The sequence below is a fragment of the Candidatus Avelusimicrobium fimicolum genome, from assembly GCF_021632165.1.
Lineage (GTDB): Bacteria > Elusimicrobiota > Elusimicrobia > Elusimicrobiales > Elusimicrobiaceae > Avelusimicrobium > Avelusimicrobium fimicola.
The window spans coordinates 1-40,469 of the sequence record NZ_JAJWTS010000014.1; the positions used below are offsets into that span (position 1 = coordinate 1).

40 protein-coding genes are annotated in these 40,469 nt (G+C 47.6%); 22 read left to right on the forward strand and 18 right to left on the reverse strand.

Going from position 1 to position 40,469, the window contains the following annotated elements:
- Nucleotides 1-228: 228 nt before the first annotated feature.
- Nucleotides 229-597: a winged helix-turn-helix transcriptional regulator gene (locus tag ACQY2K_RS05935; RefSeq protein ID WP_428041097.1), complete on the reverse strand. Its 369-nt coding sequence runs from the start codon at nt 595-597 to the stop codon at nt 229-231.
- Between the two features lie 95 nt (nt 598-692).
- Here ACQY2K_RS05935 and ACQY2K_RS05940 point away from each other — a divergent pair, with 95 nt between their 5' ends.
- The 16 genes from ACQY2K_RS05940 to ACQY2K_RS06015 all read left to right on the forward strand — a co-directional run bounded on the left by ACQY2K_RS05940 (nt 693) and on the right by ACQY2K_RS06015 (nt 15,812).
- On the forward strand, nt 693-1,136 hold the full coding sequence (locus ACQY2K_RS05940) for a cupin domain-containing protein (protein WP_177746229.1): 444 nt from the start codon (nt 693-695) through the stop codon (nt 1,134-1,136).
- Between the two features lie 222 nt (nt 1,137-1,358).
- Nucleotides 1,359-2,222, forward strand: coding sequence for a hypothetical protein (locus ACQY2K_RS05945; RefSeq protein ID WP_428041098.1), 864 nt, complete (start codon nt 1,359-1,361; stop codon nt 2,220-2,222).
- Nucleotides 2,219-3,097, forward strand: a complete 879-nt coding sequence (locus ACQY2K_RS05950) for a hypothetical protein (RefSeq protein WP_428041099.1) — start codon at nt 2,219-2,221, stop codon at nt 3,095-3,097. Before ACQY2K_RS05945 ends, ACQY2K_RS05950 begins: the two co-directional genes overlap by 4 nt.
- An 84-nt stretch (nt 3,098-3,181) precedes the next feature.
- Complete coding sequence (locus ACQY2K_RS05955; protein WP_428041100.1) at nt 3,182-4,165, forward strand: AAA family ATPase; 984 nt, start codon at nt 3,182-3,184, stop codon at nt 4,163-4,165.
- A gap of 20 nt (nt 4,166-4,185) precedes the next feature.
- Nucleotides 4,186-5,076, forward strand: a complete 891-nt coding sequence (locus ACQY2K_RS05960) for a DUF58 domain-containing protein (RefSeq protein ID WP_428041101.1) — start codon at nt 4,186-4,188, stop codon at nt 5,074-5,076.
- Nucleotide 5,077: 1 nt separating this feature from the next.
- Entirely contained in the window at nt 5,078-5,986 is a 909-nt protein-coding gene (locus ACQY2K_RS05965) for a hypothetical protein (protein WP_428041102.1), read from the forward strand.
- Nucleotides 5,983-7,110, forward strand: a complete 1,128-nt coding sequence (locus ACQY2K_RS05970) for a vWA domain-containing protein (RefSeq protein WP_428041103.1) — start codon at nt 5,983-5,985, stop codon at nt 7,108-7,110. Before ACQY2K_RS05965 ends, ACQY2K_RS05970 begins: the two co-directional genes overlap by 4 nt.
- A gap of 1 nt (nt 7,111) precedes the next feature.
- Nucleotides 7,112-8,137 carry a vWA domain-containing protein gene (locus ACQY2K_RS05975; RefSeq protein ID WP_428040111.1) on the forward strand — a complete coding sequence of 342 codons (1,026 nt, stop codon included), beginning with the start codon at nt 7,112-7,114 and terminating at the stop codon, nt 8,135-8,137.
- Between the two features lie 9 nt (nt 8,138-8,146).
- On the forward strand, nt 8,147-8,809 hold the full coding sequence (locus ACQY2K_RS05980; RefSeq protein ID WP_428041104.1) for a tetratricopeptide repeat protein: 663 nt from the start codon (nt 8,147-8,149) through the stop codon (nt 8,807-8,809).
- Between the two features lies 1 nt (nt 8,810).
- On the forward strand, nt 8,811-10,637 hold the full coding sequence (locus ACQY2K_RS05985; protein WP_428041105.1) for a BatD family protein: 1,827 nt from the start codon (nt 8,811-8,813) through the stop codon (nt 10,635-10,637).
- The gene (locus ACQY2K_RS05990; protein ID WP_428041106.1) at nt 10,634-11,353 is read left to right on the forward strand and encodes a tetratricopeptide repeat protein; all 720 of its coding nucleotides are present in this window, start codon (nt 10,634-10,636) and stop codon (nt 11,351-11,353) included. The genes ACQY2K_RS05985 and ACQY2K_RS05990 overlap by 4 nt, the downstream gene beginning before the upstream one ends.
- Nucleotides 11,354-11,365: 12 nt before the next feature.
- A complete protein-coding gene (locus tag ACQY2K_RS05995; protein ID WP_428041107.1) occupies nt 11,366-11,923 on the forward strand; it encodes a D-sedoheptulose-7-phosphate isomerase in 558 nt (185 codons plus the stop codon).
- Between the two features lie 3 nt (nt 11,924-11,926).
- A complete protein-coding gene (gene rpiB / locus ACQY2K_RS06000) occupies nt 11,927-12,379 on the forward strand; it encodes a ribose 5-phosphate isomerase B (protein ID WP_428037828.1) in 453 nt (150 codons plus the stop codon).
- Between the two features lie 18 nt (nt 12,380-12,397).
- Nucleotides 12,398-14,062, forward strand: a complete 1,665-nt coding sequence (locus ACQY2K_RS06005; protein WP_428041108.1) for a glucose-6-phosphate isomerase — start codon at nt 12,398-12,400, stop codon at nt 14,060-14,062.
- Nucleotides 14,063-14,113: 51 nt separating this feature from the next.
- Nucleotides 14,114-15,343 carry a tRNA (N6-isopentenyl adenosine(37)-C2)-methylthiotransferase MiaB gene (gene miaB, locus ACQY2K_RS06010; protein ID WP_428041109.1) on the forward strand — a complete coding sequence of 410 codons (1,230 nt, stop codon included), beginning with the start codon at nt 14,114-14,116 and terminating at the stop codon, nt 15,341-15,343.
- Nucleotides 15,344-15,347: 4 nt separating this feature from the next.
- Nucleotides 15,348-15,812: a PilZ domain-containing protein gene (locus ACQY2K_RS06015; RefSeq protein WP_177746198.1), complete on the forward strand. Its 465-nt coding sequence runs from the start codon at nt 15,348-15,350 to the stop codon at nt 15,810-15,812.
- Between the two features lie 59 nt (nt 15,813-15,871).
- Here ACQY2K_RS06015 and ACQY2K_RS06020 read toward each other — a convergent pair whose 3' ends face one another.
- Nucleotides 15,872-16,648, reverse strand: coding sequence for a type IV pilin protein (locus tag ACQY2K_RS06020; protein ID WP_428041110.1), 777 nt, complete (start codon nt 16,646-16,648; stop codon nt 15,872-15,874).
- A 200-nt stretch (nt 16,649-16,848) separates the two neighbouring features.
- On the opposite strand from ACQY2K_RS06020, the gene miaA reads away from it, so the two are divergent.
- The 5 genes from miaA to queA are packed head-to-tail and all read left to right on the forward strand — an operon-like array spanning nt 16,849 to nt 21,715.
- Nucleotides 16,849-17,814 (forward strand): tRNA (adenosine(37)-N6)-dimethylallyltransferase MiaA, encoded by a 966-nt coding sequence (gene miaA, locus ACQY2K_RS06025; protein ID WP_428041111.1) that lies wholly within the window; start codon nt 16,849-16,851, stop codon nt 17,812-17,814.
- Between the two features lie 4 nt (nt 17,815-17,818).
- Entirely contained in the window at nt 17,819-18,430 is a 612-nt protein-coding gene (gene ruvA / locus ACQY2K_RS06030; protein WP_428037832.1) for a Holliday junction branch migration protein RuvA, read from the forward strand.
- Nucleotides 18,427-19,449, forward strand: a complete 1,023-nt coding sequence (ruvB, locus tag ACQY2K_RS06035; RefSeq protein ID WP_428037833.1) for a Holliday junction branch migration DNA helicase RuvB — start codon at nt 18,427-18,429, stop codon at nt 19,447-19,449. Before ruvA ends, ruvB begins: the two co-directional genes overlap by 4 nt.
- Before the next feature lies 1 nt (nt 19,450).
- On the forward strand, nt 19,451-20,671 hold the full coding sequence (locus ACQY2K_RS06040) for a SpoIID/LytB domain-containing protein (protein ID WP_428041112.1): 1,221 nt from the start codon (nt 19,451-19,453) through the stop codon (nt 20,669-20,671).
- Nucleotides 20,672-20,680: 9 nt separating this feature from the next.
- Complete coding sequence (gene queA, locus ACQY2K_RS06045; RefSeq protein ID WP_428041113.1) at nt 20,681-21,715, forward strand: tRNA preQ1(34) S-adenosylmethionine ribosyltransferase-isomerase QueA; 1,035 nt, start codon at nt 20,681-20,683, stop codon at nt 21,713-21,715.
- 62 nt (nt 21,716-21,777) lie between these two features.
- Here the strand turns inward: queA and ACQY2K_RS06050 are convergent, their stop codons facing one another.
- The gene (locus ACQY2K_RS06050) at nt 21,778-22,641 is read right to left on the reverse strand and encodes a hypothetical protein (RefSeq protein WP_428041114.1); all 864 of its coding nucleotides are present in this window, start codon (nt 22,639-22,641) and stop codon (nt 21,778-21,780) included.
- 557 nt (nt 22,642-23,198) lie between these two features.
- Between ACQY2K_RS06050 and tgt the strand changes: the two genes are divergently transcribed.
- Nucleotides 23,199-24,365 carry a tRNA guanosine(34) transglycosylase Tgt gene (tgt, locus tag ACQY2K_RS06055; protein WP_428041115.1) on the forward strand — a complete coding sequence of 389 codons (1,167 nt, stop codon included), beginning with the start codon at nt 23,199-23,201 and terminating at the stop codon, nt 24,363-24,365.
- 78 nt (nt 24,366-24,443) lie between these two features.
- Here tgt and ACQY2K_RS06060 read toward each other — a convergent pair whose 3' ends face one another.
- The 15 genes from ACQY2K_RS06060 to ACQY2K_RS06130 all read right to left on the reverse strand — a co-directional run.
- Nucleotides 24,444-24,995: a type IV pilin protein gene (locus tag ACQY2K_RS06060; protein ID WP_428041116.1), complete on the reverse strand. Its 552-nt coding sequence runs from the start codon at nt 24,993-24,995 to the stop codon at nt 24,444-24,446.
- Nucleotides 24,996-25,361: 366 nt separating this feature from the next.
- Nucleotides 25,362-25,832 carry a hypothetical protein gene (locus ACQY2K_RS06065; RefSeq protein ID WP_428041117.1) on the reverse strand — a complete coding sequence of 157 codons (471 nt, stop codon included), beginning with the start codon at nt 25,830-25,832 and terminating at the stop codon, nt 25,362-25,364.
- Between the two features lie 2 nt (nt 25,833-25,834).
- Complete coding sequence (locus tag ACQY2K_RS06070) at nt 25,835-26,908, reverse strand: D-alanine--D-alanine ligase family protein (protein ID WP_428041118.1); 1,074 nt, start codon at nt 26,906-26,908, stop codon at nt 25,835-25,837.
- Nucleotides 26,909-26,965: 57 nt separating this feature from the next.
- A complete protein-coding gene (locus ACQY2K_RS06075; protein WP_428041119.1) occupies nt 26,966-29,275 on the reverse strand; it encodes a hypothetical protein in 2,310 nt (769 codons plus the stop codon).
- Between the two features lie 88 nt (nt 29,276-29,363).
- Nucleotides 29,364-30,599 carry a bifunctional folylpolyglutamate synthase/dihydrofolate synthase gene (locus ACQY2K_RS06080; RefSeq protein ID WP_428041120.1) on the reverse strand — a complete coding sequence of 412 codons (1,236 nt, stop codon included), beginning with the start codon at nt 30,597-30,599 and terminating at the stop codon, nt 29,364-29,366.
- Entirely contained in the window at nt 30,589-31,860 is a 1,272-nt protein-coding gene (gene murA / locus ACQY2K_RS06085) for a UDP-N-acetylglucosamine 1-carboxyvinyltransferase (RefSeq protein ID WP_428040094.1), read from the reverse strand. The genes ACQY2K_RS06080 and murA overlap by 11 nt, the downstream gene beginning before the upstream one ends.
- Before the next feature lie 20 nt (nt 31,861-31,880).
- Nucleotides 31,881-32,720 (reverse strand): peptide chain release factor N(5)-glutamine methyltransferase, encoded by an 840-nt coding sequence (prmC, locus tag ACQY2K_RS06090; protein WP_428041121.1) that lies wholly within the window; start codon nt 32,718-32,720, stop codon nt 31,881-31,883.
- A 61-nt stretch (nt 32,721-32,781) separates the two neighbouring features.
- Nucleotides 32,782-33,840 carry a peptide chain release factor 1 gene (gene prfA, locus ACQY2K_RS06095; RefSeq protein WP_177745801.1) on the reverse strand — a complete coding sequence of 353 codons (1,059 nt, stop codon included), beginning with the start codon at nt 33,838-33,840 and terminating at the stop codon, nt 32,782-32,784.
- 78 nt (nt 33,841-33,918) lie between these two features.
- Nucleotides 33,919-34,257: a 50S ribosomal protein L31 gene (gene rpmE, locus ACQY2K_RS06100; protein ID WP_428037973.1), complete on the reverse strand. Its 339-nt coding sequence runs from the start codon at nt 34,255-34,257 to the stop codon at nt 33,919-33,921.
- 84 nt (nt 34,258-34,341) lie between these two features.
- Complete coding sequence (gene rho, locus ACQY2K_RS06105; RefSeq protein ID WP_177745819.1) at nt 34,342-35,598, reverse strand: transcription termination factor Rho; 1,257 nt, start codon at nt 35,596-35,598, stop codon at nt 34,342-34,344.
- Nucleotides 35,599-35,793: 195 nt separating this feature from the next.
- A complete protein-coding gene (coaE, locus tag ACQY2K_RS06110; protein WP_428041122.1) occupies nt 35,794-36,384 on the reverse strand; it encodes a dephospho-CoA kinase in 591 nt (196 codons plus the stop codon).
- Complete coding sequence (gene polA, locus ACQY2K_RS06115) at nt 36,381-38,957, reverse strand: DNA polymerase I (RefSeq protein WP_428041123.1); 2,577 nt, start codon at nt 38,955-38,957, stop codon at nt 36,381-36,383. The genes coaE and polA overlap by 4 nt, the downstream gene beginning before the upstream one ends.
- A 43-nt stretch (nt 38,958-39,000) precedes the next feature.
- A complete protein-coding gene (locus tag ACQY2K_RS06120; protein WP_177745791.1) occupies nt 39,001-39,429 on the reverse strand; it encodes a thioredoxin domain-containing protein in 429 nt (142 codons plus the stop codon).
- Between the two features lie 9 nt (nt 39,430-39,438).
- A complete protein-coding gene (gene trxA / locus ACQY2K_RS06125; protein WP_177745788.1) occupies nt 39,439-39,759 on the reverse strand; it encodes a thioredoxin in 321 nt (106 codons plus the stop codon).
- A 184-nt stretch (nt 39,760-39,943) separates the two neighbouring features.
- A partial coding sequence (locus ACQY2K_RS06130) for a type IV pilin protein (RefSeq protein ID WP_428041124.1) occupies nt 39,944-40,469 on the reverse strand: 526 nt, incomplete at its 5' end.

Sequence of the window (40,469 nt, forward strand, 5' to 3'; positions counted from 1 at the left end):
TAAACTTCTGTTTAAAACGCTCAACCCTTACTACTCTTTTATTTAAGCATTTTTTAAAACGTTTGTCAAATCTTTTTTTAAAATAAGTTGCAAACTTAAAAACGCTCTTTACTGAGTACTTATATATTAAAACAATTTTTTAAGAACTTGTCAAATCTTTTTTACTGCTTGGCAAACTCATCTTGTTTGCGTATATTTATTATATAACATATTAAAAATATTTTGCAACTATTTCTTTAAACTCCGTCGGTATTTATCCCCCCACGCAGCCATTTCTTGCAGTACGGGAGCCAAGGATAAACCTGTTTTGGTAAGAGTATATTCCACCCGGGGAGGTATCTCGGCAAAGGCTTTGCGCAACAATAATTTATTCTCTTCCATTTCTTTTAAGTTGCTTGTAAGAACTTTTTGGGAACACCCCACACTCCTTTTTAATTCGCCAAAACGTTTGGTCCCTGTCAGCAAATCCCTTATAATAAGGATTTTCCATTTATTACCTATCAATTTGAGCAGTACCGCCACCGGACACGGGGGCAAATTCTTTTTCGTAATCATATATTTATTATACTCCATTAGTTTCTTTTTGGCTACTAGCATACAAAAAAGTGCCTACTTTACAAAAGAAACTAATAAAAGGCACAATACTTGATGTCATCCGGGGTAAAAATCCCCTATATATAAAGGAGAAAGATATGAAAAAAGTTGAAATTAAAAATTACCAACACGAAAAAGGTCAATTTATGGCGGCCAACGGTGCGGAATTTACCGTAAAGGAAATTATCCCGCATAGCGACATTTCCACCTTGCACGCGAACTTTGTGGAAGTGGCCCCCGGACACTTTGCCTATGGATACCATTGGCACGAAATGAACGAAGAAGTCTTTTATGTGATTTCCGGCACCGCCGCTGTTAAATTGCACGACAGAGAAGTAACCTTAAAAGCGGGCGACGCTATTACCTTTCCCACAGGACCGGAAGGCGCACACGTCATCCGCAACGCATCCGACGCCGAAAAATTGGTCTATTTAGATATCGGCAGCGAACACTTGCCCGAAATCTGCCATATGCCCGGCGCCCAAAAGATAATGGTTATCGGCAAAACCGGGGTTGGGATGTACGACGAAACATCTAAATAGTTTCACCTTTGTGATAAGCGCCCTCGCACCTCTGCGGGGGTGTTTTATTTTTAACTTGTAATTTACCGCAAATTCTATCATAATATATAAAGTTATGTAAGGAGCAGAAATGACCTCGGAATTATATAAGAATTTGACGGCTACCCATACGGTTGATAAACTATTGGACGGGAAACGATTTTTGTTGGCCCGGTTAGCCGGACTTTTTCGTGGGAGATAATAATGCGTATTAAAATTAGAAATCCAAAATCTTATATTTCTTTACACGAAATCCTCACCATAGTGATGTTTACGGCCTTTGGGTTTTGTTTCTTTTTTCTGTTAGACGGACAATTTTCCTGGCAATCTTACACTGCCTTTGTGACAGAAATCAGCGAAGGGGATTTAATAACACTTTTACTTTTTAAGTTGCTTCCGATTCTAATGGTATTTTTTATAGGCAATATCCTTTATCGTTGGATAAAATGCTTTTTGCCGAGCCACAGCCAAATGCCCGCTATCCGCACGATAGAATTTTTGAACGAAGGCGTAAAACTGGGATATAATAAGGATACTCTTCCCGCTTTCCTGCCCTATCCGGAAACGCGGTTCAGCCTCACCATTACCGCCTTTGATGTTTCCACCAAAAACGGACACCGCTCCGTTGCGGGGCCTTGCGTAATATCCTTTACGCAAGGGAACCAAACCTTCGTTTGTGACCATTTGTCCGCACGCCCGTTTACATTTTTCCCCCAACTCTTGGACTACCGCGCCCGATTTGCCTCCTTTCATTTCGCCGTCAACCCAAGGAGTTTACGCAACTCTTGGGATAAAACTGCCGCCGATAAAATCCGCACTATTTTTCAAGATTACATAGACTATGGCATTTTGTGCCCTTATGATAAGGCAACCCGCAATATGCTTTTAGGGTTGGGAATACTTTTCTCTCTGTTTATTATCCAATCCATTGTGCTGCTTAACTCGCTCACGTTGTTTGCCCTGCTCACGCTCATTCTCCCATTAGTCGGAATATATATGATTTGCAAAGCGGTGAAGGCAAAAAAACTGGCAAAACAAATAGAAGAACTCAAACAACACAAAAAATGAAACTGAAAATAAAAGACCCCAATATTTATTTTTCACTCAAAGATATCATCCCCATAATTATACTCACCTTATTTTTGGGCGGATATGCGTATTTGATGACAAAAAGTATGTTTGGCTCCTTTTCTTGGACAAACATCAACCGATATGCTGCCGAAATGTGCACAAACAAAGGCTTTGCTTGTGTGCTTGCGTTTAAAAGCGCTCCGCTGTTACCCCTATTAGGCATAGGGGCTATTATTTACCTTATATATCTAAAATTCTTTTCTGCTTTTTCCAGAAAGAGAAGGGTCCTTGCTCTTGATTTTTTACCAGAAAGCGTAAAAGTGGAATATAACCGCAGAAAAAATCTCGTTTTACTGCCTTATCAGAATACCAAGTTTCTGCTAACGATATTTGCCCATATGTGTTATACCCAATATAACACATATCCGAAAATAGTCCTTTGCCAACTTTCTTTTATACAGAACGGCAAAACCATTTCTTGCCGGCACGTTGCAGGGAATCTGCTGCCCGTCATTCTCAAACTGATGAACAAGGGAAAGTGCTTTAAAGAATTTGATTTCAAAGTTATGCCCGTCGCCAACTTATCGGATAATAAAGACGCCGCAAAAGAAATCAAAGCCTTACTGGACGATTACCATAAATACAGCATCTTCTGCCGCTTTCGTAAAGAAACACGAAAAAAACTGTTGCTTATTGCTTGTATCTTTTTTACGTTTTATGCCGCAGTATTCTATCATTTCCTGCACGTTGGGGCATATCCTTTGTTATGTACAGTTTCCGCATTTCCGCTTTTGGGCATATATCTTTTCTGCTTGTGGTATAAAGACAACCAAACAGCCAAACAACTGGCCCGCTTGAAAGGAAAAAAATAACCCCTTTTAGGCTTTTACAATACTCTCAATTTATTTATAATATAGGAAGAAACCAGACGGTTTAGTCCGTCATAAGGGGGACGTATGGATATCACCACACTTAATAAACAAGTCCAGCAGGAAAGTATCTTTTTGCAAGATTTAAAGCGCGAAGTCGGCAAGGTAATTGTAGGGCAGGAAGCACTGTTAGAAAAAATGCTTGTAGCCCTGTTAGCCGACGGTCATATTTTGATTGAAGGGGTGCCGGGCCTGGCTAAAACATTAGCCGTCAAAACTTTGGCACAAGCAATTCACGCCCAGTTCCAGCGCATCCAATTTACCCCGGATTTACTGCCTGCCGATATCACGGGTACACTTATTTTTAACCCCAAAGACGGCTTGTTTTACCCCAAACGCGGGCCGGTGTTTTCCAACTTTGTACTGGCCGATGAAATCAACCGCTCTCCGGCTAAGGTTCAAAGCGCGCTATTGGAAGCAATGCAAGAACGCCAGGTAACCATTGGCGAGCAAACCTATAAATTGCCTGCTCCGTTTATGGTACTGGCCACACAAAACCCCGTAGAGCAAGAGGGTACTTATCCGCTCCCGGAAGCACAGGTGGACCGCTTTATGCTTAAAGTAATGGTAACCTATCCCACCAAAGAAGAGGAAAAACTGATTTTGGAACGTATGTCCTCGCATCAAACCATTTCCGTAAACACCAATGTTACACCGGAGATGATTTTAAAAGCGCGCCAAGTAACCGATTCCATTTATGTAGATGAAAAAATCAAAAACTACATTGTAGATTTAGTCTTTGCCACGCGCGACCCCAAATCGGCCAAGTTAGAAAGACTAGCCTCTTTTATTGCCTATGGCGCCAGCCCCCGCGCAACTATCTTCCTCACGCAAGCGGCCAAAGCCTATGCGTTCTTAAACGGACGCGGATTTGTTACGCCCGAAGATATTAAAGCCATCGGTATGGATGTTTTGCGCCACAGAGTGCTGTTATCGTACGAAGCGGAAGCCGAAAACATCACCTCCGACCAAATCGTCAAACAAATTTTTGATGCGGTGGACGTACCGTAGAATTATCCCGGGGGTACAAAATGGATACTGCGGAAATTTTAAAAAAAGTACGCCAAATTGAAATCCAGACGAACAAACTCGTATCGGAAACGTTCGCCGGGGAGTATTTGAGCGCGTTCAAAGGGCAAGGAATTGAATTTGCCGAAGTACGCGAATATACCCCGGGCGACGATATCCGCTCTATTGACTGGAACGTAACCGCCCGCACCGGTATCCCCTATATCAAAAAATATAACGAGGAACGCGAACTGACGCTGATGATTGCGTGCGACGTATCCGCTTCCCAACGGTTCGGCTCTGCGGATAAATTAAAGCAGGAATTAGCAGCAGAACTTTCCGCCTTGTTTGCCTTTTCCGCAATCAAAAACAGCGACAAAGTGGGCTTAATGCTCTTTTCAAACCAAATAGAACTATTTGTTCCCCCCAAAAAAGGTAAAAAACACGTTTTGCGCCTCATCCGCGAACTGGTGGCCTTTGAACCTGCCGGGCGCGGTACGGATATCGGCCTGTGCCTGGAAACATTATCTAAGGTTATTAAACGCCAAGGCATTTTAATTTTAATTTCCGATTTTTTGGCTCCTGTTGCCTCGTTTTCAAAACCCTTTAAACTGGCAGCCAAAAAGTTTGACTTAATTCCCGTGGTCATCCAAGACAAACTGGAAAAATTTATCCCCCCCGCGTCCGCCTGCATAGATGTAACCGACCCGGAAACCGGGGAAGAAGATTTTTTGTGTCTGTCCTCCGGCGAACTGAATGTTGCCCTTGCCGAGCACGCGGAACACCAAAACATTAATCTGCGCGCCCTCTTTAATCCGTATAAGATTGAACCGATTTACGTCCGCACCGACCAAGCGCCGGCGGACCCGGTGATTGCGTTTTTTAAACAGCGCGCCAAAAAAATAAGAAAATAATATGAAAAAACTTTTAACTTTATTTTCCCTTTTGTTTTCCTTTACTCTTTGCGGGGCGCAGGAGTTGCAATTAATTGAGCAAAAAGCCGCAGATAAGGTTCCTTTTGCCAAACCCTTTGCCCTGCAATTTAGTTTAAGCCACACGCCGGGCTATGAAGTAACCGTTGCCAAAGATTCTCTTTCCAAAGATTTTGAAATTACCCAAATGGCAGCACAACGGAAATCGCCCGGCACATTAATATATGATTTTACGGCTTTGCCCTTTACTTTGGGCAAATCTACCTTTACCGTTACTTTTAACTTGGAGCAAAACGGCAAAACAACCGCCCAAACAAAAGCCGAAGCATATATAGACATTACTCCCGCAAAAACCTTTAACGATAAAAACCTGCGGGAAATCCGCAATCCCTCCATCCCCGCCAGTTGGCTGGCGTGGCTGATAGCCGCCCTTTTGTTAGGCGCGCTTATTTATGTGCTTTATGCGTGGTATAAAAAACTGCACGAAAAACAACTTTCCGTATCGAACGCGCCTGAGGACCCGCGCCCCAGCAACGAGATTGCACTCTCGCAAATTGATGCGTTATTAGACAGCGGACTTTGGGAAAATGCCCAATATAAGGTGTTTTACAATACCCTTACCGATATTTTACGCGAATACTTATGGCGCCAATTAAAAATAGATGCGTCAGCCGATACTTCCGCCGAAATTTTAGCCCGCATTAAAACAATGCCCAAACTGGCTCCCTTGCGTGCGCAGTTACGCCAATTTTTAAGTTCGGGAGATCTCGTTAAATTCGCCAAGGCTGTACCCAGTTTGGAAACCCGCAACAGCGATATCCAACTCTTACGCGAAATTATTGTGGAAACCTCCCCCAAAGAACTCGCTCCCGCACAGGAGATTAAAAAATGATTTATTTCTTTTTAATCAGTATTTTAATGCTACTGGCCGGTTTATCCGCCGGACTGGTTACCCGCCGCGCCCCCAAAGCACAGGTTATTTGCACGGCGGCGGCCGCGGCTTTATGCGCGGTATCGCTGAGCGGACTGCTTTTTGAACGGTTGTCCGGCGGACGCGCGGAATTTATGCACCCGTGGGCCTTTTTGCTTCTCCTTATCCCCTTTGCCGTGCTCATTACACATACTGTATTAAGACGGATATTCAGCCGCCAAATTTCCTATCCTTTGGCTCATCTAAGGGTGGAACAAACTTCCGTGCGCGTACTGTTTACGCGCTGGCTGCCGATTCTGCTATATACAGCCGCGCTTATTTTAATGACAGCCGCTCTTGCACGCCCCGTAAAAGTGGACCGTACGGTAGTGCCGCCCACCGAAGGGGTGGACATTATTTTGCTGATGGATGTTTCGGCCTCTATGCAAAAGCAGGATTTTTACCCCAACCGCTTTGTAGCCGCGCAGGAAACAGCCTCCCGATTTATAAAAAAACGCCCATCGGACCGCATTGGACTTGTTGCCTTTGCCAAACAGGCAATGCTGCAAGCCCCGCTAACGCTGGACCACGAAGCACTGCTTGAATATTTAGGCACCTTATATTTGGGGGTGGTGGACCCCAACTATACGGCTATTGGTGATGCATTGGCCGTCGCTTCCAACCATTTAAAAGACAGCAAAGCCAAAAGCAAAATCATCATCTTACTGACAGACGGCGATTCCAATGCCGGAACCATTGACCCTATGCTCGCCGCCAAAGCCGCCGCTTCATACGGCATACGCGTTTACACAATCGGCACCGCCAGCGCGCCCCAGCAAAGTTTGTATTCCAGCGCACAGGACGAAATCAACGAAGGGCTGATGTTGGAAATAGCAGATGCGACGGGCGGTAAATTTTTCCGCGCCAAAAACGAAGCAGAACTCGCTAAAATTTATGATATGATTAACGAACTGGAAAAAACGCAATTTGCCCCCAATTCCACTGTCAACCGCACCGATTTTTACCACCCACTTTTGTTGGCGGCGCTTATTTTGGCGGGAGCCGCATTTGTCTTGGAAAAATTATTTTTAATAAAGGTACCCTAATATGGAACTGTTTGCAAATCCTTGGTTTTTGGTTTACTTTCTTCCGGCGGCTTTATTGGCGTGGCTGGTAGCGTGGTCGGGCAAGAAACTAAAAAACCGCCTGATTTCTGCCTTATTCGGGCCGATGGCATATGCCAAATTAACCGCTGATTTACGCCCCGTTACCTGGAAACGCGGTGCCTGTTTCGGGCTGTTTTTATTCTTTTTGTTCGCGGCGCTGGCAGGCCCCCAATGGGGTACGGAAATAATAGAGGTTCAAGGCTCGTTTGCCCAAACGGTTATCGCGGTGGACGTTTCTACTTCTATGCGCGCAAGAGATTTAAAGCCCGACCGCTTGGATAATGCAAAAACCATGCTCAAAATGCTTGTAAATAATTTAAAGGATGAACGTATCGGTATTTTGGCGTTTACCTCCCAAGCATATGTACAATGCCCTATTACCACGGACGAGGATGCGCTAACCTATTTTATTAATTCCTTACAGCCCGATATGTTGCCTGTGCCGGGAACTTCCCTGGCGGCTCCGGTTCATTTGGCCGCCCGGATGTTAGCCAAATATCCCGGACAAAAAGCCCTCATTTTATTAACTGACGGAGAGGACCACTCTCCCAACGAACTGAAAGCCGCCCAGGAAACGGCCCTCAAAAACGGAATCCGCGTAATTGCTATCGGTATCGGAACAAAAGACGGCACCTTAATCCCTGCCAAGTTGGATACGACAGGTAAAGTTATAGAATACAAAAAAGATAAAACGGGAAAAACGGTTGTTTCCAAACTGGACGAAAAAACGCTGCTCGCGCTGGCGCAGGCCACCGGCGGGGCCTATATTGCCTATACCACGCCTGCACAAGTGGCGGCAAAAGTAGAAGCCTCGGTGAAAGGGTTGGATAAAACCTCTGCCCGGGCGGCTTCGCGCGCGGTATATAAAAACCGATATGCGCTGCCGTTGGTGTTGGCCATTTTATGTTTAGCCGCTTTTTTACTGTGGCCGCGCGGCAATAAGCGAAATACGGCCCAAAAAAGGTAAAATAAAATTATGAAGAAAATTACTTGCTTTTTACTCCTTCTTTCGGCTTCGTCCGCTTTTGCGGGCGTACGCGGGGATTTGCGCGAAGCAGGCAAGTTATATCAAGATAAAAAATACGGGCAGGCCTTATCCAAATATCAAGCCGCATTACACAAAGAACCCAGCCAGGAGCAAGCCTCTTTCGGTGCCGGAGCGGCCTCGTACTATTTAAAAGATTACCAATCGGCTGAAAAAGCCTTTGAAAATACGGCAGAACAAAACGGCTCTCTCCGCCAAGATGCACTTTTTAACTTAGGCAATTCCTATTACCGTGCAGGAAACAAAGACAAGGCCGTCTCCGCGTACCGCCAAGCCATTATAGCCAATCCCAAGGATAAAGAGGCCGTGCATAACTTGCAACTGATTATAGAGCAACAGCAAAGCGAGCAAAATCAAAACAACCAAAATAACCAAAACAACAGTAATAATTCCTCTAACCAAAGTCAGCAGGACCAAAACAATAAAGGCCAAGCCCCACAGGAACAAGGCAAAGAGGAAAAGCCGTCCACCCCCCAAGATGCTATGAATAAAGATGATGCGGACCGCGTAATGCAAATGGCGCGCGAAAACGAATATAAAAAACCTACCCAGCCGGGCGAAGCGCAAGACCCCACTGTGGAGAAGGATTGGTAATATGTTAAAGAAACTCCTTTTTTCTCTTTATTTGATATTATGGGCAGGACTTTCCTGGGCACAAATTGCCGTGTCATCTTCGGTGGATAAAACTTCTCTCACGCTGGATGACGAAATTACCCTAACCGTAACCGTACAGGGGGCCGTCAGTCCGCTGACGATGCCGCAACTGCCCAGTTTGCCTGCGTTTAATGTTTATTCGCGCGAAATTGACCAAACAACCATTAACGGAAAAAGCACCTCGGTATTTCGCTATGTAATGCTGCCGCGTTTTGTGGGCAAAGCCGACATTGGCTCCGTAACTGTTAAATATAACGGAAAGACATATAAAACAGACCCGATTTCTATCAGTATTTACCGCAATTCCCAAGGCGTACAAAAAAACCGCCCCGCCACCAGTACAGGCCGTGCCGTAACCAACGGGACCTATGATTCTTCCATTAATACGGCCATTTCGCGCCAAGTGCAAAAAGCCGACGAAAGTCTCCCCGCGCTCACGCAAAGTTTAATGAACCAAGCCTACGCGCGCGGAAATGAAAATTACTTTTTAGTTTCTGCCGTAAGCAATAAAAAACCTTATGTAAACGAAGCCGTTACCCTGGCCGTACGCTTTTACTATTCCCGCGAATTTTACGATGCACCGTACCAAAAGCCCGCCGTTTATAACCTGTTTATGGAGGACGCAGGCTCCGCCGAAGGAACACAAAGTATCAACGGAATCTTGTACCGCTACAACGAACAACGCTACACCGTTACGGGTGCGGCCCCCGGTGCGGCCACGATTGGTGAGGCCCGCGTGCAATACCGCACCGGCTCCGCTTCGCTTTCGCCGTTAGACCGCTTGTTTGGCGGCTCGGCCCTGGGAGCAGAAAAGACGGCCGAATCCAAAGAAATCTCTCTCCAAATCCGCCCGCTTCCGGCCGGCAAACCGAATTCTTTTTATGGCGCAGTAGGCCAAGGTTATACCTTATCGGCAACGGCCGACAGAACACAAGTGGAAGCAGGGGAGGCCGTTACAGTTACTGTTATGGTAAAAGGGCCGGGCAACTTAAAGGGTACGGGCGACCTAACTTGGCCGAAAATGCCCGGGTTTAAAATGTACCCTGCCGCCGCCGCGGCAGGCTCCTTGCCTTCATCTTCTGACACCGTACGCGGGTATAAGGAATTTAAAACCGTTTTAGTGCCGTCCGCTTCGGGCATATATGCTGTTGCGCCTATCAAGTGGTCTTACTTTAATCCCGTTTCCGGCCAATACAAAACGTTGCAAACGGAACCCATTACGTTGTCCGTTTCCCCCTCTACTAAAAAGGAAAGCGGCTTTGATTTTGGGGCTACCTCCCATACGGGGAACGGCTTTCAAACCTTGGGCAAGGACATTGCCTACTTAAAAAACGCTTACGCGCCCGAACCGTCCGTTTTGGCCCGGTTAAGCGCGTGGCAAAAAGCCAACTGGGCCGCGCTCGTCATTTTGGGTATTAGCGTATTTTTTGCCTCTTTCGGCAGAAAATCTATGGCCCGCAAACGAGCCTACACCCACGCCAAAAATTTACTTAAACGCGCCCTTTCAGACGAGCAGGTAGCCGAAGCCTTATCCGGCTATTTACAGCAAAAATTGGGTATCGGCACGGGAAGCCTGCCCCTGCGCGCGATTGTAGCCGCACTGCAAAAAAGAGGAGTTACACCCGCCACAGCAGAAGCGTTTTCTTTACTTTGGCAACGGCTGGAAACTGCCCGCTTTGCTCCCGGCTCGCCTGATGCGTTGGACCCGCAGAACTTATCCGCGCAAGGGTTAGATATTTTAAAATTAATAGAGGAGGAAACCAAATGAAACATTTGCTTATTTTACTTTTTGCTTTACTCGGGTTTACCTCCGTGTTTGCCCAAACTCCCCTGCAAAATGCAGAAGAATTTTACCGCCAAGGCAAGTTCTCTGCCGCGTTGGGATTGTACGAATATGATTTAAAAACTCACCCAAACGACCCTTATGTTTACTACAATATAGGTAATTGCTATTTTAAAATGGGCAGTATGGGTTTGGCCGCCGCGAATTATTACCGCGCTTTTAAGTTGGCCCCGCGCGATGCAGATATCCGCAATAATTTATCCTTGGCCTTATCTGCCGGGGGCGAAAGTTTGGTTCCGGCAGGAGTACCGCCCGTATTGCATAAAGCATTTTTCAGTTTGTCTTATGATGAACTTAAAGGGCTGGCGATGGTTTTGTGGTGGGCGTTCTGCCTGCTTGCGTGTGTGTGGCTTTTAAAACGCCGCGGCGGAAGAATAACTGTAACAGCGGCTCTTTTGTTAGCCCTTACCGCCGGGTGGTTTTATCTGCGTCATAAAGCCGACACAGAACCCTTGGCAGTAGTGGCTGCACCGGTGGCGGAAATACGCAGCGGGCCGGGGACGAATTTCCCCGCCAGCGCAAGCGTAGCCCAAGGGCACTTGCTGACCGTGCAGGACGAAAAAGACTCTTGGTACGAAGTTATTGTAAAGTCTCAGGGTATTAAGGGTTGGGTAAATAAAAACGCCATAGAACAAATTTAAAGGAGTTTATGTATGTTTGTACAGCAACAAGCCGACGAATTAATCAAAGCCGTAATGTATGTAAAAGAACACCTGGCGGACAAGGTGGAAACCTTGGCGACCGAAGTGGTTAAAGCCTTTAAAAACGGACATAAAGTTATTTTAATGGGAAACGGCGGAAGCGCCTCTGATGCGCAGCATATTGCGGCAGAATTTGTAGGCCGTTTTAAAAAGGAACGTCCGTCCTTGCCGGCACTTGCGTTAAACACTAACTCTTCCACCCTTACCGCCATTGGAAACGATTATTCTTATGATGTGGTTTTTTCCCGTCAAATTGACGGTTTTGCCCAGCCGGGTGATGTCGTAATCGGCATTTCCACTTCCGGCAACAGCAAAAATGTATATTTAGCCTTGGGTCTTGCCAAGCGCAAGGGCTGCTTTACGGCGGCCTTTTTGGGTAAAGACGGCGGCACCATTAAAGATATGTGTGATTTACCGCTCGTCGTAAATGTAAAAGATACTCCGCATATTCAGGCCTGCCATATTTTTATGGGCCATTGTATGTGCGATTTAGTGGACCAGGCATACTGATTTATGAAAATAGCAATAGGATGCGATCACGCGGGTTTCCCGCTGAAAGAAACCGTAGCGGCTGTTGTACGCCGCTTGGGGCACGAAGTAATTGACTGCGGCACGTTTAGTTGCGAACGCGCCGATTACCCCGACTATGCCGACAAAGTAGCCAAAATGGTGGCTTCCCAACAAGCCGACCGCGGTATTTTGCTCTGCGGAAGCGGGGTGGGTGTGTGCATTACGGCCAACAAAACCAAGGGCGTGCGCGCGTGCGTATGCCACGATGCGTATAGCGCAAAACAAGCCGTAGAGCACGATGCACTCAATGTGTTGTGTATGGGTGCACGCATTATCGGCCCGGCTGTTGCCGAGGAACTGACCGAACGATTTTTAAGCGCCTCTTTCCTGACGGGGACCCGCCACGAAATAAGGCTTAATAAAGTAAAAGCGATTGAAAACGCAAATTTTAAATAAAAAATAAGGATGGAACGTATGAATACACAAGCAAACCCGATGGCCGAAGGAATTATCCGCGAAGGGGAAATTAAACTGGAAGGATTAGAGTTTAATACCAAATTCTGGGCCAAGGACCCCACTCTTTGGAAACAAGATAAAGAAAGTATGGACTTTATCGTCAAATTTTTGGGTTGGCAAAAAGTCTATAACTGGACGCTAGAACGCATTGACAGCGTAACCGCCTTTGCCGAAGATGTAAAACAAAATTTCAAACATTGTGTCATTATGGGGATGGGAGGATCCTCCCTCGCGCCCGAAGTGTTCCGCACCGTATTCGGTAAGCAAAACGGCTGGCCGGAACTTATCGTATTAGACACCACCAACCCCGATTGGATCGGTGCCGCACGCGCCCGCATCAACCCGGCGGAAACCTTGTTCATCTTTGCTAGCAAATCCGGCGGTACGGTGGAACCCTCCTCTCAATTTGCTTATTTCTACGACGAAGTAAAGAAAGCCGGTGTAAAAGAACCCGGTAAGAATTTTGCCGCTATTACCGACGCAGGCACCGGATTGGAAGCCTTAGCCAAAAAACACAACTTCCGCAAAACCTTTATCAACCCCTCTGACATTGGCGGCCGCTTTTCCGCCCTGTCCTTCTTTGGTATTGTGCCTGCCGCCATTATGGGCGTGGACGTAAAACGCTTGCTGACGATTGCCCAGGAACAGGCCGAAACCTTTGGTCCCGAAGCCCCCGAAAAAGGCAATGCCGCCGTGCAGTTGGGTGCTTATATGGGTGCGTGCAATGTCAACCACAGCAAAGACAAAATGACCCTTTTAACCCCCAAAGATTTAGCCACTTTCGGCTTGTGGGCCGAACAATTGGTAGCCGAATCCACGGGTAAAGAAGGCAAAGGCGTAGTCCCGGTGGCGGGTGAAACGCTCACGCCAAACTTTGATTACCGCGAGGACCGCTTCTTTGTCCATTTGTCCACGGACAGCGAAGACGACAAACGCGTCAGTGCTATTGCCGCCGACTTGGCTGAACGCAGTTACCCCGTATTTACGATTAAAATGGACGATGTCTATCAATTAGGCGCTATGTTCCTTTTGTGGGAAATTGCCACCGCTGCCGCAGGCGCCATTTTGGGCATTGACCCCTTTGACCAACCCAATGTGCAAGATGCCAAAACCCGCACGAAAAACCTCTTGGCTGAACTGGAAAATGGCAATGTTCCGGCCGAAGTATCCGCCCCGATTTTGGTCTCTGCCGACATCGCCGGCGAAGTAAAAATGGAAACCTTGGCCCAGGATTTGTATTCCCTTTTGGAAAGCAACGACTATGTGGCCTTGCTCCCGTATGTTTATCCGTGCGAAGAAACCGAAAAAGCATTGCTCGCCCTGCGCGACAAAATTATGCTGCGCACCAAACGTGCCGTCTTGTTTGGTTACGGGCCGCGCTACCTGCACTCCACCGGCCAGTTGCACAAGGGCGACGGAAACAACGGTGTATTTTTGATTCTCTCCGCCGAGCCGGCCAATGACATCAAAATTCCCGGACATCACTATACGTTCGGACAACTTTGCAACGCACAGGCATTGGGCGATTTCCAAGCCTTGCAGGCCAAAGGCCGCCGCGTGATTAAAATTCACTTGGCGCAGCCGCTGTTAGAAAGCATCAAAAAAATCAGCGACTTGTTCTAATTAACCTATCAGCAAGGCGGTTCCTTTAAGGGCCGCCTTGCTTTTTTATCTATGACAAAAGTATTTATTCAAACCTACGGCTGCCAAATGAACGTGGCCGACTCCGACGAAATGTTTGCGCATTTGGCATCGCGCGGGGCGCAATATACCGAAAACTTGGACGAAGCCGATATTGCCCTGATTAACACCTGTACGGTGCGCGACCACGCCGAACACCGCGCCGTTTCGTTCTTGGGCCGTTTAGCCGCGTGGAAGCAGGAAAAGCCGGGCCGCGTGATTATTTTTGCAGGCTGTGCCGCCCAACGCTTGGGCAAAACCCTTCAAAAAAAATACCCCTTTTTAGATATTATTTCGGGCGCAAAAGAAATTGAACATTTTGCCGACACCTTAGATGCCAGCGGTCTTTTCAACGCCCCCGGCAAAGATACCCACCAGTTAGCCAGCGGCTTAACAGGTTATGTAACCATTATGCGCGGGTGTAATTTTGCTTGCTCCTACTGCATTGTACCCAGCGTTCGCGGCCCCGTGAAATGCCTGCCCGCAGAGGATATTTTAGCCGATGCCGCACAAAAAGCCCGGGCCGGAGCGAAAGAAATTATGCTCCTGGGGCAAACGGTCAATGCCTATCAGTTTGAAAACACTTCTTTTGCCGATTTACTGAATCAGGTCAGCCGTTTACCCGGAGTAGAGCGCGTACGTTTTACAAGTCCGCACCCCATTTATTTCACCCCGGAATTTTTGGAAGCCATTAAAGACAATCCTAAAATCGCCCGCCACGTCCATTTGCCTGTGCAAAGCGGCTCTACCAAGGTTTTACAGGAAATGAAACGCGGCTACACACGCGAAATATTTTTGGAAAAAGTCCGCGCCTTAAAGTCTTGCGGTTTCAATATATCTACGGACATTATTGTCGGGTTCCCGACCGAGACAGAAGATGACTTCAAAGAGACACTCTCTCTGGTGGACGAGGCGGAATTTTTTGCGGCTTACTGCTTTAAATATTCCCCCCGCCAAGGCACTCCGGCGGCTAAAATGAAACTCTTACCGCAAAATATACTGGAAGAACGGCTTGATATTTTGTTAAATAAAGTAAGAGGTTTATCCGACGCAGCGTATCAAGCGCAAGTCGGCTCCGTGCAGGAAGTGCTTTTAGAAAGTGAAAACAAAGGACGCGCTTCCGGCAATTTTTGGGTAAAGACCCATAAGTCTTACCCTGTTGGCTCCGTCATAAAAACCTCTATTGAAAAAGCCGACGGAACCTTATTATTTGCGAGGGACTAATTTTATGAAACAACATTTTCCTGAAAAACGCAGACATCCGCGTATGCCGGTCATCAGCAATTTGATTGAACCGGTCAACCTGCATTACAAAACCGCCGACGGAAAGGAAACTTCCCTGGTCGCTATTTTGGCGGACTTGTCCGCTTCCGGTATGCGTATGATTAGTTTTTTAGGCGCACCGCTGGCTGACAAATTTTCCATTAGTTTGCAACTGCCCGGCACGGGCAAAATGGAAGTGCAGGCCCGCTTGGCGTGGGTGAAACAGCGCGAAAATGTATATACTATCGGCATTGAATTTGTAAAAATGGCCGAAAAGGACGCTAAAATCATCAGCGAAATGGCCGACGATTTTAACGACTGCGACACGCGCATTTTGCTCAAACTGCCTGAGGTTTGCGTAGGCACCTGCAAATGCAACAAAATCTGCAATAAAATTCAAAAGGACGAAACTCTTTTTGAAGACAAATAGTTTCCGTTATCGCAAATAACATTTGAAAAGCCCCTGGTTAAAACCGGGGGTTTTGATATTTATCGAAAAGAGTAATTGTATCCCGTTTTCCCTGAATCACTACCGCTTGGACTATCTCTTCCCGACAAATTTTGACAAATTCTATTAGGAATATCTCCAACATCCAATGAGGGGGCCCAACAAGAGGCACTTTCGTATATGTAAAATTTTACTAAGGAAACGTGATTTTTTTTCTCCATACAGACAACTGAATTATTAGGGTTTCCGTTTGAATCCGTATCTCTAAGGTCGCAAAACATATCACTATTGCCCACTTGTGTAGAACTATATTTTTTAAAACCGGCAGGGATTGCAACAACTAACGAATCAAAATTGCTGGCATAGCGGTTTGTTTGCATATAAAAGTGCTGTTGGGCTTGGTCCACCGCGCGCATAAAGGCATACATCGTAGCCATGCGGCTGGTGCCTACCGCTACCCGGTACGACGGCAACGCCGCCGCGGCCAGTATGCCGATAATAAGAACGACTACTAATAGTTCTATAAGGGTAAAGCCAGCGGTTGCCGTGCGGCCACTTGTTGTTAAGCCATTATCCCGTAAGATTTGACGGCCCGCTAGGGTACGGCCCGCAGGGTTACGGGATCTGTCGTTGTAGTTGGCATCCCGGACGCGGATCCGGGATCCAGTCTGTTTATTAGAAAAACTCTTTATTTTATTTCTGGATTCCGGGTTCCCGTTCGCATACGGGCCCCGGAATGACAACAAAGATAACAACAGATCCTGGAATACGGCTTTCCAGGATGACGACAAGAATAAAGTATTCATAAAACCTTTCATTTTTTCTCCTTGTTAAGGCCTTTATATTTGAGCAAAACAGCCTTTCATACGCATTTTTATACAGCGGATACACCGGGGTATATTCAGCACTTATTGTCAAAATTTTAACAAAAAAAAAAAACGAAACAACCCCTTTAAAACAAACGGCCCCCAAACCGCCTTTCCAAAAATAAACATCACTTATTTTATACAATATGTTTATGAAACCTATCGTCCTATGCGGCCCAACCGCCTCCGGCAAAACGGAATTAGCCCTGGAACTAGCCCGCCAATCAAGCGGGATTATCCTCTCGGCAGATTCCCGCCAAGTCTATAAATGCCTGACTATCGGCACAGCAAAACCGCAAGGCGCATACCAAAACGGAACCTATACCGTGGACGGAATTCCCTATTATCTGGTAGATTTTTTGGACGTTACCGCAACCTGTAATGCAGGAACCTTTGTAAAAAAAGCGCGCCAAATCGCCGCTGAAAATCCAAACCATCCACTTATTTTTGCAGGCGGTACGGGTATGTGGTTGCACGCCTATTTTGTGGGTATGGACGACCTGCCCGCTTCCACCCCCCAAACGCGCGAAAAACTCTCCGCCCTATTGGCAAAATCGGGCAAAGAGGGCTTGCACCAAGCACTTATGGAGTTGGACCCGCCCTCCGCGCAAAATATCCCGGTGGGCAACGTCCAGCGCACGATGCGCGCCCTGGAACTGTGCTGGCTGACGGGCAAGCCCGCCAGTGCGCTAAAAAGCGGTAATTTCTTTAAACTGCCCAGTCCGCAAGACTCCGCTTGGGTGTATTTAGCGTGGGATAAAGAATCATTAAATGCTCGCATTTCGGCGCGGACGGAACAGATTTTTGACGGTATGGTAAAAGAAACCGAAACCTTGCTAAACGGGGGTTACACGCCCGATACATCCGCTTTAAAGAGCCTTGGCTACCCGCAGGCGGTTGCTTTTTTACAAGGGAAACTCTCCCGCGCGCAAGCCGTGGAACAAGTAACCACGCTCACCCGCCAATATGCCAAACGCCAGCGCACCTGGTTTAACCGTTACACCAACGCCCTGCGCCTGGAACTAGCCACCAAGCAAGATTTCTGCCCCCAAACACTCGCCGCGCAAATTTTGCATTTTGCCAACCAAACGGCTCTGCCGCCCAATATGGTAAAATGAAGATATGATAGCGTATTTAAAAGGCGAAGTATTGGAAATAAAGGAAGACGGTGCCGTTATTTTATGCGGCGGAATCGGCTACGAGGTCAACCTTGCGCACAGTTCCGCGCTGGAATTAACGGAAGGAACCGAAGCAGCCCTGTATGTGGCGGAATCTATTTCCCCCTATGACGGCACAGTATTATACGGTTTTTTACATAAAGAAGACAAAGAACTTTGGTATCTTTTCAAAACCGCAATTCCCAACACCGGCCCCAAAAAGGCTCTTGAATTTTTAAACAAAGCACTTCGCTCGGTGGCAGATTTTCACAATGCTATTTTAAAACGCGACCCTAAAATTTTGACGGGTATTTTCGGGTTTACGGCAAAAACCGCCGAAAAGTTAATCAATTCTTTAAAGGATAAAATGGACGCTATCACCATACAAGGCGAAAGTAAAATAAAAGTAATGGACGAAGCCCCTTATATGAGCGGCGTATTGGAAGCCTTGTCCGCCTTGGGCTATTCTGCGGCGGAATCGCGCCGGGCGATTGAAAAACTTTACACCGAGGGTGTAAACCTAAACGGCAAGATTGAAGACATTATTAAAGAGGCCCTGCGGGTACTAAAAAAATGAGCAACCAAAATGAAATTTTAGATGTAAACCAACTATCCGACGAATCCGCCGGGCTGGAAGCCGCCTTGCGCCCGGCCACCTTGGACGAATTTGTCGGGCAGGAAAAATTAAAAGAAAACTTACGCATCTTTATTGCGGCCGCTAAATCCCGCAAGGAAGCCTTGGACCATTGCCTTTTTTACGCACCGCCCGGTTTGGGTAAAACCACACTTGCCAACATTTTGGCGCGCGAAATGGGTGTAAATATCAAAGTTACTTCCGGCCCTGTACTGGCACGCCCGGGCGACCTGGCCGCTATGCTTACCACAGAATTGGCCGAAGGGGATATTTTATTTATTGACGAAATCCACCGCCTAAACCCCGCCGTAGAAGAAGCCTTGTACCCGGCGATGGAAGATTTTACTTTCTTTATCAATACGGGCAAGGGGGCTGGATCCACCACTTTAAAATTAGCCGTTCCGCATTTTACCTTAGTGGGTGCCACCACACGCTCCGGGTTATTAACAGGGCCGCTACGCGACCGTTTCGGCATTGTCTTTAATTTAGGTTTTTACGAAATTCCGGAAATCACCGATATTTTGGAACGCTCGGCGCGGCTGCTTAACATTGAAGCCGACCGTGCGGGACTTACCGAACTGGCCAAACGCTCCCGGGGCACACCGCGTATTGCAAACCGGTTATTGCGCCGTGCGCGTGACTTTGCACAAGTAAAGGGCAACGGTATTATCACGCACGAAATCGCCACCACGGCAATGGATTCCCTGGACATTGACAGCGAAGGGCTGGACAGCGTGGATAAGCGCATTTTAGAAGCACTTATAGACCGCTTTTCTGGCGGCCCGGTGGGTGTGGACAATTTGGCTATTGCCGTCAGCGAAGCCGTAGATACTTTAACGGACGTAATAGAGCCTTTTCTCATCAAAGCGGGCTTTATTGCGCGCACCCCGCGCGGACGTGTTGCCACGCGCAAGGCATACGAACACTTGGGCCGCAAACAGCACGCGGATTTGCTTTTTTAGTATGAAACATCTCGCCCGCTTCTGTTTATTTCTTTTAACTGCCGCACTTTTAAGTGCGTGCGCGGCGCCGTCCAAGCGCGCGGCGCAAGGACCAATAGACTTATCCGCTTTATCTGTCCGTGCGCCTGAACCGCCGGCACAAGACCCGCAAAATCAGAAGAAATTTACCGAAACCACCGTGCGCGTGCTTTTAGCCGAAAAGGCCAAATCGGCCTATATAAAACACTCCGGGAAAGTATATATTTATACGCAAAACTTAGATAAAAAATATAAAATCTCCACCGCCGGAACTTTGGCTGTAAAAACTTTGGGCGGCGGGAAAATTCAAATCGGCACCTTGCAGGCCGCACAGCCTATTATTTTAGAGCCGGCCTCCGGCACTTTGCTGGGTTGGAATAACAACAGTTATTCGGGCAAAATTTACATTATCCCAGCGCAAAATACGTTTCACCTGGTGGAACACGCTCCGCTGGAAACGTATCTCTATGGGGTATTACCTTATGAAATGAGTTACTCGTGGCCGCTGGAAGCCTTAAAGGCTCAGGCGGTGGCCGCGCGCACCTACACATTAAAAACATTGGAGGGCGTGAAAAACCAGAATTTTGACGTGTATTCCGACGTCCGCAGCCAAATGTATAAAGGCGGAGGCAAGCAGTACGACTCCGTCAAAAAAGCCGTGGACCAAACCCGCGGGCAAGTATTAACCTACGAGGATAAACTCTTTTTTACCTATTACCACGCCAACTGCGGTGGCGCAACGGACGATGTGCGCAGTTGGAATTTCGGCGCAAAATCTATTAAACCGCTCTCGGGAGCCTCCTGTAAATACGACAGCCACTCCAAAAGTTATAAATGGACAATGAATATTGCACGCGGTAAAGTAGAAAATTATGCCAAAAGCGTCGGCTTGACGGGCGCTTTAAAAAGCATCAAAATTGTCCGCAAAACCGACACCGGCCGCGCCACTAATTTAACCATAAAAACCGCCAAAGGAACTAAAACCGTACCGTGTGGACGCTTCCGCCTGGCTACGGGCATACGCAGTTGCAAAATAACCAAGTTAGACGTGCGCAAAAAAGACGTACACTTTGAAGGCAAAGGGTACGGGCACGGAATAGGTATGTGCCAAGACGGCGCCAACGGTATGGCGAAAAACGGCAAAAACTACCGCAAAATTTTAAAAAATTATTATCCCGGAGCCGAAATAACAACGCTCCAATAGAGGACCTTTATGTTTGAACGCTTTAAAAAACTGGATTTAGACCCGCTTATCGCCAAGCAACCCGCCACGCCGCGCGATTCCTCGCGCCAAATGGTGCTCCACCGCGATACGCACACCATTGAACACCGCATCTTTCACGATATCCACGAATATTTCAACCCCGGAGATGCCTTGGTTATCAACAATACCAAGGTTTTCCCCGCCAAGTTATTTGCACACAAACCCACAGGCGGAAAGGTGGAAGTTTTACTCGTGCGCCCTATGCAAAAGCCCAACATTTGGGCCGTTTTAACGCGCGATTACAAAGAAGGCATTACGCTTGATTTCGGGTCCGGCCTTACCGCCAAGGTAGTGGGCAAAACGGACAACAACGAAGCCCTTTTGGAGTTTAACGAAGAAGATATTTTACCTTTCTGCAACGAACACGGCCTAATGCCTTTGCCGCAATATATAGAAAAGGCCCGCAAGCATAGCGGACTTACCCCCAGCATAAGCACCGACAAAGAACGCTATCAAACCGTTTACGCTAAGTACGACGGTTCTATCGCCGCGCCCACGGCGGGTTTTCACTTTACGCCGGAACTTTTGCAAAAATTAAAAGATAAAGGCGTACATATTTGCTATATCACGCTGCACGTCGGTTGGGGTACGTTTAAACCCCTACGCGGGGAACCCCAACAGCACCATATGCTGGCCGAACTGGGCGAAGTAACCCGGGAAACCGCCGACACATTAAATGCGGTGCGCCAAGCGGGCAAACGTGTATTTTCCTGCGGCACCACCAGCACGCGCACTTTGGAAAGTTTTACGGACGAAAACCATATCACGCACCCGGGCAAAAAATGGACAGATTTGTTTATTTATCCTGGTTATAAGTTTAAAGCCATTGACTGCCTGATTACGAATTTTCACTTCCCGGATTCTACGCCCCTGTGTATGACGTCCGCCTTTGCCGGAGAAGACTTTATTTACGAAGCATATTTGCAAGCCGTAGAAAAGAAATACCGTTTCTACTCGTTTGGCGACAGTATGATGATTTTGTAAAAAACCCCGGGGTGTGTTTTAAAGCCCCGGGCTTGTATATTGCCCGGGGCGTAAGAAATTAGTTATTTAGACGGATCTCCCTTGTCACCATCTATGGGGCCTGTAAATTCCTTGTTATTCTTATTGTTTTCCGCTTCCCATCTACTAAGTTGACATTTACTTATTGACGGATTTAGTTTCGCACCGATAAGCTCACAACAACAATCATACTTGTACGTTTGGTACTCACCGAACGGACAAATGACGTCTTCACATTTCGAATGATATTCGCCCTCGTTAGAATTGCAATCAGTCCAGGGATTCCATTGGCACGTCTCATAGTTCCAAGTTCTCGTTTTTGTACCCGTCATTTCTTCACCGCACACCGCCGAGGTGAGTTGATACGCCGGGGGCTCGCAAGTGCCTTGTTCCGCTTCGCCGCAGACCAAATATACCTCTTCCTTGTTTTTGAGTTTTAATTTCTGCCAACTCATTGTTTCCCCCTCACATTTAGGGAATTTATAGCCAAACAGATTTAATTCGTTCAAATACATATTATCCGCTTGCAGCGTGTAACCTTGCTTGTAGTTGCCTACGCGCAAACTGGTTTTAAAATCAAAATCACTCACACCATTACCGCTACCAATGTGCGCGGTGCTGCCCTCTATTGCAGGCGCATCATTTAGTTCCAGTTTTCCCCCTGCAATCTTTAATAAGTTATTTACGCGCAACGATTTCCCCGTATTAAATCCCTCGTCTGCTGAACAACCCAAGTTCATTTGGCAGGCAGAGGTTAAGCCGACGTCCATTTGTTTCATTACATCCACCTGGCTATATGCCACATATTTCACCGGGAAATACGTTACCATTGTCATTTTATTGGCACCCGCCGCCATAGAGGGTGTGGAAGCACATAAGAAGCACAACCCTATTAATAGTTTCTTCATTTTTTTCTCCTTTTAAGGCCTTTTTATTTGGGCAAAACGGCCTTTTATATGTGTTTTTATATACCGGATACATCCGGGTATATCCGGCCTTAATTTTCAAAATTTTAACAAAAAAAAAAAAAATAAAACAACCCTTTAAAAAGAAGTCCGGCAAACGGCTTACCTTTTTCCCTCTTTTGACTAATGGAGCCACCCTGTTTTGGCAAGGTCGCAACCTACGAAACAACACCCATAAATAAAACAAGGCCGTCATAAACATAAAGTCATCCTGAACTCGTTTCAGGATCTACTGATTGGGTTGTTATCTAAAAGGTCATACTGAAAGGTTTGCCGGCGCGGAGCGTTCCTGTATCTGTTGTTGTCCTCTTTTAGAGTAACGACAGATCCTGGACTACAACTTTCCAGGATGACGACCACTACAACACAAAAGGCAAACTACACAATCGGTAGATCCTGAAATAAATTCAGGATGACCGCTTTTTTCGTAAAGCCGTCATTCCAAAACATCTTTTCTTTCTTCCCCCAAGCCAATTAGCCGGATATGGTAAAATATATATATGATTTCTCCTTTTAAAATTATTGCCAAAGATCCACATTGTAAAGCCCGCACCGGTGTATTGTACACCAAACACGGCGCGGTGCATACCCCGGTTTTTATGCCGGTGGCCACGCAAGCCTGCGTAAAAGCCCTAACCGACGAAGATTTGAAAAACGCCGGGGCCGAGTGTTTGCTTTCCAACACCTATCATTTGTATCTGCGCCCGACGACAAAAATTTTAAAGCAAATGGGCGGCCTGCATAAATTTATGCATTGGGGCGGAAGCATTTTGACAGACTCGGGCGGATTTCAAGTTTATAGTTTGCCCAAATTCCGCAAAATTAAGGAAGAAGGCGTAACCTTCCAGTCCCACCACGACGGGAGCAAACACCTCTTCACGCCGGAAAATGTAATTCAATTTGAAAGTGAAATCGGCTCCGATATTTGGACAATGTTAGACGTTTGTATCCACGCCAAAAATCCGTCCAAACACGAAGCGCGCGAAGCCCTAAACATCACAAAACGCTGGGCAGAACGCGCCGCAAAAGCCTATCAACAAACCGTGCCAGAACAACACATCACGCAAAACGAGGACGGCTCGTTTACCGTCGGAAATTCTCTTTTGTTCGGCATTATCCAAGGGGCCATTTTCCCCGACTTACGCAAAGAAGCCGCCCTGCATATGGCCTCTTTGCCCACGCACGGATACTGCATTGGGGGGCTGTCTTTGGGCGAAACCTTGGAGCAAATGAACGAATCCGTTTTGGCAGTAACCGACAATTTGCCCGAAGGAAAACCCCGGTACTTTATGGGGTTAGGAACGCCGGTGGAAATTTTGAACTCCATTGAACGCGGTGTGGATATGTTTGACTGCGTATGGCCCACCCGCGTGGCGCGCAACGGTATGGTAATGACCAGCACCGGGCGCGTGAACATCAAAAATGCCGAGTACCGCACGCAAGATATCCCGCTGGATGCGGAGTGCGACTGCTACACCTGCCGCCGCTATTCCCGCGCGTATCTGTGCCACCTGTTCCGCTCGGCGGAACTGACAAGCCACCGCTTGCTAAGCATACACAATATCCGCTTTTTGATTCGCCTGGCAGAACGCGCACGCGAAGCCATCAAAAACGGTACATTTATGCAACTAAAAGAGGAAATTATCCGCAAGTACCAAGGAAACTAATTTGTACTGGAAAAAGGAAAGAGCGGCTAAACAACAGCCGCTCTTTTTTGAAATAGAAATGCTATATTGGATCGTGTATTACGGCATTTTGTAAAAGCGACAACTCTGCCAAGTGGTTACGTAGGTAGCACCATATAGTTTTTGACAAAAGGAACCGGCTTCTTTTTTAAAATTATTTGTGTGTTCGTAGCAATACAAACTCCCGGCTGACAAACCTCCGGCAAAATTGCGGAGCGGAATTTTAAACCCGCCACAGGCATATTCTCCACGGATAAAGGCACCCGCAACAAAGGTAGAAATGTCCGCATTTGCATTATTATTAAGCGTTATCACAAAATCGTTGTCCGCACGGGAAGCATCAGTAGAAGATATGTACATCGCACAATATGCGCTCGTCGGTTTATTGGGCAACGACGGAACAATATCTAAATCTTCATAGGCATTGGCATATGAACCATTTGCCATATAATATGTCTGCTGGGCCTCGTAAATCGTTTTAATAGTGGCTAAATATTTAGCACTGCGGCTTTTGAGCACGGCCTTTGTGTATTGCGGCAGAGCCACCGAAGCCAAAATACCGATAATCAACACCACGACCAACAACTCAATGAGCGTAAAACCTCTCTTCACTTTTTTCTCCTAGTTTCACCGAGCCCAAATACAACAAGAAACCAAATAAAAACGGCTGTTATATTTGAGCTAATCACACTAACCCAAAATATAACAGCCGCGGCCCTCTGCCATATAAAAATATGGCAGAAAGCACTCGGCACAGCGCACGCAAGGGATCGGCTCGCGCACGTTGTGCCTAAAACGACTGTTTTTGGAGTGTGATTATGCCGTTGGTATCCCAACAGCGCACCGTATTCTACATACGGTTCCAAAAACAGAATAAATTTTCTTGTAATACTGCTTTTACTGTCTAAATTATAGCATATTTAAAAAAATCCCCGCGCCTATGCAGGTTCACGGGGATTACGGGTTTGATTATTGTTTTTAATCTTCTAAAACTACTTCGGCCGTTTTGGCGGCAGATTCTTTTTTGGCGGGTTTGGGCAAGAGCGAAAACAACGCATAAGCACTTAACATCTGCATTGTAAACGCAAGAGAAATAAACACATATTTATAAACAGCCATCATTTCTACGGACGGCTGGCCCATCAGCGCGTACATCCACCCGCTTATCACGCGCATAAGCGGCACAAAAGTAAAATCTGCATTGGTCAGTAGCGCCAGCACCCCTTGCAAGGCGGCCAAGACACACACCGCCCGCTCGTGCAACAGCGCAAACACCACCTGCGCCAAATACAGGACTAAAAAGCCCGCGTGAAGGCGCAGTAAAATACCACCCGAGGATATATCCCGCGCCACTAAAAACAAATTTACAAACGCGCTGAACAGGCAAAAGCCAATAATCACTTTTACCCAAATATTCAGCCCTGTAAAGCGTACAATCAATTTTTCCATAATTAGCGGTTTAAAGACAGTGCGGCCTTACGCGCGTGCACCCGCAAAGCAAGTGCAATCAGTCCGTCCAAAATTTGTCCGTAATCTTCCCCGCACGCACTAAAAAGTTGCGGGAACAGACTCGTTTCGCTCATCCCCGGCATTGTGTTAATTTCGGAGAAGTAATACTCGCCGTTTTTATCCATTAAAAAATCTACGCGGGCCAGCCCACTGCCGCGCAAAGCGCGAAAGACGGCTTCGCTGTCTTGGCGCATTTTTTGCGCAAGATCTGCCGGGATATCAGCAGGCACCTTGGTTTCGCACCCGCCCGCTACAATGTATTTGGCATTGTAGTCAAAAAATTCCCCGGCTACTGAGTTCAGTTCCCCGCAAGCAGAAGATTTTATATGCACGCCTTCTCCGTAAATAGCGCAGAAAATTTCGCGGGCGTGGTCCACCCCTTTTTCCACCAAAACATCTGTGTCAAACTGCAAGGCAAAATCCAACGCGCTCTGCAATTCGCCCACGGTTTTTACTTTGCGTACGCCTACCGAGGAACCTAATCGCACAGGCTTCACAAACACGGGCAGCCCCTGTTCTTCCGCCCACGCCTGCAAGGCGGACAAATCGTATCCGGCATCTTTGCTGACAATTTTCCAAGGCAAAATCGGAACTCCCGCTTCACGCGCAATCAGTTTGGAAATTTCCTTATCCATACCCATTGCCGAGGCCAACACCCCGCACCCGACATACGGAACATCTAATGTTTCCAGGAAGCCCTGCATAGTGCCGTCCTCGCAGTTGGTGCCGTGCAAAACCGGGAACACCACATCCGCCTTAATGGAAAAAGAGCCGTCCAAAGCAACTAAATTTGCTTCGTCTTTGAGTACCGGGGTAATGGGTTTATCGGTTGGGTGTTGCGGGCCGCAAGCCTTTTGCAAGAACCAACGGCCCTGCTTGCTGATAAAAATGGGATAAACTTCGTATTTATCTTTTTTTTCCGACAACACGCGGCAAACGGTCTGTGCGCTGTGTACGGAAACTTCGTGCTCGGTAGATTTACCGCCGTACAATACTGCTACTTTTAAAATTGGCATTTTTTATTCGTCCTTATTGTAAAGGGGCCTGACACTCGGCCAGGCCCTAAATATCGGTTATTTATCTTCCCTAAATATAGACCATTTCATCCGTCCGATAAAACTATCCGTCTTGGTCAAAAAGTCCTCGCCGTCGTAAAGTGCTTCCGGCTGGGCAATAGGTTCGGCCACCTTAATTTCGGGCAAGTCCGCTTCCGTCAATGTTTTTTTGGCCGGGGCGGAAACAGCAGATTGTTCCCTCGTAGCCGGGGCAGGGGGTCGCGGAAAAACAGGAGGCTGCGGTTTTTGCGCTTGGGAAGCCTTGTTTAAAGTTTCCTCTTTGGCGCGTTCTTTTTCTTGAACCAGTCGGGCGGCTAACAACGCGGCGCTTTGGTTGCGCAGTTGTTGGTTTTCCTTAGCCAGTTCTTTGGTTTCCCCCTCCAAGCGCTCTGCGCGTTGTTTAAGGGCGGCAGACTGCAAAGAAAGGTCCTGCTTTTCTTTATTTACCTGCGCCAAACTGCCGGCCAAGGCTTCCTTTTTGCGTTCCACCTGTTCTAAATTTTCCGCTAAATTTTGTTTTTCGCGGTTTAGTTGCGCCAAACTGTCCGCCAAGGCCTCTTTTTCGCGCATTAGGTTCTCCGCGCGCGCGGCCAAAGATTCTTTCTCACGGTTGGCTTGCGCCAAATTTCCGGCCAAAGTATCCTTTTCTTGGTGTATTGCGGCTAAATCGCCGGACAATGCTTCTTTGGCATTTCCCATTTCGTGCGAACGGCGTTCCAATTCCTCTTTTTCCCGTGCCAAATGCGCGGCCTGCTCCGTCAGCAGTTCCTTTTCCCGTTCCAATTCGGCAGCGCGGGCGGTCAGTTCGTCCTTTTCGCGGGCCAACATTTCAGCGCGCGCAGTCAAGGATTCTTTTTCTTTGTTTAAATTTTCCGTATGCTCGGCCAAACCCGCCTTTTCGCGCGAGAGAGCCGCCACATTTTCAACTAACTCCTCTTTTTCGCGGCTCAAAGTTTCCGCCTGTTCGGCAAGGGCGGCACGCTCGCGGCCTGAAATTTCGGCCTTTTCCGCCAAAGCATCTTTCTCGTGCGTTAAAGTTTGGTTGGCACTCGTCAAAGCGGCATTGTAATGGGTTAAAGATTCGTTACGCTCTTTGAGTTCCGCGTTTTGGTGCGACAACTCTTCGTTATGATGAGCGAGTTCTTCGTTTTGCTGGCCCAACACCTCAATTTTGGCTTTAAGTTGCGCAATTACCGCGTCATTTTCGTTAATTTTAGCCAATAATTCTTTGAAATTGTTTTCCAAGGTTTCTTTTTCCTGGCGGACCGCATTAAGCGATTCCTGCGCACGGGTAAGTTCGGCTTGTAAACCGTCACGCTGGGCTTCCAAGGCTTGCAATTGTTCCGTAAACGAAGCCAACTGTTTTTTAGAATCTTCGCTGTGGCTGGTTTGCAAAGCGGCAATTTCGGCTTTGAGGGCCGTCAGTTCGCGTTCTTTGGCTTCTAAACGGGCCAAGGCTTCGTCTTTTTCGGCTGCGGCCTTGTGGAGTTTTAGATTTTCGGCCTTTAACGATTCAATCTCCTCTACTTGCTTCATACAAGTATCGGAAATTTCTTGCAGTTGGTTTTCCAAACTGGACACCTTCTGCTGGTACTGCTGTTTAATGGAAATAATGCGGCCTTCAAAATCAAACGACTTAAAGCGTTCCTCAGCGGCGGTTAAGCGGTCGCGCAAGGACAAAATTTCCTTGGCTTGCTCAGCCGACTTTTTAAGGGCTTCCATTTTTTCCTGCTGGACCTTTTTAATTTCGCGGTCCAACGCGCTATTAACGGCCTTTAACTGCGAGGCTTTTTGCTTTAAACTGGAAATGATACGTTCCTTTTCTTCCCGTTCCAGGCGGGCAGGTTGTTGGGCAGACGGCTCAAAATGATAAACCGCCCGGGCCGGTTCGGGCGCACCGAAAGCAGACGGAACCGGGTCAAAACTGCGCTGTACATCCGGCTCATGGAACGAACGCTGCTCCTGTTGGGCGCGGGACAAACTCTCCACGCTGGCCTTTAAATTGGCAATCGTGCGGGAAATATGTTCAAAAAAAGCATCTCTGTCTTTTTGGCGGTCCAAGGCTTCGCGCGTGCGGGCCAGTTCCGACAGAATCAACTGGTTCTGGCTGGCAGAGGCTTCAAAGCGCTCTTCCAACTCGCGGATTTTCTGCTCCAACTTTTCAAACGAATGTTCGTACTGGGCAGGTTTGGCAGGGATAGAATCCTCCCGCGCGGAATAGGTATTCACGGGCGGCGTAATGGGCGTGGAAAAAGTCTGTTCTTTAAATTTTTCCAAAAACTGGGCGATATCGCCGTGTCCGTCAAATTGGTTATTGTCTAACGCCATTTTTGCTCCCCGTCTAAAAAATACCCTACACTAAATTTAACCACAATACCCCCGCCGATGTCAACCCTGTTTTATGACGAAAAAATCTCTATTTTATTATCTTGCCGCGCACCGCGCCTGCCAAGTAAAAAGACCCTGTGCACAGCACACACGGATAATGCCGGGCCAGGCGCACCGCCTGTTGCCAATCGGGCTCAAAGACGGCATTCACCCCTTTGGGCAAAGCGGCGCGGATATCTTCTGCGCCAGCCCCGCGGGCAGAAGGCGGAACCGTTATAAAAATATGCTCAAAATGCGGACACAAAAGCGCAAGCATTTTTTTGTAATCTTTATCCTTCATAAATCCGCACAAAAGGGCCGCTTCCTTGCCAAAGGGCGATTGGTGCCAAAAATTTATCAACCCCTCTATGGCTTGCGGGTTGTGAGCACCGTCCAACACCCAAGTATTTTTTTCATTAGAAATCACTTCAAAGCGACCCGGCAAACTAACTGTTTGAAAGGCTTTTTGCAAGCAATCATCCGGCACGGATAACTGTTTAGCCGCTTGATAGACCAGACAAGCATTAGCGGCTTGGCGCGGCCCTAATGTATGCAGAGGCCACTGCCGGTTATCCGGAGCACGGAGCAGCGTTTGGTTATGGAGAAAATCGTATGAAAAAACAGCAAACGGTTCCCCCTCTTTTACAAAGCGCAAAGGAGCCTTGCGTTCTTTGGCGGTTTTGCGCAGCACCTCCCGCGCGGAAAGCGCCATTTCGCCTGCAAATACAGGTATTTTGGGCTTAATAATGCCGGCTTTTTCAAGCGCAATTTGTGCTAAACTGGAACCCAAATATTGCGTATGGTCTAGCCCGATAGATGTAATCAGGCAAATGTCCGGGGTGCATACATTGGTGGGGTCTTTCCGCCCGCCGAGCCCTGTTTCCAATACAGCATACTGCACTTTTTGACGTGCAAAATACAAAAGGGCGGCAGCCGTTAAAATTTCAAAAAAATTTAGTTCTTCCTCTTCTTCTTGAAACACGTCTAAAACTGCTTTGGAAAACGCTTGGCGGGAAATATTTTCTCCGTCTATTTGAATACGCTCCACAGGCAAAACCAAATGAGGCGACACAAAAAGCCCGGTCTTATGCCCGGCGGCAGTTAGCGTGCCGGCCATTAACGTACTGACGGAACCTTTGCCGTTGGTGCCTGCAACGTGGACTATTTTGTACTGGTCTTGCGGGTTTCCCAAACGCGCCAAAAGAGCGCGAAACCCCTCCAATCCCGCGCCAACACCTGCGCCGGTGCGCTTTAAAATATAGTTGAAAACAACATCAAAACTCATTTTTATCGGGATTATACCGGCGGATATCCGCACCCAAAGCCGTTAATTTTTCTTCCAATTTTTCATAGCCGCGGTCAATGTGATACACACGCTCCACTTCCGTTTCTCCCGCCGCGCATAACCCTGCAATCACAAGGGCCATCCCGCCGCGCAAATCGGACGCTTGAACGTGTGCCGCCGAAAGTTCCTTTACTCCGGTTACGCGAGCCACGCTTTTTTCCGTGGAAATATTGGCCCCCATACGCACCAGTTCCGGTGCATGCATAAAGCGGTTTTCAAATATATCCTCATCTACCTCCGCAGTACCGTTGCACAGCGTCATCAGCGTCATCCACGGAGCCTGCAAATCAGTGGCAAAACCGGGATAGGGCGCGGTGCGCACACGCACGGGCTTGATATCGCCGCCGTAAGAGTGAACGCGGACGGAATCTTCGGTAATGTCCAGGGTAAAGCCCGCTTCCTGTAAATCTTCCAGCAAAATGGAGTTGTGTTCCGGCACGCAACCCGTAACGGTTACATCACCGCGGGTCGCGCACGCGGCCAAAATATAGGAGCCTGTTTCAATACGGTCCGCCACCACCGTATGTTCCGCACCGTGCAAGGCTGTTTTTCCCTGTACAATGAGTTGCCCTTTATCTCCTACGCGGATATCCGCGCCCATTTTGTTCAAAAATGCAATTACATCATCTACTTCCGGCTCTTTGGCGACATTTTCCAAAATGGTTTCTCCCGGAATTAAGCAAGCGCACATCAGCAGGTTTTGCGTGGCCCCTACGCTTGGAAAGCGCAAAACAATTTTAGCCGGAGTCAGTTCCGGCGCGTGAATCATCACATTGCCGGACTTAATGTCGCACTCAGCACCCAGTTTTTCAAACCCCTTTAAATGGATATCCACTGGGCGCACGCCAATCGCGCAACCGCCGGGAAGCGGAATTTCCGCCGTTTTAAAGCGTGCCAAAAGCGGCCCGGCCACCCAGAAACTGGCACGCATTTGCTTCACCAATTCATAAGGCAAGGTGTTTTTTAACACACCGTCCGCTGTAATGGTAACGGTGTTATTCTTGTATTCCACCTTTTTACCTAAATATTCCAAAATTTTAAGTGTGGTGCGCACGTCGCGCAAATTGGGCACGCGGTGCAGGACGCACGGTTCGTCCGTCAGCAAAGTAGCCACCAAAATAGGCAAGGCGGCATTTTTACTGCCGCTAATATGCACCGTACCTTGCAATTTTTTTCCGCCGTGAATAATAAATCTGTCCATAATAAAAACTCCGTTAAAAATTAAATTTTTCGGGCAAAAACAAACCGCTCTATGTTAAATATATCTTTTTTTACCTCCGCCTGCCAGCCGATTTCCATAAGTCCCCGGGCCAAGGGCCACGGTTGCCCTTTGCACAGTTCCAACGCGAGTAAGCCTCCGGGGTTCAAATAACCGTCGGCGGCCTCGCACAGCGGGCGGGTAATTTCAAAACCGTCCGCCCCGCCGTCAAGCGCCAAGCGCGGTTCGTGCTGTACTTCGCGCGTAAGGGTGGCCAAATCAGCCGTAGGAATATAAGGCGGATTGGATATAATCAAATCAAAAGTTCCCATTACATTTTCCCACAAGTCGCTCTGCAAAAAATGCACCCGCTCGGTTAAGCGGTGTTCGCGCGCGTTTTCCTGCGCTACTTTTAGGGCCGCTTCGCTTTTATCTACCGCTAATACCTGTGCATTGGGAAAATTGCGCGCCAAGGCCAAGGCAATACATCCGCTGCCAGTACACATATCCAAAAAAGCATAACGGCCCTTTTTATCAAAACAGGAAGACACCTGTTCCACCAAATCTTCGGTTTCGGGGCGGGGTGTTAATACGTCGGGCGTAACGCGGATATCTAATCCGCAAAACGGCTGAAAACCTACAATATGCGAAAGGGGTTCGCCGGCGGCCTTGCGCATTAAAAAACGCTCAAATTGGGCTTGCTGTTCGGCGGGGACAGGGTTAAAGCCGTTGGCTAACACCCACGTCCGGCTGACACCCAGCGCATAGGCAAGCAACCACTCGGCATTGGCCTCCGGCTCGTCAGAGCCAGCCGTTTTTAAACGGGATACAGCCGCAGATAAAAGTTGGGAAACGCAAGTCATAAATCTCCTTAAAAAAAAGCCGGGCGGAAAACAGCCCGCCCGGCCAACAGATTACAGCCTATCAAATTTGCAGATTTTTAAGTTTCTGCTCCACGCGGTAAGTACGCAAATCTTCTAAAATAGGCTCAATATTGCCTTCCATAATTTCCATCAGGTTATGGTAAGATTTGTCTAGGCGGTGGTCGGTAACGCGACTCTGCGGAAAATTATAAGTGCGGATTTTTTCACTGCGGTCCCCCGTACCTACCTGGGCCTTGCGCTCGTCGTAAATTTCTTTATTGCGCTTTTCTTCCTCAATTTGGTAAAGTTTCGCGCGCAACATAGCCATGGCTTTCTCGCGGTTTTTTCCTTGGTGGCGTTCCTCACGGCAGGACACAACAATACCCGTAGGTTTGTGGATAATGCGCACGGCGGTTTCCACCTTGTTTACGTTCTGTCCGCCCGCACCGCCGGAACGGCAGGTTTCCATTTCCAAATCTTCGGGGCGGATTTCAATATCAATTTCTTCGGCTTCCGGCATAATGGCTACCGTAACCGTAGAGGTGTGCACACGGCCAGCCGTTTCGGTATCCGGCACACGCTGTACGCGGTGCGTGCCCGATTCGTTGCGAAGCCACGAGTAAGCACCTTCCCCTTTGATAAACATACTGACATATTTACAGCCTTTTAGACCAGTAGGCGTAAATTCCAAAATTTCGGTGCTCCACCCCTTAGTTTGGGCAAAGTGCTGATACACGCGCAACAGTTCGGCTGCAAACAGGGCGGCTTCGTCCCCGCCCGCACCGGGACGGATTTCCAAATAAATGTTTTTGGAATCATTAGGATCCGGCGGGATAACCAAAATGCGCAGTTCCTTTTGCAGTTCGGGCAGTTTGGCTTCCAGTTCTGCCAGTTCATCAGCGGCCATTTTGACCAGTTCCTTATCCTCGCCCGCTTCAATCATCGCGCGATCGTCGGCGATTGCTTTTACGGCCGCGTTGATTTCTTGTTCCTTTTCAATAATAGGTTTTAAAAACGCGTGGCGTTTGGCTTTGACGGCTAAATCTTGGCTAGACAAATTTCCCGAGGACAACTCGTCTTCCAACTGTTTAAATTCGGCTACATATTTGGAGGTATCCATACAAATTCCTTGCGGCAAATTAACTGCAAAAAAGAGCAGACTCCCTTTCGGACAGTCTGCTCTTTTGTAAAAAAACGGCTATTTGGCTTCTTCGGCCTTGGCTTCTGCTTTTTTGGCCGGTTTCTTGGTGGCGGCTTTCTTGGCCACTACCGGTTTTTTCGCCAATTTGGCTTTGGCTTTTACTTCCGTTTTCGGTTTGCGGACCAAGGTTTTGCCTTCGGTTTTCGCAAAACGTTTGTTGAATTTTTCTACCATACCTTCGGTATCCAACAATTTCTGTTTGCCGGTGAAGAACGGATGGCAAGCGGCGCAGATGTCCAATTTTAAAGTTTTGGCCGTGGAGCGGGTCATAAATTTATTTCCGCAGGCGCAAACGGCTTCTACGAATTCATAGTTCGGGTGTATGTTTTCTTTCATTTTATAGTCTTCCTTTCAAAATCTTATAGTTTATTTTACCATAAATTGCGGGTTTAGGAAAGATTTTCTTTCCCTTCGCCCACGCTAAAATGCGTTTACTTCCATTTGTTTAAAGAAATCCTTATTGGATTTGGTGGAGGATAACTTTTCCAACAGCAGCGTCATCGCATCCACAGAACTGAGCGGAGCCAGCACTTTGCGCATAATCCACACCTTGTTCAGTTCATCCTCCGACAAGAGCAAATTTTCCTTGCGCGTAGAACTGCGGTTGATATCCACCGCCGGGAAAATACGGCGTTCGGAAAGTTTGCGGTCCAGGCAAAGTTCGCTATTGCCCGTTCCTTTAAACTCTTCAAAAATCACCTCGTCCATACGGCTGCCGGTTTCAATCATTGCGGTAGCGATAATAGTTAAGGAACCGCCTTCTTCAATGTTGCGCGCGGCACCCAAAAAGCGTTTCGGCTTTTGCAAGGACGTGGCTTCCAAACCGCCCGTAAGCACGCGGCCCGAGGACGGGGCAACCGTGTTATAGGCGCGGGCCAAGCGGGTAATAGAATCTAATAAAATTACCACATCTTTGCCTTGTTCTGCCAAGCGTTTGGCTTTTTCAAGCACCATTTCGGCCACTTGGACGTGGCGGTCGGCGGGTTCGTCAAAAGTAGAGGCCACCACTTCGCCCTTTACACTGCGGCTCATATCGGTTACTTCTTCGGGGCGTTCGTCAATTAAAAGGACCATTAAAACAGCGTCTTTGTAATTTTGGGCGATAGAGTGTGCAATCGCTTGCAAAATCATCGTTTTACCGCTTTTGGGCGGAGCAACGATTAAGGCACGCTGGCCCTTGCCGATAGGTGCAATCAAATCAATCACGCGCTGGGTAAGCGACGATTTATCAATTTCCAACGTAAAGCGTTCGTTGGGGTGAAGCGGAGTCAAGTTTTCAAACAATGGGCGGTTGTAGATTTTATCGGAATCCACACCGTTTACCTTTTGCACCTGCAACATAGCAAAAAAGCGTTCGTTATCTTTGGGCGGGCGGATAAGGCCTTCAATAGTATCGCCCTTGCGCAGGCCAAAGCGTTTGATTTGGGACGGAGAAACATAAATATCCTCTGCGCCTGCTAAATAGTTATTCTCTTCCGAACGCAAAAAGCCAAAACCGTCGGGAAGAATTTCCAATACACCGCCGCCATATACGGAGCCGTTTTGTTTGGCCTGTACAGCCACGATGCGGCCGATAAGTTCCTGTTTGCGCAGGCCGGAAATATCTTCAATATTATAATTGATAGCCAATTTTGTCAGTTCCGGCATACTGAGTTTATTTAACGCACGCGCATCCATCGGTTTTGCTCCGTTCGGTTGGCGCGGGGCTTGCTGTATGGCCGGGCGAGACATAGTGCGTCCTGTCCGGGCAGACGGCCGTTGCGTTCTGATTTCTTCGGCGGGCGCCGCGGAAGCGGTTGTTTTGACCGTTTTAGTTTCCTTGGCGGGTTTAGAGGTCTTTTCCTGCGTGGTATGTTCTTCCATTGTAACTCCTTACTTTACTCCGTAAATAAATGTAATCGCACGGATGAGGCGTTTGATTTTTAAATTCAAATCTGTTTTACTGCCGCAGTTGGCCAGCACTATGTCTGCCCGGCGGGCCTTTTCATCTTCGGGCAACTGCGCGGCAATCCTGCGGTTGTATTCCGCCTGTGTAATTCCCCGCTCCTGCAAGCGGGCGGATAGCGTACGCTTGTCGCCCAATATCAAAATATTCAAATCGGTTAATTTATCCCACCCCGATTCAAAAAGGAGCGGAACTTCAAATACAAAAAAATTATTTGCGCTTTGTTGAATTTGTTTGGCAGCCGCCTTTAATACCAGCGGGTGTAAATAACCTTCTAACTTCCGGCGGGCCGCCTTGTTATTAAAAACCGCCGCTGCCACCCGGGCGGGCTGAAACGAGCCAAACCAAGCGGACAGTTGCTGCTGAACTTCCGGCACCCGGTACAATTCGCGGACGATTTCATCGGCGGATAACACCGCTGCGCCGTTTTGCGCAAAAAAATTTAAAGCCGTGCTTTTGCCGCTCAGCATACTGCCCGTCAACCCTAATACCAATTTATTTTTCACGCGTAAATTCATAAAGGCAGTTTTTCTAATTCGTACCAGTTTTTCCCCGCCTTTGCCGCCGCCAGCAGCGGCACGCGCAATTTAACGGCGTTTTGCATTAAGCCTTTAATACGGGCCGCCGTTTCGGTTAATCCTTCCTGCGGCACTTCAAAAATCAGTTCGTCGTGCACTTGCATAGTCATTTGTACGGGTGTGTTGCGGAAAGCGGAAAATACATCTATCATAGCCTTTTTAATAATATCGGCTGAACCACCCTGCACAATCGTATTAATAGCCGCACGCTGTGCAAAAGAGGTCATACTGCCTACCCCCATATTAAATTCCGGCAGGTAGCGGATATGCCCCAACATTGTTTTTACATATCCGTTTTGGCGGGCGAGGGCGACATTTGCATCTATCCACTCGCGCACGATACGGTAATTGCGAAAATAATTGTCTATATATTCTTTGGCTTCGCGCAGCGAAATACCAAGTGCTTGGGAAAGGCCCATAGGCCCCTGTCCATAAATGATACCAAAATTAATTGCTTTGGCACTAGACCGCATTTGCTCTGTAACCATCAGCGGCATTACGCCAAAGATTTGCGCCGCCGTCTGCGTGTGGATATCTCCGCCCTCTAAAAAAGATTCAATAAGCACAGGGTCCTGGCTTTCGTGCGCGAGTACGCGCAAATCAATTTGGGAATAGTCCACGCTTAACAGCGCATTTCCTTCCGCCGCACAAAAAGCCTTGCGCAAAAGGCGGCCTTTTTCGGTGCGGACCGGAATATTTTGCAAATTGGGGCTGGAACTGGATAAGCGGCCCGTTACCGTGCCGGTTTGGTCCAAATACGAGTGGACTTTGTTTGCATCATCTGCCAGCAACAGCAAATTATCTACATATGTAGCCTTTAATTTATTACTGGCCCGGTACTCCAAAATAGCCCGCGCCACCGGATAGGTTTGTGCGATTTCTTCCAGCACCGATTCGTCGGTAGAGTAACCCGTTTTGGTTTTGCGCACAGGCGGAATTTTCATTTGTTCAAAAAGGAGTACCCCCAACTGTTTGGTGGAATTGATGTTTACCGGGTAGCCGGCGCGGGCATCAATATCCTTTTGAAAACGTGCAATTTCCTGTTCCAATAATACCTTAAAACTTTCCAGCCACCCCGGGTCAATGCGGAAACCTGCAAATTCCATATCGGACAATACCATCATTAACGGCAGTTCCAAGTTGTTAAAAAGTTCCCATTGGTTGGCTTGCTTTAATTTGGCGGTTAAAACTTCCTGCAATTTCCAAATATAGCGGTTGTATTCCTTTAATAATTCAAAAGCATCATCCTCACGCACGGTAACGGAAAAATAATCCGTACACGCGCCTGAAAAACTCAAATCACCCGACGGATTTAACAAATAACGCGCCAAACGTCCGTCAAAACATTTGATAAATTGTCCGTGAACATTAATATCCAGTTCCCGCAAGGTCAGTTTTAAATCGTAGCCCAATTTTTCAATAGAATCATTTTCCACTAATTTTTTAAGGGCCGCCAGTTCCCACGGCTGGATATCACTTATGGGGGTGTAAGAGGCTTCCGCCGCGCTAATTCCTAACACCAAAAATTCTTCTTGCGCGTGCAAAAAAATGCGCTCTGCCTTTTCCGCCCGTTTTAACGCGTCTCCCAGCAAAAGTTCTTTTTGCTCGGGGGCAGACACCGTAAGGGGTACCGGGCGCGGAGCCTCAAAAAAGTCCAATAAATTTTTAAATTCGTATTCCTTAAATAATGCTTCCAACTCCTCTTTATTCGGTGTGCGTACGCGGTAATCGTCCAAATTAAAGGGCATATCCAAGTTGGAGTCAAACATCACCAACTGTTTAGACAGCAGGGCTTCGCCTTCGTGCGTTAAAATTTTTTTGGCAAGGGCCGGTTTAAAATCGGGGTTATCGCTATGGGCGGCGCGGAGAATATCCTCCAAATGTCCAAATTTATTAATTAAATCCACCGCGCTTTTAGGCCCTACTCCCATTACGCCGGGTACATTGTCCGACGCGTCGCCCACGATAGAAAAATAATCGGGCAGAAATGCCGTTTCCACCCCAAATTTTTCCTTGGCGGCTTCCGGCCCTTTAAAGCCGTCCTTCCCGCCAGAAGGCCAAATGGAAATATATTCGTTTAAAAATTGGTACACATCTTTGTCCGACGTAACAAACACGCTGGGCACCTTTTGCGCCGCGGCTTGGCGGGCTAAAAAAGCCATTAAATCGTCGGCTTCTATTCCCTGCCGGGCAACCACGGTTAGGCCCAAGGTATCTACAAGTCCGCGCGCCAAGTTCAACTGGCTGACAAGCGCATCATCCGGTTTTTTTCGGTTGGCTTTATAGGCAGGCAATAAAGCCTTGCGCCGGGCACAACCGCCGGGAGAGTCAAAACAAACGGCCACATATGCCGGATTATGCTCACGCAGCATTTTGATTAACCAACGCAAAAAGCCGTACAGCGCGCCCACCTCTTGCCCGGACGACGTGGATAATTTCGGCAAAGCGTGATAGTTGCGGTGCAAAAAGTTATGGGCGTCAATTAAATAAAATTGCGGTTGTAGTTGTGTCATAGGACAGGATAGTTGCCCGCCCCGGGATGGGGCGGGCGCTATACTATTTAAGGTTATTAATTTTTTCTTCCAGTTCCCGCTGAACGGCAGCGGCGGAAAGGGTTGAATATCCAATACGAGAATACATTACCGTATCGTTATATGCCACCACAAAAGTAGGCAACGACGTAATGCCCCACGCATCTTTTAACAACATTCCGTTTGTTGGTTTTACGTCGTTTTCTACATCCACTTTGCGGATGATTACGTTCTTGTCCTGCGCGTATTTTTTGGTAAGAGCGGTCATCATCGTCCGCTCGGCCGCGTGGCAAGGCCCGCAATAAGGTGCGGAAAACATTACAACAAACACTTGGTCTTTTTTAAGACCGTTATATTCCCGGCTGGTCATTGTGGGAATAGTGGCATTTTGTTGGGCCACGAGCGCAACGGCAAACAATACCAGTACGCACAAGGCCCCAAACAACTTTTTCATACAGCCTCCTTACAGCAAGGAGTTTAATTTTTCCTGCAAAGCGGCTTTGGACTGCAACCCCACGCTCTGCCCGACTAATTCTCCGTTTTTAAAGAAGAGCAAGGTCGGGATAGAAGCAATGCGGTATTTGGTGCTGGTGGCAATACCTTCGTCGGTATTTAACTTGCAGACTTTTACTTTGCCCGCATATTCGGCGGCTAATTCTTCCACCACCGGGCCCAGCATACGGCACGGCCCGCACCAAGTAGCCCAAAAATCTACCATTACAGGTTCTTTGCTTTTTAATACTTCTTCTTCAAAATTAGCATCCGTCAAAATCACTTCGCTCATACGTCCCCCTTTCAAATAAATCTACTTATAGTGTACATAATTAGAGAGTACCAGACAAAGACCCCGCTGTCAAGGCGTATAATGGGTTAAATAAGGGATATTTTCCCCTTATATTAAAAACCGCCCTTTCCAAGCGGCGGAAAGAGCGGTGTGAAACTTTAAATATTGCGATTATCAGTTACTCTCAGTCAGCAGAAATGGCAGAAGAGGCATAAGCAGGATCTGCATATGTATCTACCCCTTTGTAATCCGCACAAAGGTCCTTATCGTCGGTCGTCGCACCTTCGCACTGCGCCTGAGCCGGGTCATCATATTTCTTATAAATAATATAAGAATATTGTCCATTTCCCACGCGTTTCGCCGTAACACCCGAAGTATTGCCCGTAGCCGTCGTAGTACCAATTAACGTCATCATAAAACCATTGCCAACCGTAGCAGCATCTCTGCTGTCTGTACAATTTCCCTGATTTTCTTTCGTCAATTTTGTGCAATAGGAGGCTTGGGCAGCGGCATTGGCCGGAGCAACGTCCAAAGCACTCCAACTAGTAGTATAGTTGCCTGTTTTCATTTTGTAGCGTTGTTGAGCATTTACAACAGTTCCAATTAAGGTATCCGCTTCCGCAGTGCGGGAGCGTTCCACCGCTTTGAAGTAGGCAGGCATTGCCATTGCGGCTAAAATGCCGATGATAAGGACCACGACCAACAACTCA

Bases quoted from the DNA above. Each gene is read 5' to 3' on its own strand.
- ACQY2K_RS05950 (WP_428041099.1), top strand. From the start codon at position 2,219: ATGAAACTGAAAATAAAAGACCCCAATATTTATTTTTCACTCAAAGAT.
- tgt (WP_428041115.1), top strand. From the start codon at position 23,199: ATGATTTCTCCTTTTAAAATTATTGCCAAAGATCCACATTGTAAAGCC.
- miaB (WP_428041109.1), top strand. From the start codon at position 14,114: ATGACAAAAGTATTTATTCAAACCTACGGCTGCCAAATGAACGTGGCC.
- coaE (WP_428041122.1), bottom strand. From the start codon at position 36,384: ATGAATTTACGCGTGAAAAATAAATTGGTATTAGGGTTGACGGGCAGT.
- ACQY2K_RS06065 (WP_428041117.1), bottom strand. From the start codon at position 25,832: ATGGAAAAATTGATTGTACGCTTTACAGGGCTGAATATTTGGGTAAAA.
- ACQY2K_RS06040 (WP_428041112.1), top strand. From the start codon at position 19,451: ATGAAACATCTCGCCCGCTTCTGTTTATTTCTTTTAACTGCCGCACTT.
- ACQY2K_RS06075 (WP_428041119.1), bottom strand. From the start codon at position 29,275: ATGGCGTTAGACAATAACCAATTTGACGGACACGGCGATATCGCCCAG.
- ACQY2K_RS05965 (WP_428041102.1), top strand. From the start codon at position 5,078: ATGAAAAAACTTTTAACTTTATTTTCCCTTTTGTTTTCCTTTACTCTT.
- ACQY2K_RS05980 (WP_428041104.1), top strand. From the start codon at position 8,147: ATGAAGAAAATTACTTGCTTTTTACTCCTTCTTTCGGCTTCGTCCGCT.
- ACQY2K_RS05995 (WP_428041107.1), top strand. From the start codon at position 11,366: ATGTTTGTACAGCAACAAGCCGACGAATTAATCAAAGCCGTAATGTAT.
- ACQY2K_RS06120 (WP_177745791.1), bottom strand. From the start codon at position 39,429: ATGAAAAAGTTGTTTGGGGCCTTGTGCGTACTGGTATTGTTTGCCGTT.
- queA (WP_428041113.1), top strand. From the start codon at position 20,681: ATGTTTGAACGCTTTAAAAAACTGGATTTAGACCCGCTTATCGCCAAG.
- ACQY2K_RS05935 (WP_428041097.1), bottom strand. From the start codon at position 597: ATGCTAGTAGCCAAAAAGAAACTAATGGAGTATAATAAATATATGATT.
- ACQY2K_RS06020 (WP_428041110.1), bottom strand. From the start codon at position 16,648: ATGAAAGGTTTTATGAATACTTTATTCTTGTCGTCATCCTGGAAAGCC.
- rpiB (WP_428037828.1), top strand. From the start codon at position 11,927: ATGAAAATAGCAATAGGATGCGATCACGCGGGTTTCCCGCTGAAAGAA.
- polA (WP_428041123.1), bottom strand. From the start codon at position 38,957: ATGACACAACTACAACCGCAATTTTATTTAATTGACGCCCATAACTTT.
- ACQY2K_RS06070 (WP_428041118.1), bottom strand. From the start codon at position 26,908: ATGCCAATTTTAAAAGTAGCAGTATTGTACGGCGGTAAATCTACCGAG.
- ruvB (WP_428037833.1), top strand. From the start codon at position 18,427: ATGAGCAACCAAAATGAAATTTTAGATGTAAACCAACTATCCGACGAA.
- ACQY2K_RS05960 (WP_428041101.1), top strand. From the start codon at position 4,186: ATGGATACTGCGGAAATTTTAAAAAAAGTACGCCAAATTGAAATCCAG.
- ACQY2K_RS05970 (WP_428041103.1), top strand. From the start codon at position 5,983: ATGATTTATTTCTTTTTAATCAGTATTTTAATGCTACTGGCCGGTTTA.
- trxA (WP_177745788.1), bottom strand. From the start codon at position 39,759: ATGAGCGAAGTGATTTTGACGGATGCTAATTTTGAAGAAGAAGTATTA.
- ruvA (WP_428037832.1), top strand. From the start codon at position 17,819: ATGATAGCGTATTTAAAAGGCGAAGTATTGGAAATAAAGGAAGACGGT.
- ACQY2K_RS05945 (WP_428041098.1), top strand. From the start codon at position 1,359: ATGCGTATTAAAATTAGAAATCCAAAATCTTATATTTCTTTACACGAA.
- rpmE (WP_428037973.1), bottom strand. From the start codon at position 34,257: ATGAAAGAAAACATACACCCGAACTATGAATTCGTAGAAGCCGTTTGC.
- miaA (WP_428041111.1), top strand. From the start codon at position 16,849: ATGAAACCTATCGTCCTATGCGGCCCAACCGCCTCCGGCAAAACGGAA.
- ACQY2K_RS06005 (WP_428041108.1), top strand. From the start codon at position 12,398: ATGAATACACAAGCAAACCCGATGGCCGAAGGAATTATCCGCGAAGGG.
- ACQY2K_RS05990 (WP_428041106.1), top strand. From the start codon at position 10,634: ATGAAACATTTGCTTATTTTACTTTTTGCTTTACTCGGGTTTACCTCC.
- ACQY2K_RS06050 (WP_428041114.1), bottom strand. From the start codon at position 22,641: ATGAAGAAACTATTAATAGGGTTGTGCTTCTTATGTGCTTCCACACCC.
- ACQY2K_RS06015 (WP_177746198.1), top strand. From the start codon at position 15,348: ATGAAACAACATTTTCCTGAAAAACGCAGACATCCGCGTATGCCGGTC.
- ACQY2K_RS05940 (WP_177746229.1), top strand. From the start codon at position 693: ATGAAAAAAGTTGAAATTAAAAATTACCAACACGAAAAAGGTCAATTT.
- ACQY2K_RS05955 (WP_428041100.1), top strand. From the start codon at position 3,182: ATGGATATCACCACACTTAATAAACAAGTCCAGCAGGAAAGTATCTTT.
- ACQY2K_RS06080 (WP_428041120.1), bottom strand. From the start codon at position 30,599: ATGAGTTTTGATGTTGTTTTCAACTATATTTTAAAGCGCACCGGCGCA.
- rho (WP_177745819.1), bottom strand. From the start codon at position 35,598: ATGGATGCGCGTGCGTTAAATAAACTCAGTATGCCGGAACTGACAAAA.
- ACQY2K_RS05975 (WP_428040111.1), top strand. From the start codon at position 7,112: ATGGAACTGTTTGCAAATCCTTGGTTTTTGGTTTACTTTCTTCCGGCG.
- prfA (WP_177745801.1), bottom strand. From the start codon at position 33,840: ATGGATACCTCCAAATATGTAGCCGAATTTAAACAGTTGGAAGACGAG.
- prmC (WP_428041121.1), bottom strand. From the start codon at position 32,720: ATGACTTGCGTTTCCCAACTTTTATCTGCGGCTGTATCCCGTTTAAAA.
- ACQY2K_RS05985 (WP_428041105.1), top strand. From the start codon at position 8,811: ATGTTAAAGAAACTCCTTTTTTCTCTTTATTTGATATTATGGGCAGGA.
- murA (WP_428040094.1), bottom strand. From the start codon at position 31,860: ATGGACAGATTTATTATTCACGGCGGAAAAAAATTGCAAGGTACGGTG.